This is a genomic window from Acinetobacter tibetensis (assembly GCF_023824315.1).
In the GTDB taxonomy this organism is placed as follows: domain Bacteria; phylum Pseudomonadota; class Gammaproteobacteria; order Pseudomonadales; family Moraxellaceae; genus Acinetobacter; species Acinetobacter tibetensis.
In genome coordinates, this window is sequence record NZ_CP098732.1 from 2,016,479 (window position 1) to 2,074,149 (window position 57,671).

A 57,671-nucleotide genomic window follows, 5' to 3' on the forward strand; every position below is an offset into this window, starting at 1 on the left:
TGATCAAAATAATAAACCAAGAGCCCCAAAACCGTATTGAGAATAAACATGGTCAAAAGAACAGCCAATGCACAGATACTGGCAGTCCACATCATATTTTTATTTTTGATCAAAAAGCCACCTATTTCTTTCAATGTAAAATTCCTTTATTACATTGTAATTCAGCCACATCATAAATGAAAAAGGCGGGAAATACCCACCTTTTTCACGCAAAACAATTGAAAATTATTGCTCGGTCACACCTGTTAAATCAACAGAAGCGGCATCAATATTGACATCGATATAGCCATCTTTAGTTTTTTTAGCCGTGTCGCTACGCTTCTGCTCCAACTCATCCAAGTAAGCAGCATCAATACCACCAGCCACATAAACACCATCAAATACAGAGCAATCGAAGTCTTGTAAATATGGAACTTTACTGGTGCGAACCGCAGCTTTTAAATCTTCCAAATCTTGGAAAATTAAACGATCTGCTTCAATAATTTCACGAATTTCTTCAACACTACGCTCTGATGCAATCAGCTCTTGTTTGGCCGGCATATCAATGCCGTACACGTTTGGATATTTCACCATTGGTGCCGCCGAAGCAAAAAATACTTTCTTTGCACCAGCATCACGCGCCATTTGAATGATTTCGTTACACGTTGTACCACGTACAATTGAATCATCCACCAACAATACGTTTTTATCTTTGAACTCAAGTTCTACAGGGTTCAATTTTTGACGTACTGATTTTTTACGTTGCTGCTGACCCGGCATAATGAAGGTACGACCGATATAACGGTTTTTCATAAAACCTTCACGGAATTTCACACCTAAAGTATTTGCCAATTCTAATGCCGAAGTACGTGACGTATCTGGAATTGGAATCACTACATCAATGTCGTGCTCCTCACCCCATTCGCTTAGAATCTTGTGTGCCAACTTCTCGCCCATTTTTAAGCGAGCTTTATACACCGAAATCCCATCAATGATTGCATCTGGACGTGCGAAATACACATATTCAAAAATACATGGACGGTACTGTGGATTTTCAGCGCATTGCTGCGTGAACATTTCACCATTCACATTAATAAAAATTGCTTCACCAGGTGCAATATCACGCTCAACTTTAAAGCCAAGTGCTGTAATTGCTACAGATTCAGAAGCAATAATATATTCATGTTCACCGGTCTCGGTTATACGTGAACCGTAAATCAATGGTCGAATACCATTCGGATCTCGGAAGCCAACCAAACCTTGACCTGTAATCATGGCAACTACACCATAAGCACCTTTACAACGCTCATGAACACGTGAAACTACATGAAAAATATCGTCTGGAGTTGGTACTAACTTGCTACGTTTTTGCAATTCATGCGCAAAAACGTTCAGTAAAACTTCCGAATCCGAATCGGTATTCATATGACGCAAATCTGTTTTAAACAAATCGTCATGAATTTCTTCGGCATTGGTTAAGTTACCATTGTGTGCCAAAGTAATACCATAAGGAGAGTTTACATAAAATGGTTGCGCTTCTGCACTGCTTGAAGAACCCGCAGTTGGATAACGCACATGACCGATACCATAATTTCCAAGCAAAGCACGCATATGACGAGTATGAAAAACATCTCGCACCATGCCATTGTCTTTACGAAGAAATAGGCGTCCTTCATGGCAAGTTACGATCCCAGCTGCATCTTGTCCACGATGTTGTAACATCGTTAATGCATCAAACAACATTTGGTTAACGGGTGATTTACCAGCTATACCAACAACTCCACACATAGCAACCTCGCAGACAAGCTAGGATTAATAAAAAGGATTATTCGTTGAATTGCCTGAACGCGAATGATCTTTTGGCGTTGATTCAGACAAGGAGTGAGAAGATTTCTGAGCATCTTCCGACTGAATATGTTCAAGCGCTTCGTGTGCTGCATCTTTAGATAACTGAGCAGCCCATGGCGCATAAGGCAATAAAGATTGAACCATTTTAGATTGCTTCCAATGATGAGAGCTTTCTACCCATGGACTTAAACCCTGCATTGTGATTAAAACCACCATCAGCCCTTTTAGTGTTCCAAATGCACCACCCGCAAGACGATTAAGCGGGCCCAACTTTAAGGTACTTAAAACACTATTCAACAATGCTGTTGCGAGCCAAGTCAGGACAACTATGACCAACACAATAAAGGCAAACGCTGCAATTTTTTGAACCACTGGATCTTGACTGAGAACACGCATTGAAGGAGCAATGATAGCGGCATATTTTGCACCGACAATCAGTGCAAAAATCCAACCCACCAAGTTCGCAAAGGCTTTAACAAATCCTTGTCGCAAACCGTTTAGCCCTCCAATGAGCAAAATGATCAGTATGAAGATATCAATGGTATTCATTTTGCCAGCATAGCATCAACACAATCTTTAACCAGTTTCGGTCCAGTATATATAAGGCCACTATACACTTGTACAAGTGTTGCGCCCGAATTTTGTTTAACGAGTGCTTGTTCGCCTGCCAAAATTCCACCCACACCAATCAATGGCACTTGACCATTTAGTGCCTGAGCAAATGCAGATAAACATGCCGTACTCTTTTCAAATACAGGCGCACCAGACAATCCGCCCGCCTCATCACCTTGCGGTAAGTTTTCCACACCTTCACGCGATAAGGTCGTATTCGTGACAATTAGCCCATCAATTTTATTGGTAATTAATTGTTGCGAAATAAAGCCAATATCCTCAGGTGTTAAATCAGGCGCAACTTTAAGCACCAAAGGCACATAATGTTGATGCTCATCAGCCAACTCAAGCTGACGCTTCTTTAATGTCGCCAATAACTCAGTCAGCGCATCACCACTTTGTAAACTACGTAGATTTTTAGTGTTTGGAGAAGAAATATTAACCGTAATATAAGAAGCGTAGTTATAAACTTTTTCTAAGCAAATGAGATAATCATCTACTGCATTTTCTACTGGTGTATCGGCATTTTTACCAATATTAATCCCTAAAACACCTTTAAATTTAGCCGCTTTAACGTTTTCAATTAATTTATCCACACCATCATTATTAAAACCCATACGGTTAATAATGGCTTGTGCTTGTGGCAAACGGAAAAGACGTGGCTGAGGATTACCAGCTTGCGGACGCGGTGTAATCGTTCCAATTTCAATAAAACCAAAGCCAAGAGCAGCTAAGGCATCAATATAGGCACCATTTTTATCTAAGCCAGCAGCTAAACCTACAGGGTTAGGAAATTCAATACCCATACAAGTCACAGGCTTTGCCGCAACATGTTGGCGGATCATCCCCATTGCATGGGCTGATTTCAGCAAGGATAATGTTAGCTCATGTGCACGCTCTGGTGCTAAAGAAAACAACAGAGGGCGGGCTAGAGAATACAACATATCTAGAAAAGTCTACTGCTTTTTAAGTCGGTATATTATAGGCGTAGCCCACCAAAAACGCCATGCTTGGCAACTGTTTATTTTGACCTATTATTGTAGTGTCGCTGTTAATTTAATCTGTCCAGCATTAGACTGAAGTTCCATTTTTTCAATGCTTAAGCCCATCTGGGCTAATTGAGTCAAAAAATTTGCCAGAATAGAATAATTTGCATGACTGACCACAACTTGAATTTGTTCACCCACCTGCTGTGAAGCAACACCCAATCCTTGTTGTTGTGCAGCACGCTGTACTTTTTCGGCTGCACTGAGTTGCACATCCCCTGCTGGCTTCATGGTGACCGCATTACTTTGCATCCACACCACTAAATCCTTCAACTCACTCACCCTTTGCTGTTGATGTTCAGCCGCTTTATGCATATACCATAAAGCGGAGCCTACCGCCGCAACCAATACAAAGACCACCGTAAAAATCACCATGATGCGTTCGCGAACAGACAAATGCTCCAAATACTGCGTGAATTGCTCAGTCCAACCATCTAGTGTATTTTGAAATTTTTCCATTGCTTTCATTATTGTATTTTCACCGAACCAATCACTCCCGAACCATTTGGCTGAATATTACCAAGTTCAACCTTAAAGCCTTGTTGATTCAATTGCTGCGTTAAGTTTTGTAAAACCGCCGATGAATTGGCTTTTAAATCTAAATTAAGAATTGAGGCATCATACGAGACACGATCAGCAATAATTTTATTCTGCATCAATACAGGACCAACTCGGCTCAACAATTGCAATCCTGCATTTTGCCCCATTTGATTCGTCCGCATCTGAAACTCAAATTGACTTTTCAAGGTCTGCTCGGTTACAGGATAGTTTTGCCCAAACCAATATTTAAATTGAGATACTGCTTGAAGTGCTGTTTCATCAGCCACCTTCTTATTTTTATACCAACGACTAGCATCATATCCAAACTGAACAATTAAAATAGTAAACAATACAGCAGCGCAAGCTTTCCAATAACCAGAGATTTTTGTTTCTGATTTTAGCTTAGGTAAAACATTAAAAGGATGTTGTTTCGGCTTGTTCAGTTCCGTAAAGTGATATTGAAATCCATGAATTTGATCTTGCGTTACGCGCGCCTGCAAGCTATTCAGTTGCCCTGCATTCAAATTAGAGACAGTATAATTTCGAGACACCTCTTGATAGTCTAAATAGAGTGGTAAATCATCAATAGAGCATCCCATCCACTCACTTTCTCGTACCAATAAACGCCCATGCAGGTCCAACACAACTGTTTCATCTGATTGTTGAGGTTGTGGCGCCGCATAAAAGTCAGGAAGAAGTGCAGTAATTTTTGTAGGCAGTAAAGAAAGCGAATGCTGCCATGTTTCTACCAAATGCTGAGAAACTCCCAACAAAGTGAGCTGATCTGGATTTTGAAAATGATGCAAGATTTTCATACTGTCGATAGGGAATACAATATATTCCTCTAACAGATATTTAATTCCCTCTTGCCCCAGTTGCTTATACTGTGCCTTATTCAACTGCTGTTGCAACATTTGCGCATGGCGGCTTGGAAAAAAAACAGTCGCTTCTTGAGCAGCAAAAGGCTGCAAGTCTTGAATCAACTGTTCCAAACTCAAAGCACTTTGCCAGAATTCCCCTTGCGACCACTGCCATGCCTCATTGGCTTCAGGCATCCATATATACAACATTTATTTTTATCTGCCGTTTCGAATAATTTAAGCTTGAGGAACAAAGCGCTTTTGAACTGTTGATAAACCTGCCGCAATTACACTTTGATCATAACAGCGTGCTTCTGCCAACGAAAAAGGATGAAAAGGCTCAGCCGTCAGCAATTCTTCTATATGTGCCACAACATTCATATGGCAAACCACCACAATTGACTCATACGGCAAATGCGACAACCACTCTACTGCCACACGTGCATCATCATCTGGTTTAATTGCATTACAAAGTAATACTGGCACACCTTTAAAATGGGTTTGAATATGCGCCAAAGTTTCTTGCGCTCTTAATAATGGACTCACAATAAAAATATCGGGTTGCACAACATCTTTTAAGTAATCTGCTGTTTCTTGTGCCTGTAGATGACCACGTGCAGTAAGTGGTCTTTTCATATCATTACCGTCAATTGCAGGTGATGCTTCACCATGACGAACCAATGTAAGTAACATAAAATTTCCTTATTATTTCAGGGCGCTCAGCAGCGTAATCAAATTAAAATTCAGCAGGCGCCCAATTTTCAAGTATAAACAAGATTTATGACAATTCTAATGCTTTCAATTCATCAAACTTCATGGTGAGGTAGTACGAACTCTACATCACTACGGTGACCGTTTTTCATTAATGAAACTGCAATAGATAAAGGCGGGGCACCTTCAAAAATAACATCATAAAGTGCACAAGTAATTGGCATATACACATCTAACTCTTGTGCCCGCGCACGAACTTGAACAACGGTATTGATCCCTTCTGCGGTTTGTCCTAATTCCTTGGTTGCTTGCTCCAAGCTTTTTCCTTTTCCTAAAGCATAACCAATCTGATAGTTACGACTGAGAGGACTATTACAAGTCGCGAACAAGTCACCAACACCCGACAATCCCAAGAAAGTTAATGGGTTCGCACCTAACTTTACTGCAAAACGGCTCATCTCTGCCAAAGCGCGAGTTAATAACATACTCTTGGTATTTTCACCTACATTATAGGCGGCTGCCATTCCCATCGCGACGGCGTAAATATTTTTCAGCGCACCACCCAGCTCGACACCATTTACATCATCACTAGCAAATACACGAAATAAAGCACTATGCAAAGCTTGCTGTATGGCATAACGCACTAATTCAGAATCACTTGCTATGACCGTACCCGCAGGCTGCCCCGCAACAATCTCTTTTGCCAAGTTAGGACCCGAAAGGACACCAAAAGGGATTTCTGGTAATTCTTGCTGAATAATATCGCTCATAAAGCAAAAGGTTTTTGCCTCAATCCCTTTAGTTAAAGACACCACAGCTTGCGAACTAATAAATGGGCGAATCTGCTTAAGTACATCGCGGAACGAATGACTTGGAATGGCCACCAAAATAATATCGCGATCACGTACTGCTTTTTCTAAATTCGAAACTGCAACCAAATTTTGCTCTAACTGAAAATCTGGTAAATAACGTTGATTCACGTGAGTACGGTTAATTTCTTCAGCAATCGTTTCATCACGAATCCAGATCATGGTATCGCAACCATTCCGAACGGCCGTATTGGCCATTGCTGTTCCAAAACTCCCCCCGCCCAATACCGTTACACGTAAAGCCGTTTTGCGATCAATAATTACAGGTTCAACCAAATCACTAAAGTTTAATTCAGACATTTATTTTTATATCCCAAAATGGATCTAACTTATTTATTCCAAGTACTTACATAGTCAGCAGTATTTATTTCAGCTCGAGCTGGAATTGCCTTAGCCGCTGTACCTACATAAATAATCCCTGAAATCAAATCATGCTCGGTTAAGCCCAAAGCCTGTTTTAATAATTTTGACTCAACCACAGCACCGCTTCGCCACATGGTCGAAAAACCTTGTGCTTGTAAAGACAATAATAAATTTTGAATTGCAGCACCAGTGCTTAAAGTCTGCTCAAAATCAGGAACTTTAATATGTGCTTGAAACTTAGTCAGTGCAAGAACCAACAATGGTGCACGAAATGGATGATTCTTAACTCGATCAAGTTGAACTTGGTCTTGCTCCCCCAAGCCTGCTAGTGCTTGAGACAACAATAAACCAAATGCCTCGCGTTGCTCAGGTTCTATCACCACAAATTTTGTCGGTTTTAGGCGATGGTGATCGGGCGCAGTTAATGCTGCCTGGAATGCCAATTCGAGCTGGGCTTTATTTGGAGCGGGTTCAACAAGATGTCCAATTGACTGACGTTGATGAATATTTTGATGAATAAGGTCAGCTGTTAAATCCGTCATTGATTTAAAGATCTATACATAAATACTTCAACAAGAGTATCACAATATTTTCATATTACTCTAGCCCACTAAATAAATTGTCTTTGCAAATCATGTTTCACACAGCAATAAAATAAAACTGCATTTTTAATACAGCACCTACAGCACAATCATGAAATTATGGTTTCGTATATTTCTTATGATGACTGGGGAAAACATGAATAAATTTTTAACCTTAGGTACTACAGCATTATTTACTATTTTACTAACGGCTTGTGCCTCGACACCCACATCCTCCACTGTAATTCAAAAAGAAAACAACCAATTTGAAGTTACAGGGCTAGGCAAAACCAACATCACCGCTAAAAATAATGCCATTGAAGCAGCAAACAAGACCTGTAAAAACTCAACACCCATCGTCGTCAGTGAAAAGACCGAATACAATGGCGCTTTAAAAGGCGTCGTTGATGATAAAACTGGGCAGATGATTCAATCAGCCGCCGATGTAATTGGCAGTATTGCAGGCACCAATACCAGCATTGCCAAAGATACAGACTATCAAACAGTCGTTACCTTTTATTGCAAAGCCAACTAGCACAACTAAGCCCAACATATTGCCTAGCAATAAAAAAGGGTTAGCTTCAATGCTAACCCTTTTCAGTTTTAAACCTATATTAACAATACCCTTCCAAACGGGTTAAAGGCAACTTCTGCCCAATTGCTTTTTCAATTTCAGGTAAATGAAATGCATCATCCTCAGAAAGGAAACTAATACTTACCCCACGCGTACCTGCACGACCTGTACGTCCAATACGATGTACATAATCATCCGACTGTTCTGGTAAAGTAAAATTAACCACGTGCGATACACCATCCACATGAATACCACGCCCTGCAACGTCCGTTGCAATCATAATATTATGCTGACCATTCTTAAACTGGTCTAACATTTTAAGGCGTTTATCTTGTGCAATTTCGCCCGACAACATCACCACTTTATAGCCATCACGCTTTAAGCTGTCATATAACTTACGAACTTGATCACGACGGTTGGCGAAAATCATGACTTTTTCAATCGGCTCGTCATGTAAAATATCTTGTAGCAATTTATATTTATCAGACTTCGCAACCATATACACACGTTGTTCTACATCTGAATTGGTTTTCTTTTCAGGTTCAATTTCTACTGTAACTGGCTCACACAACCATTGTTGTGCCAAGTTAAGGACATCGTAACTAAAAGTTGCGGAGAACATGAGAGTTTGGCGCTGCTCTTTACGCGGTGAGTAACGCACAATCCGTTTGACCGAAGGAATAAAGCCCATATCCAATAAACGGTCTGCTTCATCAATCACTAAAAATTCAATTTGATCTAACCAAACTTCTTTTTGCTCTACAAAATCAATCAATCGCCCTGGTGTGGCTACAATAATATCGACTGGTTTTTTATCGAGTTGTGCTTTTTGCTTATCAAAATCCACCCCGCCCAATAAAGTCACCAAGTGCAGGTCAGTAAACTTCGTTAAATGTTTCGCATCACTTTCAATTTGCAATGCCAATTCACGCGTGGGTGCCAAAATTAAAGCGCGTGGTTCACCACGAAAACGTTGTTCTTTAATCGGATTATTGAGTAAATCATTAATCACGCTAACCAAAAATGCAGCTGTTTTCCCCGTACCAGTTTGTGCACGACCAATCGCGTCATGCCCAGCCAAAGTAAATTTGAGCACCTTTTGCTGAATTGGCGTCATTTCCTTAAACCCTAAAGCGTCAATCGCTTGTTTAAGTTGCGGGTGTAAATTTAGGGTTTCAAAACCAGATGACATAAATACGTGCTCAAATTAATGAATATTGAAAAACAGAGTCATTATAAACAAAAAACGCCCCAATATACATTGAGGCGTTTCGAAGAATCTTTAGCGTATTAGTCTAAAGGTTGAACTTCTTCAGCTTGGAAGCCTTTTTGACCTTTTACAACGCTGAATTCAACACGTTGGCCGTCACGAAGTGAACGGTGGCCTTCGCCTTGAATAGCACGGAAGTGAACAAATACATCATCACCGCCATTGCGTTGAATAAAACCAAAACCTTTAGTGTCGTTGAACCATTTAACTACGCCTTGTTCACGAGCTGTCATAAGTTAATCCTCATTGTATTTAAAAGAAGGACCACCCGGTGTTGCAAACAGCAGAGCAAACAAGGTTTAAAAACATTTATTATTTCTAAGCTTGTAATCATTCTGTATAACTATTAACAAAATCCCGGTTACATCCATTTGTAGAGTATGGGTTTAAAACAATTTATAGTTGTGTTAAATCCTCAATACGGCATCGAGCTTAACATGGGTTTATGACAATTAATAGAATTTTTTTCACTTATTCCACATCAAATTTAGTATTTTTTTTTCGATACTTATTTATCGCCATTATAAACATAAATATAGTTTTACTGTGATTTAAGTTGGGGTTTGGCATTAAATTTGCTAATATTTGGCTGTGTATCCTGAAATTTCTCACTCCATATGTCGAATCAAAACGAATATGACCTCATTATTGATACAATGGGTAAGCCTTGCCCTATGCCATTACTTATGTTGAAGCGTTCTTTAAAAAATGCGCCGCATTGTCGGGTCTTACTTAAGTCTTCCGATCCACATAGCCAAATTGATGTAACAAGGTATTGCCAAATGCATCAAATGACTTGTGTAGTGCAAAAAATTTCAGAGCATGAATATCATTACTTAATTGAATCTTAATTATTTTCAATTAAACTACATGGTTTCAATTTGGCATAAAAAATTACATAACACTACCCAAATTTCCTTAATGTGTGAGCGTATTGGCATTAAGATGAAAGGTAGTGGAACATCAATGTCCAGTTTTATTAAGGAGTACCTATGAGTGACAGCAGCAATCAATTGATGCCCCTGTCATTATCTGCACCAGGTGTAAACCTTGGGGCATATATTAGTACTGTCAATCAGATTCCAATTTTAACAGCCGAACAAGAAAAAGAGTTAGCTGAGCGTTATTACTACGACCAAGACCTTGATGCTGCAAAAATGCTGGTGATGTCGCATTTACGCTTTGTGGTACATATTGCGCGTAGTTATGCAGGTTATGGATTACCTCAAGGCGATTTAATTCAAGAAGGCAACCTAGGCTTGATGAAAGCCGTAAAACGTTTTGACCCAAATATGGGCGTACGCTTGGTTTCATTTGCAGTACACTGGATTAAAGCCGAAATTCATGAATACGTTATTCGCAACTGGCGAATCGTAAAAATTGCAACAACCAAAGCACAACGTAAATTGTTCTTTAATTTACGTAGTCTGAAAAAATCAAGCAAAAAACTGACGCTTGAAGAAGCACAATCGATTGCCAATGACTTGAATGTAACTCCAGAGCAAGTCATTGAAATGGAAGGACGTTTAACCGCTTATGATGCTGCATTCGAAGCACAGGGTGATGATGATGACGAAGGCTCAACCCATGTCGCTCCTGCATTATATTTAGAAGATAATCGTTACGACCCTGCTCGCTTAGTTGAAAATGAAGACTATGAGGAACAAAGCACCTCTGCCTTACATGAAGCAATGGAGCAACTCGATGATCGCTCACGGAATATTTTACAACGTCGTTGGTTAGATGATGACAAATCTACCTTGCATGAGTTAGCTGCTGAATATAACGTCTCTGCCGAACGTATCCGTCAGTTAGAAAAAAATGCGATGGAAAAAATTAAAGTCGCAATGTCATCTAATTAAGTTTTTTGTTTTTTAAAGGCACAACTTCAAGTTGTGCCTTTTTTATATTAACGCTTTGAACAATGTCACATTTCGCTTTTTCACCTTAGGCAGAATATGCTAAGGTTATGCGCAAACTTGTTCTGGTCATCATGGCTTATGTGGATCGCAATCTCTGCACTTAATTTAGCAATTGCTGTCATGCTAGGCGCTTTTGGTGCACATGGTTTAAAAGCGCGTGCAACCGAAGTTCAACTGGCGTGGTGGCACACAGCAACAGATTATTTTTTCTATCATGCCTTGGGCTTATTGGCGCTCGCCATTTTGGCAAAAGTAGTTCCCCAACTGCCTATTAAAATGAGTTTTTCCCTTATTCAAATTGGAATTTTCTTCTTTTGTGGCTCATTGTACGTCATGGCTTTAGGTTTACCTCGCATCTTAGGTGCCATTACCCCTATTGGCGGTGCCCTCATGATGGCTGGATGGCTGGTTCTGGCTTGGAATGCTTACAAATACGCCAAATAAAGTCGCAGATTTTCAGGAATGAAACATGCAAATTTTTTTGAATGGTGAAGCAAAAGACACCACTTGTCGCAATCTTTTACAACTGGTTCAAGAATTAGAACTGGAAGGTAAACGCTTTGCGGTGGAACAAAATGAAATGATTATTTCTAAGTCCAAACTCGAACAAACCCCAATTTGTGATCAAGATCGCATTGAAATTATTCAGGCCGTTGGTGGCGGCTAATTCGGAGCTCCCATGGAAGATACCCCTCTTATTATTGGTTCAAGAACCTTTCACTCACGTTTGTTAGTGGGTACAGGTAAATATAAAGATTTGAATGAAACTGATTTAGCCATTCAAGCCAGTGGTGCTGAAATTGTCACAGTCGCAATTCGTCGTGTGAACATTGGGCAACACCCTGATCAACCTAATTTACTTTCTGTGATTCCACCAGAAAAATATACCATTTTACCGAACACAGCAGGTTGCTTTGATGCAAATAGTGCAGTGCGCACTTGTATGTTGGCGCGTGAACTGTTAGATGGTCACAATCTGGTAAAACTGGAAGTTTTAGGGGATGAAAAGACCCTGTATCCGAACATCACTGAAACCTTAAAAGCAGCGCGCACACTGATTGATGATGGTTTCGAGATTATGGTATACACCTCGGATGACCCCATTGTCGCGCAAGAATTAGAAAGCATGGGTTGCGTTGCAATTATGCCTTTAGGCAGTTTGATTGGCTCTGGTTTAGGCATTTTAAATCCGCATACCATTTCAATTATCAAAGAAAATGCCAAAGTTCCAGTGCTCGTTGATGCTGGTGTTGGTACAGCCAGCGATGCTGCCATTGCGATGGAATTAGGTTGCGACGGCGTACTGATGAATACCGCGATTGCTGCTGCTCAAAATCCAATTTTAATGGCATCTGCCATGAAAAAGGCGGTTGAAGCAGGTCGTGAAGCCTTCCTTGCAGGACGTATGCCACGTAAACGCATGGCAAATGCCAGCTCGCCTGAAACGGGTTATTTCTTTAAATAGTACTGAGCTTAAAATGGATTCTTCGGAATCCATTTTTTATACTGTCTATAATCTTCTTATAATAAAAGTTCAGAACATCATGCTAAAAAATATACTTACTCTTACCCTCGCAGTCTTAAGTTGCTCAGCATTCGCAGCTTCAGATACTGCTGCTTATTCAAAGTTTGTACCTCAAGGTTGGAAAATTCTAGAAACAGCCACAGGGGATTTAAACCGTGATGGTCAAGTAGATGCGGCTCTCATTATTCAACAGAATAATCCAAACAATATTAAAAACCATGAAGGTTTAGGCAGTGATCGCTTAAATCTGAATCCAAGAAAACTTTTGGTGCTATTTAAAACAGCTCAAGGTTATCAACTGATGACTGAAAATTACTCACTCCCAACGGAGAATGACGAAGAATCCCCTTGCCTTGCTGATCCCTTAGAAGATGGCGGAATGACGATTGCTAAAGGTCTGTTAAAAATTAGCTTACATTACTGGTTAAGCTGCGGTTCTTGGTATGTGACGAATAATAGCTATACCTTCCGTTATCAAAATAATAATTTCAATTTAATTGGTTTTGATAGTAATGATTTCCATCGTGCCTCAGGTGACATCACCGAAAAGAGCATTAATTTTTCTACTGGCAAAGTAAAAAGCACCACGGGTAAAAATGAGTTTGCTGAAACAGCACAACCAGTAAAGACCGAATGGAGCACGCTTAAAAATAAATATCAGATTCAATTACAAGATATAGATTTTAGTGAGTATGCTGAATATCAATAAAAAAATGCCTCTACACGAGGCATTTTTTTATTGCATGTTTGAAGTCAAATGTCCCCTATTAAGGGATTAAGCCTTCATCACGCATCGCCATTTGCACAGACTGGCGCTCGGCAACCTTATGACGTATACCAATAACATTTTTATAGGGCGTTAAATCATGCTCAATTGAATTTGACCAATTTGTCAGCACAAATAAATATGCATCTGCTGGACCAAAATTATCGTCCACCAAATAGTCATGATCAGATTCTGCAATGGCTGTATCAATATAGGTCAATAAGCGATCAATTTCTGCATAGGCCTTGGTTTTAGCTTCTTCCGATAAAGGGCCACCAAAAAATACAGCATAGGCATCATGTAACTCTGAGTTGAGGTAGCCCAACCATTCCAATACTTTTGCACGTCCTAAACCTGATGGCGGAATTAAATCCTGTTTAGGATCATGCTGAGCAAGGAAGGGTAAAATTGCCACATTTTCGGTCAGAATTAACCCAGGATTAATTTCTAAGGCAGGGACATAACCTTTAGGGTTAATTGCATAATAATCTTCACCTTTTTCTGTTTTATGGGTTTTTAGGTCTACGCGAACCAGATCAAAATCGACATTAATTTCATTTAGAATAATATGAGATGCCAGTGAACATGCACCTGGGGAATAATAAAGCTTCATATATGATCCTTGTTATCTAACTCTTTACTTCTTTTAAACTTGCTTTTGACAAACTTTCAAGCGATCAGACCTGTAAATTGCAAAAAACGTAACTGTTATATAAAACATATAAAAACAATTACTTTTGAATATTGTTCAATTTCTACAATTTTTCAAGTTAATCCTGTGTGATTTTTTATTGCTAGATGTTTTAACATACACATTCTTTAAATTTTATGAAATGTTGTAGTGATTAGCCTTAAAAGATCAGAATGGTTATCCAATATTCGTACAGATGTACTTGCTGGTATTGTCGTTGGTTTAGCTCTTATTCCTGAATCGATTGCATTCTCGGCAATCGCAGGTGTTGACCCACAAGTCGGTTTATATGCCTCATTCTGTATTGCAGTGAGTATTGCCTTTTTTGGTGGACGCCCTGCCATGATTTCTGCAGCAACGGGTGCAATGGCGTTGCTGATGATTACCTTGGTCAAAGATCATGGTCTTCAATACTTATTTGCGACCACCATTTTGACAGGTTGTATTCAGATTATTGCAGGCTATTTTAAAGTCGCAAAATTGATGCGATTTGTCTCTCAATCCGTGGTCTATGGCTTTGTTAATGCGCTCGCTATTTTAATTTTTGTGGCACAAATTCCTGAAATACAACGCATGGATTTTATAGGCTATAGCTTTGTAGCTTTAGGTTTAGCTATTGTTTATCTATTTCCATATATCCCCAAGATTGGCAAATTACTGCCTGCACCGTTAATCTGTATTATTTTACTGAGCTTAGTTGCTCTCGTTTTTGGCGCAGATATGCGAACAGTCAGTGATTTAGGTCAATTCCCTGATACGCTGCCTGTCTTTTTAATTCCAGACATTCCACTGAATCTTGAAACCTTAAAAATCATCTTTCCATACGCAATGACCTTGGCCACAGTTGGTTTACTTGAAACCATGATGACCACCACTATTGTAAATGAAGTGACAGGAACTGAAGGTGATCGTCATAAAGAATGCCGCGGACAAGGTTTTGCCAATATTATTAGTGGCTTTATGGGCGGTATGGCAGGTTGTGCCATGATTGGTCAATCCATCATCAATGTGAGTTCAGGCGCTCGTACACGACTTTCTACCTTGGTAGCTGGTGTATTCTTGCTCTGTCTGGTGGTGTTTTTAAAAGATTGGTTGGCTTATATTCCGATGGCTGCACTGGTTGCCATTATGATTATGGTGTCCTTTACCACCTTTAACTGGGACTCGGTCAAACAGTTTCGCAAGCATCCGAAACAAAGTAATATTGTCATGCTCAGTGTGGTTGTTATTGTTTTAGCGACGCACAATTTGGCTTTAGGTGTATTTATTGGCGTCTGCCTTTCTGCGCTCTTTCTTGTAAATAAATTGGAAAGTGAAGTGAAAGTCACATCTAAATTAATTAACGCTGAAACTTTGGAATATCAAGTTTCAGGACAAATTTTCTTTAGTAGTGCTGAAAAGTTTTATCAGTTTTTTGATGTCTCAACTTCTGCCAAACATGTGATTCTGGATCTGACCCATGCACATGTCTGGGATATTACTTCCGTCAATATGCTGAATACCATCGTGCAGAAGTTTCGAGATCAGGATATCGATATTGAAGTGGTCGGTTTAAATGAAGCCAGTAGTACCCTGATTGACCGCTATAATCCGCTTTGATGTTTCTACCTCACTAAAGAGCTGTTTATTCAGCTCTTTTTATTCGCCCTTCAAACCACCAACAGATTTCATTCAATGAATGAACTTTATAATTCGATAAAAGTCGAAAAAATATAGATTTGAAAAACTCAAAAACAATTTAATTGCCGAAATAACGGTAAATAATTTGACTTGCCAGTCTCAGGATTTAAAATACCGCTTTCGAATTTTTACATTTGCCAAAGTTATGTCAACCGATCTATTAGAACCGCAAGTCGTCGAGCTAGACAACTTGAATGAGCATCGTGAAATTGTGACTTTTATGCGTCGCTCTTCTCCGCTGAATACTTCTCAACGTACTGCGCTTGAACAATATGGTCACTTAATTTTGGAATATCCAGTCGGTGATTTACGTCAGCATTTTGAACACCCTGAACGTCCATTAACTGTTGAAATTGGTTTTGGTATGGGTCGTTCACTGGTGCTTATGGCGAAAGCTAATCCTGAACGTAACTTTGTCGGGATTGAAGTCCATGTTCCTGGTATTGCTCAATGTGTATATGAGGCTGGCATGGCAGGTTTAACCAACCTTCGTCTTTTAGATGCCGATGCAATTCAAGTACTACGTGAAATGCCAGACAACAGCATCAACGCTGTGCAACTTTATTTCCCAGACCCATGGCAGAAAAAACGTCACTTCAAACGTCGTTTCGTGTCACATGACCGTATGCCACTGGTTGAACAGAAGTTAGAAATGGGTGGAACATTCCACGCAGCGACAGACTGGGAACCATATGCAGAATGGATGCTTGATGTGCTCGATAACCGTCCAAATCTTGAGAATATGGCAGGTAAAGGCAACAGCTACCCGCGCCCAGACTGGCGTCCACAAACCAAGTTTGAACGTCGTGGACTGGAAGACGGTCATAAGATCAACGACTTCTTATTTAAGAAAATTAAATAAGTTTTGTATCTAAAAAAATAGGGCTAAATGCCCTATTTTTTATTCTGAATGATTAAAACACATGCCGAATTTCAACCGTCGGATCATATTCATCTAAGCGTTTTGCCAAAATATGTAAACGTCGTGTCGGCACTGCTGGAAACAAATGATGCTCCACATGATAAAACATGTTGTAGGTCACGACCCGCTTAAACTCATTACGTACTGTACGTGCCATATAAATATGATCTTCCGTATCATGATGCACCGTCCATACCGCAAAAAAAGCCGTCATGCATTGCCCAATCAACATTGCACTGACATGGTATTTTAAAACACTGATATCCAAGACGACAAAAACCAAAAACAGCACGATCACATTGGCAACAAGCTCAGCGGACATCCACTTTTTCTGCGTCTTACTTCCAACCTCAAATGCTTTTTTATGCAACATCCACGGAAAAATAGGGCCAAAAAGCAAAGCTTGCCACCACTTCATGGTTGCACTTTTTGCTTCAATATCCTCTTCTTGCATACAGTACTGATGGTGTCGAAGATGATTGATTTGCACCGCATGCATTGAGCCTAGCATGACAATACTTAAGATAAACATGACCCAATGTGTCGCGGGTCGGCTAATGCCTAAAGCAAAATGAAAGGCGTTATGCACTTGTCTAAGCCCTGTTAAGAAAAACATAAACGAGCAAAACAGTGCCAAAATATACCACTGAAAACCAGCGAAAATGAACGAGACCAGTAACCACGGTAAAGAAATGAGTAACTCACTGATGACATCAGTACGGCCTAACTGCACAAGATCTTTCCACTGCACCTGTTCTAATAATAAATGTGAACGCATACACCCTCTAGTTGTTTGTATTTATTTTCAGAAGCACTCTACCGAATCCTAATACATAAAAAAAGCCACTTTTTCAGTGGCTTTACTTGTTTTTATTACAGGTACATGAGTTATTCACCCTTCGATTAGCTGTGTCGCTGCATAATCTGCTGACTGATCAAGGTATAAACCTCCGCTAAATCAGGTCGTTTTAAATCTGCTAATATCGCTTGATGCATCTGTAAAATATTCACATCACCGCGTACCGCAGGGCCAGTTTGCATAGTTTTCGGATCATTCTTTGCGGCTTTAGCGGCGGTTTCCAAGATCAGCGGATACAGTAAACTAAAATCAACTTGCGTCTGATCGACAATTTGCTTGCTCATGTCGTAACAGTAATTGGCAAAATTACAGGCAAATACCGCAGCCAAATGCAAACTTAAACGTTGCTGTGAACTATAAGCATAGACACGCTGGCTCAACTGTTGAGCCAAATCCAATAACTGTTTTTGATGGTCTTTATTTGCAGCTTCAATAAATAATGGGGTTTGTTTCCAATCTACCTCTCGTTCTAAACTAAAGGTCTGTAAAGGATAAAATACTCCCGAACGTGGGTGCTGTTGCTGTAGAATTTGCAGATCAGTACTACCTGAAGTATGTACGATCAGAACCTCTGGCAACAATGGCGCAACTTCAGCGATGACAGCGGCAATAGATTGATCGCTGACAGCAAGAATCAGCAAATCAATTTCTGAGGATAAATCGGATACCGATGGACACGCTTTTGCTGCCACCTGCTCTGCCAAATGCTGTGACTTTTCCCAAGTTCGACTATATATTTGTACAATTTGATGGTGTTGCTGTAAAGCCGACGCCAAATGGTGGGCAACACGTCCAGCACCAATAAAACTAATTCGCATGTCTACGCTTACTCTCTATTTCTGCGCTAAGCATGCCAATAAAAAAAGGACGAATCAATTCGTCCTTTTTATTTCAAGCAACTTTCTAATTAATTAAAGACATTGTTCAAATAAACAATGCGCTCCGACGTTTTCTGATTAAAGCATTTGGTGTATTGCATGTCCTGATTTTGTGCTCTCATTTGCTCATCCCAATAATCATAATGCTGTTGGTAGGTTTCACGATCTTTTTCAGCAATATTATGAATGCTCGTTTGCGCAAGTACTTTACAGTCCACATCACGCTTTTCAAACCAGTCCGACTGGTCCTGTTGTAATTGCGCTTTTTGTTCACTACTAAAACGATCCCATGTTTGATTCAAACGTTCTACCACTTTCGCCTGATCAGCATTGAGCTCTTTCTGGCGGATATCCATCGACTTTTGCGCGAGTTCTTGTTGCGCTGCCTCTTCTTGAGCATTGGCTTCTTGACTATCCGCAATACCTTGATTTTCAGCTTCATAAGCGGCAAGTTGTACTGCTTTTTCTGTGATATAAACGAGTCCATCTAACACTTTATTTTCTTTTGGTAGCTGGAGTTGAATACCTTCTTTATCCGTTTTAATCAGTTGATAATTAAATGATCCTTTCAGTTGATCATTTTGCATCGTTAAAGCATATGCTTCACTTTCCAGTAAATCATTCAACGTACCATAGCGATCACACTCATCACAACTTTCTGCTTCATAACCATTTTGCGCACGCTGTTGTAAACCTTTCGGCATTTTCACGACCAGTTCACTGCGACATTCCAGTTGTTTGGCCGTCTCAGGTTGTTCGGTCACTGTCGTAATACTTTTGACTTCAAATTGAATATTCTGCGTGATGGTATCGGTCAGGTTTTTATCCGACTGATAGTAACTCGAGTTACGTAAGGCTTTATCTAACTTTTTCAAATAGTCTTGCTGTAAAGCAGTCTTAATCTCTTTTAACTTCGCCTCATTGCTACAGTCCCACTCATTGACTGCGGGTGCTGCTTGTTCTGCTTCAGCGCTGTCTTTCTTTCCTTTAAAGAAATCACAACCCGTTAAAAGCATGCTGCTACACAATGTTGCAAAAACCAAAGTATTGGCAAGTTTATTCATATAAAGCCCAATGTCTGTTTGTTATTTTTCGAGGCGTATTTAAGCAAATTTAGGCTAAAAAAACGAGTATTTAAACCATGAAAGATTTTACATCGTAAAAAAGGGACTATTCAGCCCCTTGTTTAGTTTTTACTGTGAGCATTCTTAGAAAGTCTTGTTCACACTCATTCCGACACTAAAATTACGCCCATCCGCAGGCTCAAAGAAGCGACCATTGCTGTCATTTACAATCACTGAGCCGACATAGTTTCGGTCGAATAGGTTATCGACTCGGGCATAAGTATTCACTTTCCAGTCCTGATTGACCCACAAATAGCCAACATTTGCAGCCACCACGGTATAACTTGGCGCAGTATCCGAATTGATATCATCGACATAAATCTTGTCCATATAACGTGCTTCCAAACCTGCCTGAAAGCCCTGCTCTGGTTGCCATGCCAAGCCTACAAAAGCTTGATTTTTGGCAATTCCGGGAATCTTATTTCCTTTATTAATGGCTTTCGCATACGGTTTTGTTGAATCATTTGGATTCGCTATTTCTGCTGTATTGCTATCAAATTCAGCATCGATATAACTCAAACTCGATTGAATATTGAGCGCCGCCCAAATCTTTTGTTGCCATGAAAGCTCTAAACCTTGTCGAGTAGTTTTGTCTGCATTTCGAAAAGTCGCTCGACCATCACGCGTTCCCGCCGTCACAATATCGTTTTCTGTATCTGTCTGGAAAACTGCAAAAGTAAACAATCCAAAAGGATTTTGTGACTTTAAGCCGAGCTCATAATTATCGCTACTTGCAGCTTTTAGCTCAAAGTTCATGCCTGATTTTAAGGGATCGGTGTTATAAGCCATTTCGGTAAAGGTTGGCGTTTCAAAGCCTTTACCATAACTGGTATAAGCATAAAGCTCAGGTAAAATTTCCCAGCCTAATGCCACAGAAGGCAATAATTTTTGATAATCCGTTGAACCACTGTCATCGCCATTGCCAGCGACGATGTAATGGTCATTCGACTCATAATGTACATTGCTATAGCGCAAACCTGCATCTAAATGCCACGTTGGCAAGAACTGCCATGAGGCTTGGATGTAAGGATCTAGATTCCATAAGGTATTATTTTCATCACGACGTAAATCACCTTTCACACCATAACGCCCTGTCGCATCAAAGTTTTCATACCCCTGACGATCTTCGCGCATCTGATCAAATGCCAAACCTGCAATAAATGTAGTATTCGGCAAGAGCTCTTTCCCTATCCAACGGAAGTCTGCACCATAATAATCTCGATCAAAATCGATCACTCCACCTGCATGACGAGGATTTTTTTGGGCACTACTCGGAATCGACTGATATTGCACGACCTGACGATTTCCCAAATAAACCATGCCATAGAGTTCATTCTGATCATTCAGTGGTTTGTTCCATGTCAACCCTGTTTGGGTTTGTTCAATTTCTTTACGTACATCGTAAATATTTTTAGCATCATTCACTTGCTTCGGATTGGCTTTCCACTGCTCACGATTCAGACCTTGTGGGTCGTCGGCATTTATATCAACACGGTTAATGAGCCAATTAATCTTACTGCCATCCTCCAAATTCCAAGTGAGCTTGGCATTATTCAACACTTTTCGCGCAGCACTATGATCACGGAAACCATCCGTATCAAAATAGGAAGAACTGATCACATAAGCGGGTTGGTTGGCTTGGTCTGAACCCCCTTGTAACTGAATATTGGCTTGTTGTTTATGGTGGCTGCCTGCATTTAACCCCACTTGAATCGAGTCTTTCCCTTGTCCTTCTTTGGTTTCGGTTAAGATGGTTCCACCTGATGAGTTTCCATAAAGTGAAGAAAAAGGACCTGTCAAAACTTCAATATTGTCCAAGCTGTCTAAATCAATATTAGAGCTTTGCCCCTGACCGTCGGGCATGGTTGCAGGAATACCATCGACATAGAGGCGTATGCCCCGCACACCAAAAGTAGAACGCGCACCAAAGCCACGCATGGAAATTTGCAAATCTTGCGCGTAATTTTCACGGTTATTGATTTGTAAACCCGCCACACCTTGCAATAGTTCAGACACATTCACATTCGTGTTGAGTTGAGACTCTGGAGCTTGCACTTTCTGTATCGAAGCGGGTACCTGTAACAATTCATTTTCAGTACGTACGGCTTGCACGCTAATAACTGGGAGTTGATATGCCGCTGTATCTTGAGCATACAGTGCCATCGATTTTAGAATCACTGTGGCTAATAAAGCATATTTAAAGGGAAGTGGATTGCAACTATATAATTTCACAAAACATCCTTTTCTTATCATCTTGGTAGGAGTGTAGAAAGTCCCTCTTTGCAGAAGGACTCTCCAAACAATAATACGTTTTAGTCTTCTAAACTATAAGCAATCACATAATCACCATGATCAGGCGACTGACGTGCACCGCCTGCAGAAATGACCACGTATTGCTTACCAGTTTTTGGTGAAATGTAGCTCATTGGCGTACCCTGACTCCCCACAGGTAAACGTGCTTTCCACAATTCTTCACCATTGGATGAATTGAAGGCACGTAAGTAGTAATCCTGTGTTGCTGCAAAGAACACTAAACCACCCTGTGTTGCCATTGGACCGCCAATGGTTGGCATACCAATCGGTGCTTTTAAGCCCATTTTGATACCCATTGGACCTGTATCTTCGACTGTACCCAAAGGAACCTGCCATGCAATTTGACGAGTTTTCATATCAATTGCAGTCATGGTCCCAAATGGTGGTTTTTGACAAGGAATGCTTAACGCTGACCAGAATCGGTTTTTGTTGACTTTGTATGGTGTGCCTTTCATTGGTACTGCACCCATACCTGTATTCACTTTCTCACCGCCATTGGCTTGAATCGCTAAGTCTTCAGGCGTTTGTTTAATCAACTGAATCCAAAGCCCTAAACGCATGTCGTTCACAAACATATATCGATGCGTTGGATCGAAAGCAATAGAACCCCAGTTCATGCCACCCAGTGAACCTGGGAAGCTCAATGAAACATCTGTCCCTGGAGCTGTAAATAGACCTTCATAACGCATTGATTTAAAATTAATACGACACATCAATTGATCAAATGGCGTAGCACCCCACATGTCTGATTCAGTCAGCGTTTGATTACCAATTTGTGGCATTTCAATGGAACGCGGTTGGGTCAAACTGTATTGTTCATTTGGAATATCTGCCGCTTTAACAGGCTGTTCAACGACTTTGGTCAATGGTTTACCTGTAACACGGTCAAGCACAAAGAACTGACCAGACTTGGTACCAATGACTACAGCAGGTTTAGTCGAACCATCTTTGAGTGGGAAATCCACCAAACTTGGTTGCATTGGTAAGTCAAAGTCCCATAAATCATTATGAACGGTTTGATAGACCCACTTTTCTTTACCTGTGGTCGCATCCAGTGCCAATACCGAAGTATTGTATTTATGATCCAATGGTTGGCGGTTTGCACCCCAAAGGTCAACTGATGAACTTCCCATTGGTAAGAACACTGTATTCATTTGAGGATCATAAGACATTGCCGCCCATGAGTTGGCTGAACTACGTTTATAAGTTTCACCCGGTTTTAACACATAGTTTGGATCTGGATTACGCGGATCGAACGCCCAACGTAGTTTACCTGTAATGACATCGTATGCACGAATTACACCACCCGGCATGTCTGCACCTACGTTATCGGCAATACGACTGCCAATGACAATCGATGTACCTGCAATGGTCGGTGCCGAAGTCACTTCAAAACGCGGTGCTTTGGTACCATCACCTAAGCCTTCAAGCAAATTCACAGTCCCATCAACACCAAAGTCTTTACAACGCTCACCTGTATCAGCATTGACTGCAATTAAACGACCATCAGGTGTGTTGGTATATACACGACGAGGGCAAGCCGTATTGGTTGCGACTGCGGTTACGGCTGTTGCACCTGCCAAGGTTGGCTGTACCAATGCTTGTGTCGAATCAAAATAAGCAACGCCACGGCAACGCTCCCAAGCATCGGCTTTAGAGTTGACTTCTGCTTTCCAAATTTGTTTACCTGTGTCCGCATCTAAAGCAATCATGTTGTTATGCGGGGTACATAAAAAGACTTTATTACCGACCTGTAATGGTGTCATTTGATCTTCTGCACCATTACCCGAACCTGTGGTCATATCGCCTGTTTGGAAGCGCCAAGCTTCTTTGAGTTTAGATACGTTATTTCGGTTAATTTGGTCGAGTGCAGCAAAACGGCTACCGCCTGCATCACTACCATAATGATCCCAATTGACTTGCTGTTTATTTGGTTCAACGGGCACAAGCGGTAATTCCTGACCCGATGCTTGAACGGTTGGGTGTGGAATAAACATACCGTACAAACCACCCAACATACCCAAAACAGTCAATCCCCCAACCACATAAGCTGGTGCTGACATTGCTGTTTGTTGCTGGTATTTACGAATGGATGGCAATGTGAATAACACAGCAGCAAATAAGCCTGCTGGGAACATTAAGCGTGAATGTAGTGGCCAGAATTCCAAGCCTGTATCAATCAATGCCCAAATGACAGTGCCTACAAAAACTAAACTGAATAATCCGACCCCAAGGGCTTTTTTTCGAAAAATGAAAATCGCTGAAACGATCGTCACTAAGCCTGCAATAAAGAAGTACCAAGAGCCACCTAAACTGATAAGCTTTCCGCCACCAATTAAATAAAATAGGCCTGTTAACAATAAGGCCAAGCCTAGGATAAAACACCATATTTTAAATATGGCTCCTGGCTTAGATTGAGCTTCAGACATACATCTTACTCCAAGTGCCGTGAGTTTAAATGACCACTCCCTCTCTCCTTTGAGTATCATTTATCATCACGAATAAATTCTTGTACTTTCGCATTTACAATGCGAAAGCCTTGACTAAAGTGTTTAAACTGGACAGCACTATTGACTATATTTTAACCAAATTTAAATCTAAGTGCTGTTAAAAATTGACTTTCATGGTTAAACCAGCCACCCACGCGTCTTCTACTTCTTTTACCCCTGTCGGTTGGTAGATGTATTGCACGTTGGGTCTGAGCATGACCGCTGGTGACCATTGGTAGGTGTAATTGAGTTCTACATTAAGTTCATCACGTTGAATCGGGACATAGTCTCTCGCAACCGCATCGTAACTGTAATAACCACGACCTTCATTGGTGGCGATTTGCTTGTCCGTTGCACGATCATTCACGACATAATTGGCTAAACCAAAACCGATGGAGTCATTCGGGCGACTGTCAAAAGGCCCTTTGTACCAAAGCGCGAGTTGTTGTGTACTTTCTACAAATGTTGTGGCCTTATCGTTCACTACACCATTAAAGCTAATGTATAAACCACGCTTCGGATCTGCCCCATGCTGTGTGAGTTGCTGTTGTGCATTCAACCAAAAACTGTATTTACCATCTTGCATTTCGCCACTACGAATATCTTTTGCTTCGGCGGTGGAATACAGTGCACCTACTTTATATTCCCCAGGCAAGCCATTAAACGCGGCTAACTTTGGTTTCCAAGCCAACTCTAAAGGAATGGTTGCACCCTCAACATTGTCCATATCGAGGTTAAAGCCATCACTGTCTGAGTCTGTTTTGACATTGTCTGGGTTGACTTCATAGACCCCAACACCAAGTGACCAGTCTGGTGCAAATTGGTATTTAAGATTGGTGCCCCATAAACTGACAGGCCAGTTGTACCAAATCGAACCGATGGATTTTCCAAGCTGTCCGCCACAAAGCAGCAAGTTCTGAAATTCACATTGTGAGCTGTTAAAATCATCCGACATACCCATACGTCCAATCTTGAATTGGACGCGGTTATCATCAAATCCTGTTTTGATCCAAGCCTGCGTTAAGCGCCAAATTTTGCCACGCCCGTAAATTTCTTGGCTGTTGCCCAAGGTACTGGCACGAGGGTCTTTAATGCGTTCAAGCGTTAAGGCGTTACCATCACGTTTGGTAATCATTAAGCCTGCGGTGGTATTTTCCCAACCTGCAATTTTGTTTAAATCGAAATTAGCGCCTAAGGTCAACTGTGCAGCATTTTCAAAACTATTGTCATCGTTATAACCACCAGCCAAATTAGTCGCTGCTTGGCTCATAATTGCAGCGGTAAATTTATAACCTTGATCTTCCAGTTGCTTCCGTTCACCGTTCCAATCACCCAATAACCATTGACGGTCTGCCGAATAAAATTCATTGGCTGAAGCCAATTGGCAAGTTAAAAGCACCAAAGATAATGTGCCTAGTTTTAATAGTTGTTGCATACCAAACATCCTTTTCTGTGAGGAAAGCTCAACTCAGGTAAGCTTTCCATGCGGTTTTTATTATTTAATACGAACGGCTGGACTCAGTTCAGAAGTTGCACCCAAGTGGTCTGTGACATTGGCAGTGACATTGGCCACACCACTTGCCACTTTCCACGTTGCTTGACCCTGACCTTGTGCATTGGTTGTTACAACTTGCATTCCTAAATACTGTTCAGCTTCTTGAGCATTCGCTTGGCGATTGGCAAAAAATTCAACGTGGTAGCGTTGATTTGGCTGTGCTTGAACTGTAGCAGTGACTTGACCTTTGCTATAGCTTAAACGTGGCGCTTGGATATTTTGGTTTGGCATGGCATTACAGCCTTGTTCATTCGGCTGTGTACAAGTTTTTTGAAGTTTTGCATCTTCAATCACCACACCGCCACCACGAGAACCGACAAAGCCAGCATGTTCAAGCGCAGGCACAGCAAAAACAATTGCGCCTAAACGTTGATTAGGCACACAAGAACCACCTGCTTCACAACGCTTAATATCTTTACCATTGTCCCAAATTAAGTTTTTGGTCAAGGTTGTACGGGCATTGGCATCTTTTTCTGAACGAATGGCGATGCCTAAACGGTTACCATGAACTTTATTACTGTCAAAAATGTTGCCATTACCCGTTAAGTTAAAACCAATTGAGTTGTTGGTCAGTTCGTTATAGGCAACATAGTTACGTTTGCCCCAGTTAATTTGCAAACCATCGGAGTAGTTTTCAAATTTGTTGCCGACCACGGCATTATCATTACCCCAAAGAATCTCGATGCCCTGAGATGGTTCTGGGTTGGCTTTGGTTGAAGTGAACAGATTATTGGCCACAAGGTTAAATGCCGCACCACGCGTCAGCTCTAAACCATCACCATTATCTACAAACACGTTGTTCAAAACTTTGTTGTTATTGGTGGTGGTTGAGGTCGGATTGCCCTTGCCATCATCACCTGTCAGCATCACGCCTGAACCACCGTAGTTATTACTAATACGGTTATGTTGAATCAGGTTATTGCTTGAACGGTTAATCAAAACACCAATACAGAAACGGTGAATATCCAGACCTTTTAAGGTCACACCGTTCACATCTTGTAGAACCAGACCGGGTAAAGTCATGGTACGAACATTGGTACCATACTGTTCAGGGTTAGCGCCTGGGCAAGCTTTCGCACCCTCACCTTTAATATAGTTTGAACCATCAATGGCAATAAACTCGCCTGTTTTGTCCCACTGTGTCCCAATAATTTTTACGGCAGATTTAATCGGTGGTAAAGCTTGATTCAGCTTAATGACATAAGGAGCTTTACCTACAGCTTGAATCTGAATTTCATTTTCTTGCGTCGCATTGGCATTCGATTGTTCAATTGCCCAACGCAATGAACCTTTTGCACTATCATCCTGATAGCGGTCAACTATATAAGTTTCTGCACTGGCCAAACCAGAAGCAGCCAAACTTAAAACCAGTGTAGTTAAACGTAAAGTTGATAATTTCATGTTCAAATCCTTTTATATCTTGAAGTCTTAAGGTGTAGGCTGCACAGTTTTAAGGAACTGCTTAAGTTGAGTCACATCAATTTGACCTGGTGCTGAAGCCTCACCAATCATGCCGAAACTGAGGCTCCCTCCCATGTTGGCAGTCGCTACACGTGAGATCGTGCCTAACTGTCCCATCGACATGGTAAGTAAGGGTTTTTGACTTTTTTGGCTTACAGTAAGGGTTGCATTCATCAGGGTAAAGACATCTTGTTTTGACTTTGGCATCACCGCAATTTTTAGAATGTCGGCACCCATCTGATCTTGTTTTAGCAGACGGTTTTCAATTTCTTGTTGTTCGGGGGTTTTGGCAAAATCATGATTTGACATGATCACCAACACGTTCTTTTCATGTGCCAATTTGGTTAATTTCGCCACACTGCCTGCATCACGGAACATTTCGATATCCAGCAATTGCATGAATGGCTTTTTCAAATATTCACGATAAATCTTTTCATAGTCTTGGTCAGACACCGTCATTTTTCCGCCTTCGTTATGGGTACGAATGGTGGCAATTAAGGGTTTATCTTTTAGAGTTTGATTTAATTGCTGACCCAGTGCGATGACTTTTTTTGTGTCCGCAGAAAATTCAAGTAAATCGATACGGAACTCAGCCAAATCTACATCTGGATTACTCGCAATTACTTTGGCTTGTGCAAGCGCTTGTTCAGCAGTTTTTGCAGTGATCGGTACAATAGTTTTGACAGGTAAATCACCAATATTGACGTTTTTGACCATATAGTGTTGTGCATTAGATTGAGCTGTTTCTGCTGCAAATGTCGCTGGCATTGCTGCGATAACTGCGCTGCTTAAGCAGAGTTGCATTGCTAATTTTTTGATGGTAATCATTACAGTTCCTTGTATTTTCAATACTATTGCCTGACTTCTGTCATCAATGGCAAATATACGTGGGATTCATGCAATGGGACATGCAATCACCACGTATAAACTTTTTTCTCTTTCATAAGCACAAGCTTTCTTGCGCTTATGAGCTTAGATATCTAGAAAGACTGTTTCGTCTTCGCCTTGTATACGAATGTCAAAGCGATACACCACTTCACCATCACGCTCTTCACGCTTGGCAATTAAAGTCTGACGACGTGGTGCCCATTCAATGCCTTTGAGCACAGGATCTTGTGCATTTGCTTCAGCTTCATCTTCAAAGTAAACACGCGTGTTTAAGCCAATGTTAATCCCGCGAGCAAAAATAATCAGTGCAATATGCGGTGCTTGAGTTGTTCCTTTACGACCCGGAACAGCACCCGGTTTAATGGTATTGAAACTCCAAAAACCAGTTTCAAAGTCTGCACCTGTACGCCCCCAACCAAAGAAATTAGGGTCAACTGCTTTGCCTTGAATATCAGCCGCACTTGGATACACACCGTTGGCATCCGCCTGCCAAATCTCGATTAAAACATCACGTAATGGTAAACCTAAGCCGTCAAACACCTGACCTTCTAAGCGAATACGTTCGCCTAAGGTTTTTTCTTGAACTAACTGATTGTTGAAGTTGTTTTCAAACACTTCGATGTTGGCTTGTTTTGGTAACAAACCAATGTGTACATATGGTCCACCTGTTTGAGATGGAGTTTCATGCAATTCTTGAAAGTTCCAATTGTTCATGTTGTTCTCCCTGAATTAAGTCAAATCATTTTCGAAATAAGTCGCACGACGACCACGTAAAGTGATGTCAAAGCGGTAACAACGGCTGTCTGCTTCAATAAAGTTGCTCTTGTCTTCTAAAGCAATCAATGCACGACGTTGTTGTTCCGAAGGAATGGTTTTAATAATTGGACACGAATCAATTAGCGTATCGCCTTCAAAGTAGAACTGCGAAATGAGACGTTGCGCCCAACCATCAGCAAGTAAAGAGAAATGGATATGCGCTGGACGCCATTCATTAATACGGTTACGCCAAGGGTACGGACCCGGTTTAATGGTACGGAATACAAAATAACCATTGGCATCGGTCATCATGCGACCACAACCACCAAAGTTCGGATCCATCGCACCAATAAACTGGTCATTTGGATGACGATAACGACCAGAAGCATTGGCTTGCCACACTTCGAGCAAGGCATTTTTGACTGGACGACCAAACTGATCACGGACATAACCATGTACAATAATGCGCTCACCAATCGGTAAACCTTCTTTGGCATAGTTCAAGATCAAATCGTTATCTTTAGGCCCAAACTGCTCCGCACTAAACTGCGGTGAAGTCACTTCAGTTAAAGTTTCTGCAATTGAGATCAATGCATTTTTTGGCGAGCGTAATACACTGGTTTTATAGCCGGGTGCATATGCTGGCGGATGATCATCGGTATTACGTTGTGCATAAGCACCTAAAATAAGTTGCGACATGTGACGTCCCTCTTAATCTTGTTCCATTACTCTTGATTGGTTTGTTCTTGGTTGAGATGCTGTTCGCTCAGCTTTTGCGGGGCAATGCCCAAATCTGCAAAAACCTCTTCTGCCATATGCATGGCTGCATTGGCTGCCGGTAGACCTGCATAGAGTGAGCAGTGCAGAATCAATTCTTTTAAGTCGTCCTTAGTCACACCATTGTTAAAACAAGCACGTAAATGCATACGCAATTCGTCTTCACGACCTAGAGACAATAAAATTGCAATCGTCACTAAACTGCGGGTATGGCGTGGCATGCCCGGTCTAGACCACACTTCACCCCACGCAAAACGGCTGATAAAATTTTGAAAATCTGCATTGAAATCATTTAAGTTCTCAATCGAACGATTCACATGCTTTTCACCTAGCACTTCAGTTCGGACTTTGATCCCTTGTTCATAGCGTTGTTCATCATTCATGGGAGAATCCTCAATTAAGTTGCGTCAGTATGTGCAACAAGTGATTTAACAAAAATTGCGACAGCCGCTGTCGTTGCAGGAATCATGAGCAAGCTCAAAATTGCAGTAAATGACCAGTCATTGCCCAGTAAAACTGCGCCGATCCATGCACCAAATACCGCACCGAAACGACCAATTCCAGACATCCACGCCACACCTGTTGCACGGCATTGGGTTGGATAAAAACGAGCGCTGAGTGCTGGCATTGCCGACTGCGCACCATTAATTGCAACACCTGCGCAAAGCACTAAAATGGCAAGTAAGGTTGGATTTGCTAAGCTCTGCCCTACGGCAAAAGCAAAAATTCCAGCGACAAAATAGAAGCCTGCAATAATGCGGTTCGGGTTGAAACGGTCCATTGCCCAGCCAATAAATAAAGCACTGAGGACACCGCCAAACTGGAATAAACCACCGATAAATGCAGCACGCTCCATCGTTGCGCCAGTTTCACGCATTAAGGTTGGTAACCAACTGGTGAGCAGATAAATCATCACCAAACCCATGAAATAGGTCAGCCACAATAAAGCTGTGCCTTTGACATATTTCTGAGAGAACAGCATGCCAAACACACCTTTCTTCTCTGCACCTTCGTTTTTTTCTTCAGGTACATGAAACTCAGTGACACCCTGTACTTTTTCAGGTGCAATACGCGTTAGAATGTTGCGAACTTTTTCGCTGTCACGACCTTTCACAATCAAGAAACGATAGGATTCTGGCAGGAAGAAAATCACCACGATCATCAAAATTAGTGGCGACCAACCGCCCAGTAAAAACAAGCTGTGCCAACCAAAAGTTGGGATCAACCAACTGCTGATAAAACCACCTGTCGCCATACCCAAGTTGTAACCACAGAACATGCAGGTCACGAGTAGCGAGCGAGAGCGCTGTGGGCAATATTCAGAAAATAGCGTGGTTGCATTCGGCATCGCCGCACCCAAACCAATACCCGTTAAAAAGCGCAGTATCACTAAAGTGTTTAAGTCAGTTGCATATGCCGATGCCAAAGTAAAGCCACCAAAAATCAGCATCGAAATACTTAAAACAATCTTGCGCCCAAAGCGGTCAGCGGTTGGACCAGACACCAACGCACCAATAATCATGCCGCCTAAAGCCGCACTCATGACTGGACCCAATTGCGAACGGTCTATCCCCCAGTCTTGTGCTAAAGCGGGAGCAATAAAACCCATTGCCGCAGTATCAATACCGTCAACAAAAACAATGAGAAAACATACAATTGCGATAAGCCACTGATATTTGCTAATCGGTGCATCATTAATCAGTGCTTGTGCGTCTATACTCGTTTTTTGAGTAGCGTATTCCTGAGACGCCATACCTGCCTCCTTGGGCTGAAAGTCCTTTTAAAAATCCTTAAACTATTGAATCGATCCAATAAACTGACTGAGGGTTTGATTAAACAACTCAGGCTGTTCGATATTGGAAAGATGTGATGCATCAATCACTGTGAGTTCACTCTTTTGAATCTGTTGTTGCATAAAGACACCATCTGCCACTGTCGTGACTGGGTCAAATGCGCCTGCAATCACTAAAGTTGGAATCTGAATCTGTTGAATTTGAGTAGATAAATCCGCTTGGGCAAGCGCTTGGCAAGATTCTGCATAGCCCAGTGCTGGCGTAGTCGCTAAAGACTGAATGGTACGCTGTGCCAAAGCATCATGTTGATAATCAAACTGTTCGCTGAACCAACGGGTATGCGTAGTTTTGACCAAATCTGCTAAGCCATTGACTGTCACAGCATCTGCACGGGCATTCCAACCTTCTTCAGTCCAAATTTTGACTGCTGAGTTCGCCACAGTTATGCTATGAAAACGATCCGCATGGTGAATACCGAGCCATAAAGCCGTCATGCCGCCCATCGAAATTCCACAGAAATGTGCTTTTTCAATGTTTAAACCATCAAGAATATCAATCACATCTTCTGCAAGATTTTGTACAGTGGTCTGCTCAATCACATCGCTTTGCCCATGACCACGTGTGTCATAAGTCACTACTTTGAACTGCTGTTCAAAAGCAGCAACTTGTGGCTGCCACATGCCTTTATCTGTACCCAACGAGTTTGAAAATACAATCACAGGCGCATTGTCTTGCCCACTGATTGCAACAGATAAAGTCTTGCCTTGACGATTGGTCATCGTGATATTCACTTTGCCTCTCCTTTTGCTTCTTGCAACACCGCATCAATCTGGTCTTGAATATTGCCAAGATAAGATTCGGGTTTAAAAATTTCTGAAATTTGAACTGCACTAAAATAGGCTTTGACTTGATCGAGTTCAGTCATGACCTCTTTTAAGTGAACACCTTTTTCAACGGCTGTTTTACATGCTGCTTCCACCACATGATGAGCCTGTAAGCGCCCTAGATGTGGCGCCAATGCCATCATCACCGCTTCTGCCATAATTAAGCCTTGCGTACATTCCAAATTGCGCTGCATGTTCTCTGCATTAACTTGCATCCCTTGTAACACCTCCAAAGTTCGCTCTAAAGCACCTGCACAGAGTTGGAAAATTTCAGGCAATGCTAGCCATTCCGCATGCCATCCTCCTAGACTGCGCTCATGTTCTTGCACCATGCTTTGATACAAACTCGACATCAACACAGGCACACGATTAGCGGCTGCCAAAACCGATGCCGCCGCGACAGGATTACGCTTATGTGGCATAGTGGATGAGCCACCACGCCCTTTCGCTGCCGGCTCAAACACTTCTGCAATTTCAGTTTGCATCATCAACGACCAGTCACGCGCCATTTTGCCCAGACTACCTGTCACTATCGCGAGAACACTCGCCACTTCGACAATACGGTCTCGCTCACCATGCCAAGTACAGCTTGGGACTGAAAGTTGTAACTGCGCTGCAAATGCTTGCACAACTGCTGTGCCTTGTGCTTGTAATGAAGCCAATGAACCGACTGCACCGCCTAATTGCGCAGTAAAAACACGTGCTTTCATGGCGTCAATACGGGCTAAATCACGACGAAAGGCCGAAGCCCAGCGTGCCAATTTATGCCCCAAAGTAATCGGTAAACCTTGCTGCAACCATGTGCGTCCAATCATGACTTGTGAGCGATACTGTTCTGCTTGAGCCAAAGCTGTGCGGTAACATTGGTGAATTAAAGCTTCAACATGCGTCATTGCAGCACGACATTGCAAAATACAGGCAGTGTCTAAAATGTCTTGACTGGTTGCGCCCCAATGCACATAACGTGCAGCATCTTCATCATTTTGTTTCACAATCGCAGTCAATTGCTTCACAAAAGGAATCGCAATATTGCCTGCCAAACCTGTTGCAACCGCTAAAGCATCAAAATCAAGCTGATCGAGTGCAGTTGATGCAATGTTTGAAATTGCTATTGCCGCAGATTCTGGAATAACACCGACCTGAGCCTGTGCTTTTGCCAAGGCAACTTCAGCCTCAATCATGTAAGACACCAAAGCACGATCACTGAAAATTTCAGTCACCTCGTTTTGGTAAAATAAGCTGGCATATAACTGGCTCATGATCGCTATCCTTAACTCTGCTTTAAACCCGCTGAATAATCATTGCAATGCCTTGACCAACCCCAATACACATCGAACACAAGGCATAGGTTCCACCCGTTTGTTCTAATTGGTTTAAAGCCGTGGTGACTAAACGTGCACCCGATGCACCGAGTGGATGACCAATCGCAATCGCCCCACCATTTGGATTCACTTGAGTCGTATCATCTGCCAGACCGAGGTCACGGGTAACCGCCAGTGCCTGTGCCGCAAACGCTTCATTCAGCTCAATCACATCCATCTGTTCAAGGCTAAGATTGGCTTGTTTAAGAAGCTTCTTAATCGCTGGCGCTGGGGCAAAGCCCATGATGCGCGGTTCAACCCCCACAGCCGTAGATGCAATAATCTTGGCACGGGGTTTGAGGTTGTACTGTTGAATCACCTGTTCTGACGCAATCAGTACAGCAGCCGCACCGTCATTGATGCCTGACGCGTTTCCCGCTGTGACGGTGCCTTCTGCTGTGACGACTGGCTTCAGTTTAGCCAAACCTTCTAATGTGGTCGATGCACGAGGATGTTCATCTGTGTCAACCACAATCGGATCACCCTTACGCTGCGCAATACTTACAGGGACGATCTCATGTGTAAAAAAGCCTTGAGCTTGCGCGGTTGCTGTGCGCTGTTGACTCGTCAAGGCAAACTGGTCTTGATCTGCACGATCAATATGAAATTGTTGTGCCACATTCTCTGCGGTCTGTGGCATGGTCTCTACACCATATATGGCTTTCAGCTTAGGATTGATAAAACGCCATCCCATGGTGGTGTCTTCAATCTTCTGGCTACGCCCATAAGCGGTTTCCGACTTGCCCATGACAAAAGGTGCACGAGACATGCTTTCCACACCCCCTGCAATGATCAGGTTTGCTTCACCCGCTTTAATCGCACGTGCTGCCATCGCAATCGCATCCAACGATGAACCACATAGACGGTTGATGGTGGTTGCTGGAACTTCAACCGGTAAGCCTGCAAGCAGTGCAGACATACGACCCACATTACGGTTGTCTTCACCGGCTTGGTTGGCGCAGCCGTAGATCACGTCATCAACTTGGGTCCAATCGACACTGGGATTACGTTGCATCAAGGCTTGAATCGGTACGGCACCCAAGTCATCGGCACGGACTGGAGCGAGTCCACCCGCATAACGGCCGAATGGGGTACGGATGGCATCGATGATATAAGCGTCTTTCATATCTATTCTTCTCTTAATCCTCCCCCTTGCGAAGCTATGCTTCTCATCCTTTAAAAAGGAGGGAGACTCACCGCACTTGTTGCTGGAAAAGTCTCCCTTTAGCAAAGGGGGATTTAGGGGATTCCAATCATTAATTCTGTTGTGTCGCATCCACCAACGGAGCACCCGTCATCGCCTGCAATTCTGCAAAGCTTAGACCGTCGACTTTCTCAATCACTTTTAAGCCTTCAGCAGTGACATCAATCACGCACAGGTCGGTATAGATACGGTCGACACATTTCAAACCTGTCGCGGGATAGCTCAATTCAGCCACGATCTTCGGTTCACCTTGTTTGGTCACATGGTCGGTGGTGATAAAGACCTTCTTAGCACCGACGGCTAAGTCCATTGCACCACCCACAGCCGGAATTGCATCGGGTGCGCCGGTATGCCAATTGGCCAAATCCCCATTGGCCGCGACTTGGAAGGCACCGAGAACCGCAATATCCAAATGCCCACCCCGCATCATGGCAAACGAGTCCCCATGATGGAAAAAGGCTCCGCCTTGTAACATGGTCACGTATTCTTTGCCTGCGTTGATCAGTTCAGGATCTTCCTCACCTGCGGCGGGCGGTGGACCAAAAGCCAATAAACCATTTTCAGAATGTAAGAACACGTCTTTGTCTGAAGGCAGGTAGCTGGCAATCTTGGTCGGTAAGCCAATACCGAGATTGACATAAGCGCCATCAGGAATATCTTGTGCCACACGTTCTGCAATTTGGTTACGGCTGAGTTTTTGATAGCTCATGATGTTCTCCCGATTACACAGCCACAGGTTCAGGTTGAACCTGTACCACATGTTGAACAAAAATACCTGCGGTGATGATGTGTTCAGGGTCTAATTCACCCAGTTCCACCACTTCAGACACTTGAGCAATGGTTACATTGGCTGCCATGGCCATGATTGGGCCGAAGTTACGTGCCGATTTGCGGTAGACCAGATTGCCCCAACGGTCGCCTTGCTGGGCTTTAATCAAAGCGAAGTCGGCTTTGATTGGATATTCCAGTACATAATCTTTACCGTCGATGTGACGGGTTTCTTTGCCTTCGGCCAATAAGGTGCCATAACCTGTTGGGGTGAAGACTGCGCCGAGTCCCATGCCCGCAGCTTGAATACGGCAGGCTAAATTGCCTTGAGGGACCAGTTCCAATTCGATTTTGCCTGCACGATAGAGTTCATCGAAGACCCAAGAGTCGGACTGACGCGGGAACGAACAAATGACTTTTTTCACGGCACCCGCTTTGAGTAATTTAGCCAGACCATAGTCACCATTACCAGCATTGTTGCTGACGATGGTGAGGTCTTTAATGCCGAGTTGAATTAAGCCATCGATCAGTTCAGCAGGTTGTCCTGCTGTACCAAAACCACCGATCATGATGGTTGAGCCGTCTTGTATCTGGGAGAGCGCTTCCATTAAGGTCGCTGCACTTTTATCTATCATTAGATAACTCCATTGTGCATCATGCAAAATTTGAAAAGGCACGGAAACCCAACTTATACTGGAGAGCAATTCAGCTAAAACAACATTCCCTAGTCTTTTAGTTCGATTTCCTTATCCGTTCATTTTTTATCATTTTTTAGCGCTGGACTAGATAGCTACAGGCGCTTTTGTTCGATGATCGAACATTTTTACTTATTATCGAACAAAACCTGATTTTTTCAGTCAGATTTCACGCTATAGTAAAAATATAAACACAATACATATCAGGAAAGTATCTAAATGAATGAGGAATTGCACAAAACTGAAAGATGGCTTGAAAATAAAGACAATAAAAAAATCATTCGACATGAAGATTTTGTGGCTGGCATCAGTAAAGGTATGGCAATTCTGGATTGTTTTGGCGCTGACCGTCATCGTTTAAATATTTCAATGGCTGCTGAACGGACTGGGATGACCCGCGCGGCAGCACGGCGCCACTTACTCACCCTTGAGTATTTGGGCTATTTAGAATCGGATGGTCATTATTTTTATTTAACCCCTAAAATTTTAAAATTCTCAGGTGCTTATCTCGGTGGTGCACAACTTCCTAAAATATCTCAACCGCTATTGAATCTACTGACCAACCAAACGTCTTTAATCTTTTCTGTGATGGTACTGGATGGATATGAAGCCATTACCATTGCACGTAGCGCTGCACATCAACAAACAGATCGTGTTAACCCCTATGGTTTACACTTAGGAAATCGTTTACCCGCACATGCAACATCCGCAGGGAAAATTTTATTGGCTCATCTGGAACCGAATGAGCAACATGAATGGCTTGAAAAATATCCACTACAACGTTTAACCAAATACACCCATACTGACAATGCAACATTTTTAAACTTGCTGCATGAAATCAAAGAACAAGACTGGTGCTATTCTTGTGAAGAACATGAGTTAGGTGTCCATGCGCTTGCCGTACCGATTTATCAACAAAGATCTAAAGTGATTGCCGCATTGAATATTGTGTCCCCGACTACCCGTACCACTAAGGAATACCTGATTCAGCATATTCTACCTTTGTTACAAGAAACGGCACGTGAGTTGCGCAATATTTTATAAAAAGCCTAGATAAATAATCCAAGTCTATAGGCTTATTGTGACGCTTTAATCGTAGAAAATTTGTTGAGTTATTTTATGACCTGCCAAAAAGAAAAACCGCTCAGTTATCGCGGTTTTTCTTTTTATTCACTTTACTCAAATGCCACCTTTTTATGCGTGAATCGACTATAGAAAAATACAAGCAACCCCAATAAATATAGGCAACCCGACAGCAATAATAATGATACACCTGCCGCATAAAGCAACCATGCTGCATAGATGACTGCGACTGCGGCAATCCAAATATGCTTACTACGTTTATGTTTCACAGATTCTTTTAAATAGAATGCAGAAACCAAAAAGTATGGCAGTAAAATCATTACTGATGAAATCAGCAATAATTGCGTATAGTTTTTATCAAAGAAACACACCGCAATCAAAGAAATTTGCACCACAATAGACGTCAGCCAAAGTGAGGCAATCGGCACACCATTCTGATTGATTTTTAAAAACAGAGAAGGAAAAGCTTTATTTTTTGCAGCTAAAAATGGAATTTCCGTTGCAAATAAAGTCCAACTTAAATAAGAAGAACTAACCGAAATAATCAAACCTAGCGTAATAATAATGGTACCAGGCAGCCCAATCAGTTGCTCCAATATGGTTGCCATAGAAGGGTTATGCATATTGGCAATTTCAGCTCGCCCTGTTACACCATAAGCCAGTACCGTCACCATGACATAGAAACTCAATGCCAGCAGCACACCCAAAACAGTTGCACGACCAATATCTTGTCTATTCTTGGCGCGGGACGATAAAACTACAGCGCCCTCAATACCCGTAAATACCCATAAGGTAATTAGCATGAGATTACGCACCTGTTCCCAAACAGGCAACTGTAAAGAAAAGTCGATAAAGTTGAGTTTGAATAAATCAAGCTGGAAGGCAACAAAGCCGCAGGCAATAAAAATCACCAAAGGGACAATCTTGGCAATCGTCGCAATAAGATTCACCAATGCTGCTTCTTTAATCCCCTGACTCACCAGCCAATGTACAATCCAGACAAAGATTGATGAACCAATCAATGCATACAGGGTATTGCCTTCACCAAAATACACATGCTCTGGACTATCAGTAAATAAACCCACACCAGAAAAGGCAATTACCACATATCCAACAATGCCTATGGTGGTACAAAGCCAATAGCCCCATGCAGAACAAAAGCCAATTAATTCACCAAAACCTTCTCGGGCATAATTATAAATACCACCATCCAAATCAGGTCTTTGCCGTGTTAAAAAAAGCAGTGCAAAGGCAAGAAATAGAATTCCTACGCCTGTTATAAGCCAAGCCATTAGCAAGGCTTGGCCATTTGCGACTGCAGCCATGTTTTGTGGCAAACTAAATACCCCTGAACCCACCATAGAACTAAACACTAAGGCGGTTAAGGAAAGTAAGCCAATTTTAGCTGTAGACATAAGAAAATCTTACTGTTTAAAAAATTGAGAAAGTTCTGCAATATGTTCAGGACCAATACCACAACAGCCCCCAATTAAGGTTGCTCCCGCAGCTTGCCACTGCTGTGCAAAGCTTAAATATAATTCAGGATTTAAATCTGCACGGATTTCATCTAAACCATCGTTAGCGGTAGCTTCACTTTTCTGTGGTGGAAATGCGTTGGCATAAGCCCCAATTTGTACTGTTTCGGGTAATAATTTTTTAATTTGGATAATGGCTTGCAATACCACTTCTGGTTGACAACAGTTAAACAATATTGCGTTGGCACCAAGGCGTTGTATCAACTCAGCCACTTGTTCAAGGCTTTCGCCAGAACGCAATAATGGTTGTTCTAACTGAATTTCATCTTGTAAGGTAAATGACACCCAAAAATCGCGACCATCTTTAGGCAATAATCCATGTACGGTTTCGACTTCTTTGAGGCAAGATTGTGTCTCTGCCAACCAAAAATCAACATGCGGTGACAAAGTTTCAATAATTGGCGTTGCAAGGGTTTTCGCTTCTGCTTCTTTAAATAAATCTGCACGGTAAGAACCAAATAACGGAGGCAAACAACCTGCAATGCGAACCTCTTTTCCACTCTCCTCAACCGCTTTTTTCGCTTGAGTTACAGCGACATTCACCAAGCTCGTTACTTCATTTTCAAAGCGTTGTTCGCCAATATGAAATGGAACCACTGCATAATTATTGGTGGTAATAACTTCGGCACCGGCCTGAATAAAGTCTAAATGTACCTGTTTCACAATGTCTGGTGCTTCTGTTAAAGCCAGCGCAGACCATTCAGGTTGTCTAAAAGGTGCGCCTCTACGCGCAAGTTCACGACCAAAACCGCCATCTAAGATTTTCATAAAGTTAAGTTATATTAAATAAAAAAGCTGATTATAGAGAAACTCTTAAAAGATTTAATGCTTGAATCCTCCAAACAATATCTTTATTTCAGCTAATCAAAATTCATTTTTCTAATAACTCATGTTGATATTATGCATATCATTTTAAAAAAGTTGATATTTATCACTTTTTGAGACGACAAATTAGTGTTCCTAATTTTTAAAGCCAACGATTGATATTTAACGTTTGGCATAAAATGCTAAACGCACAAATGTAAATCATCACACTTGTGCGTAGCTCATTATGATCGGAGCATAAAATATTATTTTATTTTTGCGCTTGCTGAGCTTTAAAACGTGATAATGCAGCGACTGCAATTGCAGAAAGAACAATTCCTGGAGCACTTGCCACCAAAATACCCGTTGTGCCTAAACCTAAGGCTAAAATTTTACCCGTTAGTAATGGGCCTGTCATTGCACCTAGGCGTCCTAAAGAGATTGCGCTGCCTACACCTGTGACCTTACCCGCTCCTGAGTAAAAAATTGGGGAAATACCATAGAGGATAGATTGACCGCCTGTAGAGAAAATCCCTCCAAGCACACCGGCAATAATTAATACCGTAATGACTTTACTGGTGAACAGTAAAAATATAGCGATAAATAAACCTGAATAGATAATCGCCGCCATCTGCCATAATTTTAGTCGATCCAACAAATAACCAAAGCAAAGCGTACCAATCACAGCACCTACCTGAAACACCAACATCACTAAAAAGGCTTGCTGCTTTTCTAAACCTTGTTCCATCAATAAATTGGGTAGCCAACTAATTAAAATATAGTTCACCATCAAGGTAAAAAAGAAACTTACCCAGAGTGGTAAAGTCTGTTTAAATTTTTGCTGCTGAAATAATACTTCAGTCATTGCAGGGACAGGTGCTAGGTCAGCATTTTCGACAAGCGCCGTTTGCTTCGGTTTATCTTTTAAAATAAATGCCATGAATGGAATAAGGACTAATGGGGTAATCCCACCAATCAAGAACAATGTCTGCCATGGAATATCTTTAAAATAAATCGCCAGTCCTGCAACAAAAATTGCGCCAACAGGCAAGCCACAATACATTAAACTGTTTAATTTACCGCGATTGGCTTCCGTTGCTTCATCACCCACCACTGAAATCATGGTCGGCATGGCAGCACCTAAACCAAGTCCCGTGAAAAAGCGAGCAAGATATAAAACTTCTATATTCGGTGCGATTGCTGTAATACTAAAAAATACCCCAAAGATCGCAATAGACAACATAAGGACTTTCTTTTGCCCTAAATAATCAGCAAAGCGTCCGCCAAAGAATGCGCCAAACAGCATGCCAAATACACCAAGGCTAAACACATAGCCCATTTGTACTTGATCTAAACCAAAGGTTGCTGCGATTCCTTTTGCTGCAATACCAGGGGCTTGTAGGTCAAAACCTTCAAAAAAAGCCACCCAAAAACACAAAAATACGATGAGGAATTTCTGCATTTTTCCCGTGTTTGTTTGAGCCATAATTGATCTCCATCAATAGTTTGCAAGTTGGCTAAAACTTGTAGGGCTATTTTGAAAGGTATCACTGGCTAGAAATAGCACGACAATGGTCGGGATTCATTCCCTCTAATTTTTAAATGATTCGTCTATTTAGAGCTAAACCCTTATAAAACGATAGCTAAAAGCTCTTATCAAATTATATAAACTATAAAATACAATATCTTATAAAAATGAAAGCTATTAACTATACAGTTATAGTTAATAGCAATCGTGGTGAAAATTTACTGTTATTTTTTCCAAAAAAACCATTTGTTACGTTTCGGACGCTTTTGCTCAACACGAACAAGTCCACTCAACGCTTCACTATTCATTTGCTCATACATTTTTAAATACTCAGGATTTAATTGCCCTGCGATGTATTCCGGATAATATGCTGTTGATGGTGTCCTTAATGACCGCTCATACCATTTTTCTGCAAGATCTAAATCTGAGTTAAAATAAAGTCCATTTTCATACATATACGCAATCTTGCATTCAGCATATTGGTCTTTCTGATCAGCCGCTTTCTGAATCCAATATGCCGCTTCTTCTAAATCTTTTTCGGTATAGAAACCATTTAAATACCAATAACCCACTTGATACTGTGAGGAAGCTTCACCTTTTTGAGCATTCAGTAGAAACAACTTGAAGAATAATTGCTTGGCTTCATCCATATGCAGAAAGGAATCAATCTTTCTAATCTGTTCAGAAATTTGCTCAATCGAATAATCACGCGCATTTTTGAGAACGTGTTGAGCCTGTTGCAGTGGACTATCTTCGGTAAAGGATGCAAGCAGTTGCATCGCTTCCACCTGCATTGCATCTATACCGTCAATGCGTGCATCTAGTACGACATTTAAATGTTTTCGAGCCAATTCGAAGTCTTGCTCAACACCTCGCCCTTCTAAATACATACGCCCCAAACTTAAATCTGCCGCTATCACTCGCCCAGCGACTTGTTGATACAGTCCAATTGCCATATCTAAATCAAGCGGTACACCTAAACCATGCTCATATTTATCTGCCAAATTATTGATTGCAACTAAATTACCTAAATCAGCGGATTTTTGATACCAATAGACACATTGCTCGTAATCCCGTTTTGTCCCAATTCCATCTTGATACATCCAAGCTAAATGATAGTAAGCATTGGCCAAAACACCTTTTTCAGTTTCAGGCGCTTGAGATGCAATTCGATGATACAGATAGAATGCCCGCCCCGGATGAATCACATGGTCGCTTACCACACCGTAATTCGGATAAACTGGATTGACCAAGAAACAGGTTAACCAGCCAAAACGATAATAGGCTGCCAGTCCCAATGTCGCTGTCCAACAACCCTGTTCAGATGATTGTTGCAAGAGCTGCAAACTTTTTTGTAAATCCTGTTCGGTACCCTGTGCTCGCGCATAACATCCTGCCAACTGATATAGCGCAATACTATCCATTTTGGACGCGGCTTCTCGATACCAGTTAAAGCTTCCTTCCAAACTTTTTTGTAAAATTCCACCAATAAACAATTGCTGCGCTAACTGACACATCGCAGGACTATATCCCGACTGCGCAGAATGACGTAGTAAATCAATATAGCGTTGAAAGTCACGTTGTTGATAAGCTTGATCTGCCAAATAATATTGATAAATACCCCGATATTGCTCGGCTTTATCTCTAATTAATTGAAGAATTAACGCTCCATGCCCTGTTTCATATTCAGCAAAATAATCAATACGTGCAACCAAGCCCAAACTTTTAGATACTTGCTGCAAAGGTAAAAACCATCGTGTAATGGTATAGAGCCCCGGAACGTCTCCCATTTTCATAATTTCACCAGATGACTCAGGTTCATCTGGTCGAACCAAAGCTCTCAGCATCTGCATAGGAGATTCAGCTTCTGGTGGCATTAAGTTCACTCCAACCAGCTCTCCATCATTGGTTTTAGCAACGTCCCAAACTTTCATAATGGCCTGATCAAATTGATAAAACTCACCACTTTGATTGAGCCAGATAACCACATCACCCTCGCGAATCTATTCTCCGCTTGTATATTGTAATGACATCTCTCTACCTTATTTTTTATTGTGTTTTATACCGCGCTGATTTTACCTAAAAAAAAGCCCGCATAAAGCGGGCTTTTTTAATAACTTTCAAAGATTAAGCAGATTTCTTGGTTTGTGCATTCTTACGAATCGTAATCATCACCAACTGTATTGCTGCTGGCGTTACACCCGGAATACGACCTGCTTGCGCCAAAGTATCTGGACGCACATCTTTCAATTTTAAAGTAATTTCACGAGATAAACCTGAAACCACATCATAATCAAAGTCGGCTGGAATTTTAGTTTCTTCCAAACGCTTCATTTGCGCGACATCTTCATGCTGACGGTTAATATAACCTGCATATTTCACTGCGATTTCAATTTGATCGCCTACTTGCGCAGACACTTCAGAACCTGTGAGTTCTGCAATTTGAGCAAATGAAATATTCGGACGTTTTAACAAATCAATCGCAGAACACTCTTTCGATAAATCCGCACCTGTCATTTCAACAAACTTTTTACCCATCGGGTTATTTGGTGCAGCCCAAAGGTGTTGTAAACGGCCAGTTTCTTGTTCAACAGCTTCCATTTTTTCACAGTAAGCTGCCCAACGAACGTCATCCACCAAGCCCATTTCACGACCCACTGGAGTTAAGCGCTGATCCGCATTATCTTCACGCAACATCAAGCGATATTCCGCACGCGAAGTAAACATACGGTACGGTTCTTTCGTACCCAATGTAATCAAGTCATCGACCAACACGCCCATATACGCTTCATCACGTTTTGGCGTCCATTGTTCCTGATCCCAAGCACGACGCGCAGCGTTCAGACCTGCCAACAAACCTTGTGCACCCGCTTCTTCATAACCTGTCGTACCATTAATCTGACCTGCAAAATACAGGTTATTAATCGCTTTGGTTTCTAAAGTAAATTTCAATGCTTGTGGATTGAAGTAATCGTACTCAATGGCATAGCCCGGACGCAAAATATGCGCATTTTCCATACCACGAATCGAACGTACCAATTCAAACTGCACATCAAATGGAAGTGACGTTGAAATACCATTTGGATAAAGTTCATGTGTATCCAAGCCTTCAGGCTCTAAGAACACTTGGTGTGAGTCTTTATCCGCAAAACGGTGAATTTTGTCTTCAATTGATGGGCAGTAACGTGGACCTACACCTTCAATTACACCTGTGTACATTGGTGAACGGTCTAAACCACCACGGATAATGTCGTGGGTTTTTTCATTGGTATGGGTAATGTAGCAGTTGACTTGTTCTGGGTGCATAGATGCATCACCCATAAATGACATCACTGGAGACGGGAAATCACCAGGTTGAGGAGTCATCACAGAAAAATCAACTGAACGTGCATCAATACGTGGCGGTGTACCCGTTTTTAAACGGCCTACCGGCAGATTTAACTCACGTAAACGATGTGCAAGCGAAATTGAAGGTGGATCACCTGCGCGACCACCACTTGATTTTTCAAGCCCAACGTGGATTACACCACCTAAGAAAGTCCCTGCTGTAAGTACGACTGTTTTCGCATCAAAGCGAATACCCATTTGGGTCACAACGCCTTTTACAGTATCACCTTCAACAATCAGATCATCTGCTGCTTGTTGAAAAATATCCAAATTGGCTTGGTTTTCCAAAGTGTCACGAATCGCAGCTTTATAACGTACACGGTCAGCCTGCGCACGTGTTGCACGTACCGCTGCACCTTTACGTGAATTCAGAATACGGAACTGAATACCACCTTTGTCTGCAGCCAGTGCCATCGCACCGCCCAAAGCATCAATTTCACGGACTAAGTGCGATTTACCAATGCCACCAATGGCTGGGTTACAGCTCATCTGCCCTAAAGTCTCAATGTTATGAGTCAGGAGTAAAGTCTGTCGACCCATACGCGCCGCAGCAAGCGCTGCTTCCGTACCTGCGTGACCGCCACCGATAACAATGACATCGTAAACTTTAGGATAATGCATAGTGGTATAGAGAGAAATAAAAAGAATGACAGAGTATTATATCAAATTTTGCTGAATAAGTTGACCAAACAACTCAATTTTATTTTTAAAAAATTTCCTATTGAATGTTGCATATCGCTACACAAATACCATTGATCAGCCTAATAATTAAGCAATTTATCACAATTTTTCAGCATTATTTACCTGATCTACACTGTTTTATTTTGGCTATTTTTTATTCTATTAAGGAGTAACCTTAAAAATATAGGAACAAGGTACGCATCATGAATAAAAATATTCTACTCTCTGCTGTGCTCTGCGGTTTATGTCTTACTCCATTTGCGACTCAGGCAAATGATAAAGTTGAAACCACGTACAACGCGCAAAAATATATGCAGGTCTGCAAAGGAAAAACTCAAGGCGCTCCTGTCAGTTTTGCTTACCGCGGCATTATTTGGAATGGGACCTGCGAACCACAATTCTTTAGTAGCAATAAAGCAGTGAAGGGAAATGAATCCGAATTAATGACAGCATGCCAAACCGATATGGCAGCCAAATCTGTCATGATCAATGGGATGGAAGTGAAAGGAAAATGTGCTTTAGGTTTCACTGCACCTTATCCTAAGTAAATAGTAAGTAATTTACAGACAGTTATCCTCCACAAAGTGGTTGAAGTATTTCATCTTCGACCACTTTTGTTATGGCGTGAATATCCTCCTCCCCCCTCAGTTTCGGTTCAATAAAATACAAAAACTCATAATGAGAACCCAAGGGTCACTTTTACAGCCAATTTGATAATAAAATGCACTTGTCATTTTTTAAAACTGACAAATTCCATCTAAAACAACACCCTACAAATAATGCTTCAACAAATAAAATACGTCACAATTAAAACTAAAATAAATACATAAAAAACATTAAGTTAAATTAAAAAATACTCTATAAAATCAACGCTTATCTTTTAAAAACCGCGACAAGCGTCACACTCATTATTTTACTTATAAAGTGTATATACCATGCTTAAACCAACAGCTTTGTGCATAAAATGTCATTTGCAACTTTTATAAATACATTATGATCAAAATGATTGTGTATCGCTTAGGCAAAAGACCCCACACAAAAATAACCACAATCTCAATCAAAAACTCAGGATCGAGTTTCACTGATTTTAAAATTAAATTGATTCAACAATAGGAATAAAAATGGATTCAGGATTGATTACCGTTATTCTACCTCTCGCTTTAGCAATCATTATGATGGGCTTAGGTCTTGAGCTCACCCCTAAAGATTTTGCACGCGTTACCAAACAACCCAAAGCCGTGATGATTGCCTTATTTACACAACTAGTCCTTCTTGTGGGTATTGCATTTTTACTGTGTAAACTTTTTGCACTTCCACCGCTTCTGGCGGTTGGTGTCATGCTTCTTGCAGCTTCACCAGGTGGCACAACTGCCAATTTATATAGTTATCTCTTTAAAGGCGATGTCGCGTTAAATATTACCCTTACGGCAATTAACTCTGTGCTCGCAGCAGTAACCCTACCATTGATTGTCAACTTCTCGATTCATCATTTTATTAATGATGGTCAACAAATCAATTTGCAGCTTGGGAAAATTATTCAGGTCTTTAGTATCATCATTGTGCCTGTTTGTATTGGTATGACAATTCGTCACTTTGCACCAAATTTCACACAGAAAATGCACCGACCTGTTCGCATTTTCTCGGTTGTATTTTTAATTTTAATTATTGCTGCTGCATTTATTAAAGAAAGAAATAACATTGCGCAATATTTCACGCAGGTTGGTGGCGTTACCATTCTATTCTGTATGATTAGCTTAACACTTGGCTATGTATTACCACGACTCATTTCAGTCAACAGCGCGCAAGCACGTGCTTGTGCTTTCGAAATTGGAATACACAACGGAACACTTGCCGTCACAATCGCCCTGACTGTGATTGGAAATACTACTGTAGCGATGCCTGCTGCAGTTTATTCTTTATTTATGTACTTCATCGCTGCTGGTTTTGGCATGTTGTTGAATAAATTAGAAGGAACGCCAAAATCTGTTCAGGATGACAACCCAATTAACCTAAAATCTTAAAATAAAAAAAGGATGCTTCGGCATCCTTTTTTACAGTTATATGAAAGTGTAGCTGTAAGTGCTGCTCTCAGTTACAATGTGCGTTTTAGAAAAGCAAAGTTTGGGTTATTCCGTGAAGTGGTTACAAATTCATATTACTGTTGATCAAGCACAAGTCGATTTTACAGAAACATTATTAAGTTCTTTGGGCGCAGTGAGCGTGACTTTGGACGATGCTGAAAATCAAGACTTACTTGAGCCACTTCCAGGTGAAACACCACTTTGGAATAAAGTCATTGTGACGGGTATTTATGCACAAGAAGATAATGAAGAAATTGATGTTGCTGCATTAGAAACCTTCATTCGCGCGCAAATGCCAGACGCACCTTTGCGTAGTGAATACTTAGAAGATCAAGTCTGGGAAAGATCTTGGATGGACTATTACGAACCCATTCAAATCAGTGAAAAATTCTGGATTGTGCCTGAATGGTTAGAGCCACCAGAAGCGGATGCGGTCAACATTAAACTGGACCCAGGTTTAGCTTTTGGTACAGGCAATCACGCAAGTACTTTCTTATGCTTACAATGGCTTGGTAAAACTGACCTTAAAGATAAAATCGTGATCGACTACGGATGTGGTTCGGGCATTCTTGGTGTTGCAGCCTTACTTTTAGGTGCGAAAAAAGTCTACGCTACAGATATTGACCCACAAGCGATATTAGCAACTCAACAAAACGCTGATTTAAATGGTGTTCTTGAGCAACTGTTTGTAGGCTTGCCAGATGAGTTTAATGAAACTTTTGGCAGTCAAAAAGCCGATGTATTGGTTGCAAATATTCTAGCTGGCCCATTGATGGCTCTTGCACCTGAGTTTGCAACTTTAACAAAATATGAGGCAGAGTTCGCACTTGCAGGTGTAATTGAAGAGCAAGTTGCTGATGTTTCTAGCATTTACTCAGAATTTTTTGATATATTAGAAGTTGAAACGCGTGAAGAAAACTGGTGCCGTATTTCAGGCAAACGCCACAAAGCCTAACTATCTAATTTAAAAACTATGAGTGAAAAACAAACCAGCTGTCCTGAGTGTCTAACAATTTATCGAGTCTCTGTGGCTCAACTGACTGTTGCTCAGGGCATGGTTTGTTGCCCAAAGTGTTCAACTACGTTTAATGCTTTAACACATTTAATCAATCAGTCCTTTGGTCAGCTTGCGACTTATCCAGCTTCGGATGATCATTTTGACTCATCTAATCAAGATACTGACTTTCGCCATCAAATGTCTAATATTGCTTTTGAACATTCTTTGTCGAATCGTCAACAATTACTTGAAATTTTTGATCGAAAAATTGAACACTCCAATATTGACTTAAAAACGTATTTAAACAATCTCAATTATTTTAGTACCGATCCAATCGGAAACTTCCCTGCGCTTAACCTTGCAGAAAAAGATGTAGAGCACAAACCACGTAGCCCTATCTATTATATAATGTGGGGTATCGTTAATATTGCTTTAATTCTATTATTATTGTTCCAGTTCTTTTGGTTTAATCCTCAATACTTAAGAAGTAGCCCTAAATTAGCCGCGAGCTTTAACCAAGTTTGCGCTTTGTTCAAATGTGAAATACAACAAGAGAACTATACTCTTATTAGTGCCACCAAAGTAAAAGCCAAGCGTGTTGCAAAAAACAAAACACTATTTACAGGTGAATTAATCAATTATTACGATAAGAGTATTCCTTTACCTATTCTTAAAGTTATTTTACGTGAACAAGGAGTAGAAACAGGTAGCTTCACACTGCAACCCAAAGAATATTTAGCAGACAACTTGGTTGGTATTGAGCGTATCCCTCAAAAAAGACCATTTAAAATCCATTTTGAGCTTCCAGTCGATCGAAAAAGCTTTGATGACTATAGTTTAGAAATCATTGGACCTTAAAAAATGAAAAAACTACAAAAAAAGTAAAAAAAAAGTAAAAAAAATGCAGTTTTCTTGCTCACTTTTTCTAAGACAATGGTATCATACGCGCCACGAAAGCTTTGTGCTGCAAACTCCTCGCTAATTTTCACAACAACTACTAGTTTTGCCAATGCGCTTTATTCCAGATAATGCGTAGGGTATCTATTTTTTGTTTTGATTTGATCAGTAACAAATATTAAATTATTGTTACGTATGTTTTTTGATCAATGTAGCTGGATTGTGGCAAGCTAAATGTACGAGTTTTAGAACTCCTCGTTTTAGGATCTAAAACGGAGTTCATTTATTTTTTATAGACAACATTAATATATCGCTTTACCCAAGTGGTATCTGATTTTTCGGATTAATTCGCATGAATAGCAAATCTCCTATTTTTACTGCACAATCTGATGTTGCTCTACGTATTCACGTAGATCGCGCAGTTCGCCATTACTTTGCTCAATTGCAAGGCGAGCAACCTTCTCAGGTCTATGACATGGTGCTAGCAGAAATGGAGAAACCTCTTTTATCTGTAGTTCTTGAGTATACGCGTGGTAATCAAACACGTGCTGCCGAGATTCTTGGACTGAACCGTGGCACTTTACGTAAAAAGTTGAAAGCTCACGGTTTAATGAGTGAATAAATGATAAAATGCTTGCGGCTTCCGCGGGCATTTTTTTTACCTGCTATTTTTAGCTTTTTGTTTTAATCCTTGATAACTGTGACGAAGATCATGACCATTAAACGCGCATTAATCTCTGTTTCCGATAAAACTGGTATTGTTGAGTTCGCTCAAAACCTTTCTGCTCTAGGGGTAGAAATTTTATCAACTGGCGGTACATATAAGTTGCTTAAAGACAACAACATCGCAGTTGTAGAAGTTTCAGAGCACACAGGTTTCCCAGAAATGATGGATGGTCGTGTAAAAACTTTACACCCAAAAATTCATGGCGGTATTTTAGCTCGTCGTGGTTTAGACGAAGCAGTAATGGCTGAACACAACATCGATGCAATTGACTTGGTGGTTGTAAACCTTTATCCATTCGCTGCAACAGTCGCTAAACCAAACTGTTCACTTGCAGATGCGATTGAAAATATCGACATCGGTGGCCCAACAATGGTTCGTGCTGCTGCGAAAAACCATGCCTCTGTAGGTATTGTGGTTAATGCTACAGACTATGACACTGTTGTTGCTGAGCTTAAAGCAAATGGCGCTTTGTCTTATGAAACTCGTTTTGACTTAGCCGTTAAAGCATTTGAACATACAGCACAATATGACGGCATGATTGCTTCTTATCTAGGCGCTCGCGTTGGTAAAGAAGAAGGTCAAGCAGACAAGTTTGCACGTACTTTCAATACACAATTAAATAAAGTTCAAGACTTGCGTTATGGTGAAAACCCACACCAGTCAGCAGCATTCTATGTAGAAAGCACAGCAACTGAAGCCTCTGTTTCAACTGCGAAACAGCTTCAAGGTAAAGAGCTTTCTTACAACAATATTGCAGATACAGATGCCGCACTTGAATGTGTGAAATCATTTGCAAAACCAGCTTGCGTCATCGTTAAACATGCGAACCCTTGTGGTGTTGCTGTGTCTTTAGATGGTATTCAAGCAGCATATGACTTGGCTTATGCAACAGACCCTGAATCAGCGTTCGGTGGCATCATTGCATTCAACCGTGAATTAGACGTTGCAACAGCACAAGCGATTGTTGACCGTCAATTCGTGGAAGTGATCATTGCGCCAAGCATCGCTGAAGGCGTACTTGAAGTAACAGGCGCGAAAAAGAATGTTCGTGTTCTCGTTTGCGGTGAATTACCAGCAATTGACGAACGTGCTCCACAGTTGGACTACAAACGTGTAAACGGCGGTTTATTGGTTCAAGAGCAAGACTTAGGCATGATCACTAAAGATGACCTTAAAGTCGTAACTAAGCGTGCCCCTACTGAACAAGAAATTGACGACCTAATTTTTGCATGGAAAGTTGCAAAATATGTGAAGTCGAATGCGATTGTTTATGCGAAAAATCGCCAAACAATTGGTGTGGGCGCAGGTCAAATGAGCCGCGTGAACTCAGCACGTATTGCAGCAATTAAAGCTGAACATGCTGGCTTAGTGGTTGAAGGTGCTGTAATGGCGTCTGATGCATTCTTCCCATTCCGTGATGGTATTGATAATGCAGCGAAAGCAGGCATTAAATGTATTATTCAACCGGGCGGTTCTATGCGTGATGAAGAAACGATTGCTGCTGCTGATGAAGCGGGTATTGCCATGGTCTTCACAGGTATGCGTCATTTCCGTCATTAATTTACAATAATTCATATTCAAAAATCCCCCTAAATCCCCCTTTAAAAAGGGGGACTTGTCATGAATTAAAGGGCTCTTTAAATTCGTGATGCCCCTCCCTTTTCAAAGGGAGGCTGGGAGGGATTAAAAAAAGGATAGTAAGATGAACATTTTAGTTTTGGGTAGTGGCGGTCGTGAACATGCTTTGTCATGGAAAATCGCTCAAGATGAAAAAGTAGCTAAGGTATTTGTTGCGCCTGGTAATGCAGGAACTGCAACTGAAGATAAATGTGAAAACGTTGCATTAGACATTCAAAATAATCCTGCAATTATTGAATTTGCTCAAAATAATGCAGTTGATTTAATTGTGGTCGGTCCAGAAGCTCCACTTGTAAATGGTGTAGTTGATGCATGTCGTGAAGCAGGTCTTAAAATTTGGGGACCAACTCAATTTGCTGCACAGCTAGAAGGCTCAAAAGCTTTCGCGAAACACTTTTTAAAACGTCATAATATTCCAACTGCGTTTTATGATGTATTCACAGAAGTCGATGCTGCCAAAGCTTATGTAACAGAACATGGTGCTCCTATCGTCATTAAAGCCGATGGTCTTGCTGCGGGTAAAGGCGTAATTGTTGCAATGACCAACGATGAAGCTTTTGCAGCGATTGATGACATGTTAGCTGGAAACAAATTTGGTGATGCTGGTTCTCGTGTTGTTGTTGAACAATTCCTTGCAGGTGAAGAAGCCTCTTTCATTTGTATGATTGATGGTGACAACATCCTTCCTATGGCAACTTCTCAAGATCATAAGCGCATCTTTGAAGGTGACCAAGGTCCAAACACGGGTGGTATGGGTGCATACTCTCCTGCCCCAGTGGTTACTCCTGAAGTCTTTGATCGCGTCATGGCTGAAATTATGCGTCCAACTGTGGAAGGCATGAAAAAAGATGGTCATGTTTACACTGGCTTCTTATATGCAGGCCTTATGATTGATGGGCAAGGTCAACCACGTGTAATCGAATTTAACTGCCGTTTTGGTGACCCTGAAACACAACCGATTATGATGCGTTTAAAATCTTCACTGGTCGATTTGGTTGAAGCTGGTATTGCAGGCAATCTCCCAGCAGAAGCGGAATGGGATGAACGCAAATCAATTGGTATTGTACTTGCAGCAGAAGGTTACCCAGAAACCGTTCGTAAAGGTGACGTGATTTCTGGTCTTGGTCAATCGCCAGAAAACACTAAAATCTTCCATGCAGGCACAGCAATGAGCGCTGACGGTCACATCTTGACTGCGGGTGGTCGTGTTTTATGTGTCACAGCGCTTGGTGATACCGTACTTGAAGCGCAAGTCAATGCTTTAGAAGTTTGTGGTCAAGTGACATTTACGGGTATGCAATATCGTACAGATATTGGTTATCGTGCTATTGCACGTGAAAATGCATAACTCGCATTTATACAGTAGTAGAAAAACCCGCTAATTTTGCGGGTTTTTTTAATTTTATCATTACCTAGAAAGACTGTAACTGAAGCAAAAACATCATTCTTCATGCTTCATTTAGCATTTTCAGCTCTTTTTTAACACCTAGCTCAGAGGATCGTGATATTGATTACGAACTTGAAACTTCAATTTCAAGCTCCCGTGGTGACATTCCAAACCATTTTTTACAAACGCGACTTAAATATCACTTTAGATTTCTTACATCAAGCAATTCATGACTTTAGCTGAACGCCACGACTTAAACTTTAGTCTTATATATAAGAAACTAGGTTACCCAGACTCATCACAAATATTCCAAGCAGTCATTTAAATTTATAAAAAAACTCAATAATTTCATATTATTAAAACAATTAAACACATTCAATTTTCATTAATTATTCATTTTTCGTATGTCTATTGGATAAAATCTTATAAAGCATAATATTTCAGCACAATTAATAAATCCAACAGATTAATTTAAAACAATATATTGTTTTTATTATTATTTTATCTAAAACCCACATTTTCTTTTGCGACTAAACAGATAAACATTGCATTCTTATTCACTATATCGAATATAGTTTTATTGTTATCATAGCGTAACTTTTTAAGACTTCAAAAGCTGTTTCGACAGTAATACGATGTGATTTCAATATCATAACGTGAAAATTTTGAATTTCTTAATACGAAATTATTTTGGTCTTGTTGGGATGAAGCGAACTTTTAGCTCGGTATATAGCTAGAAAATCGCAAAGTACCGAATTTTTATCAGACAACTTCATTCATCGTGAGCATCGGATATTTATTTAGCATGTCTTTATAATGTGAAACGATGAAATGATGTCTGTACTAGGAAATATTCATGAAAAAGCTATTTAGCGTTTTATTGAGTGCATCTGTGTTAACACTCAGTGCCTGCAGCAAACAGGAAGCTCCTGCTACTGAAACCAAAACTGATGCGGCAACAACTACAGAACAAACCGTAGTCATGGCTTCAACTGGCTCTGACGCTGATATCTGGCGTTTTATTGCAACCCTTCCTGAAACGAAACAAGCAGGCATTAAGCTTGAAGTGAAAAACTTTACTGACTACGTGGCAATGAACACTGCTGTAGCCAATAAAGAAATCGACATTAACGCATTCCAATCTTACGCTTACCTTGTTGCCTTCAATGCCAACAATAAAGATAAAATTGCGCCAGTTTCTACGACTTACCTTGAGCCTATGGGTATTTATTCAAGCAAAGTGAAAAAGCTTGATGAATTCCAGACTGGTGCAACCATTGCCATTCCTAATGATGGTGCTAACGAATCACGCGCATTGTTATTGCTTCAATCTGCTGGCTTAGTAAAATTAAAAGCTGGTTTTGATGATGTAAAAGGTACACCTGCTGACATCGTTGAAAACAACAAGAAAATCGTCATCAAACCAATTCAAATGGCTACTGCTGTTCGTGTTAAAGACGAAGTAGATGCAATTGTATTGGGCAACACCTTGGCTATGGAAGGTGGTTTAAATGTATTGAAAGATGCTATTTACTATGAGCCAGTTGATCAAACCACGAAGATGAATGTCAACATTTTAGCGGTTGCAGAATCACGTAAAGATGACCCTGTATTGAAAAAAGTGGGTGAGCTTTACCACACCAAAGCTGTAGAACAATATGTTCAAGAACACTTTGGCGGTACTAAAATTGATGTAAACAAACCTGTTAGCTATCTTACCGAAAGCAAATAGTAATATAATGCTGCAAACAAAACAGGCAAAGTGACTTTGCCTGTTTTTTCATTTTGTACAGTTTTTGACGCTATGATTGAATTTAAAGACATTTCAAAACACTACGAGCTCAAAGGTCAAACCATACGTGCTCTGGATAACATTAACCTGACTATTCCAGATGGCAGTATTTTTGGCATTATTGGCTATAGTGGTGCAGGTAAAAGTACCTTAATCCGTCTGATTAATTTGCTTGAACGTCCTACGCAAGGTCAGGTCATTATTCGTGACACCGACTTTACAGCCTTGGATGCACGTTCATTACGTCAAGAACGTGCAAATATCGGTATGATTTTTCAGCACTTCAATTTACTGCAAACCAAAACGGTGGCAGCCAATATTGAAATGCCATTGAAGCTTTTAGGCTTTTCCAAAGCGGAAAGAGAAAAACGCCTGAATGAACTACTCGAATTTATCGATCTGAAGCATAAAAAAGATGCTTATCCCGATGAACTTTCTGGTGGTCAAAAGCAACGTGTTGGTATTGCACGTGCGTTGGCGAATCATCCAAAAATCTTACTTTGCGATGAAGCAACTTCAGCACTTGATCCTCAAACCACAAAATCAGTTTTAGCATTGTTAAAAAAGATTAATCAGGAACAAGGCATTACCATTGTGATGGTGACGCATGAAATGGACGTGATTGAATCAGTTTGTGACTATGTGGCAGTGATGGAACAAGGCAAAGTGATTGAAACAGGGCCTACCCTTGAAATTTTCAGTCAGCCGCAACATCCAACGACCAAGAACTTCATTCAAACTGTGTTACAGCAGCAATTGCCGATCAATATTCTTAATAATTTAGAGAATCAAAATCAGCACAGTATTTATAGCTTGCAATTCTTAGGCACTTCCGCTCAAGAAACTGTGGTTCAAGCTGCAATTAAACAATTTGATATTAGTTTGAATATCTTATTTGCCAACATGACCGAAATTAATGGTTCGGTAATTGGGCAGATGTTTATTCAGTTATTGGGCGATCCAGACATCATTCAAGAGACAATTGCATTCTTTGAGCAACATGGTGTGAAAGTTGAACAATCTGGAGTCTGCGAATGAGAGATTTAATCGTACAATGGCTGACAGACCTTACGGCACCATTTTGGCATAGTTCACTCAGTATTGACCAATTTGTCACGGCTATGCAGGAAACGTTTCACATGGTGTTTTTTGCTATGCTGTTTGGTTCAATTTGGGGTTTTATTCAAGCCATTGCCTTATTAGTGACGCGTCCAAATGGTATTTTACCAAATCGTGTGGTTTATCATGTATTAAACCCGATTGTGAATGCCTTACGTTCATTACCATTTATTATTTTACTCATTGCAGTCATTCCACTGACTAAAGTACTTGTGGGGACTTCTATTGGTACGTGGGCAGCCATTGTTCCACTCACCATTTATGTAGGGCCTTATATTGGTCGTCTGATTGAAACTTCACTCCTAGAAGTCAATGAAGGGATTATTGAATCCGCTCAAGCAATGGGTGCGAGTCCTTGGCAAATCATTTTCAAATTTATTGTACCTGAAGCGCGCAGTTCGCTTATTTTGAACTTAACGACTGCCACCATTAGCCTGATTGGTGCCACTGCGATGGCGGGTGCTGTAGGTGCTGGTGGTATTGGTGACCTTGCTATTTCTTATGGTTACCAACGTTTTGACACCAGTGTGGTCATCCTCACAGTAATTGTTCTACTGATTTTAGTACAGTTAGTACAAAGCTTTGGTGACTGGTTGTCTCGTTTAAGATAAAACAGATCTTTTAAAGCTCCCTAAGTGGGAGCTTTTTTCGAATCCGAAATTTATATAATCAGCATAACAACAAACAAAGCCCAACTTAATCATGAAAATAAAGACGATATTAATGAGCCTTTGTGTGCTTTCGACAGCCAGCTATGCAAATACTATTTCTTATAATTATGTCACTAGTGTCAAAGTCAATCAGATTGAACTGAATGCTGCGGTATCAGCAGATCAAGTCAACAAATTGATCAAAACTGGGAAGACTAAAACCCATAAAGTCTATTCAGAATGTACTGGGAACTATGAATACAGTTTAAATCCCTCACCCAATAAAACACTAAAATTTGAAATCTTCACTGAAGATAATCCCAAAATCAAAGATGAACAATTTTATCAAAATAAATCCAGTTTCAAACAATTAGGGCAAACCCAAGGTCGTATCTGAATGACTTGGAACAATACCAAAGACATGTCTGAAAATATTTTTGTACAAAACATCCATATCTCACCGCAATATTCATTACAGCAATTTAAACAAGATTTTAAACACAGTGCTCGCAGCATCAATCCGTCAGGAGAAGCACAAGTCCTGATATTAGAAAACAATCAAGTCAAAGCGTATTTGAATCATCCTCAAGAGTTCAGTCCACCCTACACAGCTTATCTCAACTTTCAGTTTAAGAACGGAAAACTAGCGCAATTCGCCATTCAGTAAGCGCTTGGTTGTTAAGTCTATCCACCCATTTCTTAAATCTGCCTATGAAATGGATTCTAAATTTTGGATGCGACAAAATAAAACAAGCCTGCAAAGGCTTTCAAGCTACTAAATCTTAACCAATTCATTTCAAT

The 57,671-nt window shown here is 41.0% G+C and carries 56 protein-coding genes (1 of these 56 cut by a window edge); 22 read left to right on the plus strand and 34 right to left on the minus strand.

Going from position 1 to position 57,671, the window contains the following annotated elements; all coding sequences use genetic code 11:
* The 9 genes from M5E07_RS09955 to M5E07_RS09995 form a co-directional block, all read right to left on the minus strand.
* Positions 1 to 95, minus strand: partial view of a M48 family metallopeptidase gene (locus tag M5E07_RS09955; RefSeq protein ID WP_434087811.1) — the start only. The gene continues 1,756 nt to the left of window position 1, outside the view; 95 of the gene's 1,851 nt are visible here — the first part of the coding sequence; its start codon is at positions 93 to 95; its stop codon lies beyond the left edge, outside the window.
* A gap of 130 nt (positions 96 to 225) precedes the next feature.
* Entirely contained in the window at positions 226 to 1,767 is a 1,542-nt protein-coding gene (purF, locus tag M5E07_RS09960) for an amidophosphoribosyltransferase (RefSeq protein ID WP_116758912.1), read from the minus strand.
* Positions 1,768 to 1,791: 24 nt separating this feature from the next.
* A complete protein-coding gene (locus M5E07_RS09965; protein ID WP_252218905.1) occupies positions 1,792 to 2,376 on the minus strand; it encodes a CvpA family protein in 585 nt (194 codons plus the stop codon).
* Positions 2,373 to 3,383, minus strand: coding sequence for a quinone-dependent dihydroorotate dehydrogenase (locus M5E07_RS09970; RefSeq protein WP_116758910.1), 1,011 nt, complete (start codon positions 3,381 to 3,383; stop codon positions 2,373 to 2,375). Before M5E07_RS09970 ends, M5E07_RS09965 begins: the two co-directional genes overlap by 4 nt.
* 90 nt (positions 3,384 to 3,473) lie before the next feature.
* Complete coding sequence (locus M5E07_RS09975; protein WP_116758909.1) at positions 3,474 to 3,953, minus strand: type II secretion system protein M; 480 nt, start codon at positions 3,951 to 3,953, stop codon at positions 3,474 to 3,476.
* Positions 3,953 to 5,095 (minus strand): type II secretion system protein GspL, encoded by a 1,143-nt coding sequence (gspL, locus tag M5E07_RS09980; protein WP_252218907.1) that lies wholly within the window; start codon positions 5,093 to 5,095, stop codon positions 3,953 to 3,955. The genes M5E07_RS09975 and gspL overlap by 1 nt, the downstream gene beginning before the upstream one ends.
* Positions 5,096 to 5,122: 27 nt before the next feature.
* Complete coding sequence (locus M5E07_RS09985; protein ID WP_116758907.1) at positions 5,123 to 5,578, minus strand: SixA phosphatase family protein; 456 nt, start codon at positions 5,576 to 5,578, stop codon at positions 5,123 to 5,125.
* Between the two features lie 113 nt (positions 5,579 to 5,691).
* Positions 5,692 to 6,765 carry an NAD(P)H-dependent glycerol-3-phosphate dehydrogenase gene (locus M5E07_RS09990; RefSeq protein WP_116758906.1) on the minus strand — a complete coding sequence of 358 codons (1,074 nt, stop codon included), beginning with the start codon at positions 6,763 to 6,765 and terminating at the stop codon, positions 5,692 to 5,694.
* Positions 6,766 to 6,794: 29 nt separating this feature from the next.
* Positions 6,795 to 7,370 (minus strand): nitroreductase family protein, encoded by a 576-nt coding sequence (locus M5E07_RS09995; RefSeq protein ID WP_252218909.1) that lies wholly within the window; start codon positions 7,368 to 7,370, stop codon positions 6,795 to 6,797.
* 196 nt (positions 7,371 to 7,566) lie between these two features.
* Between M5E07_RS09995 and M5E07_RS10000 the strand changes: the two genes are divergently transcribed.
* Positions 7,567 to 7,944, plus strand: a complete 378-nt coding sequence (locus M5E07_RS10000; RefSeq protein ID WP_252218911.1) for a hypothetical protein — start codon at positions 7,567 to 7,569, stop codon at positions 7,942 to 7,944.
* Positions 7,945 to 8,023: 79 nt separating this feature from the next.
* On the opposite strand, the gene rhlB is transcribed toward M5E07_RS10000, so the two are convergent.
* Together rhlB and M5E07_RS10010 are read right to left on the minus strand one after the other, a co-directional pair.
* The gene (rhlB, locus tag M5E07_RS10005) at positions 8,024 to 9,175 is read right to left on the minus strand and encodes an ATP-dependent RNA helicase RhlB (RefSeq protein ID WP_116758903.1); all 1,152 of its coding nucleotides are present in this window, start codon (positions 9,173 to 9,175) and stop codon (positions 8,024 to 8,026) included.
* A 98-nt stretch (positions 9,176 to 9,273) separates the two neighbouring features.
* Complete coding sequence (locus M5E07_RS10010; protein WP_005177104.1) at positions 9,274 to 9,486, minus strand: cold-shock protein; 213 nt, start codon at positions 9,484 to 9,486, stop codon at positions 9,274 to 9,276.
* Between the two features lie 384 nt (positions 9,487 to 9,870).
* Here M5E07_RS10010 and M5E07_RS10015 point away from each other — a divergent pair, with 384 nt between their 5' ends.
* From M5E07_RS10015 to M5E07_RS10040, 6 genes are all read left to right on the plus strand, one after another.
* On the plus strand, positions 9,871 to 10,104 hold the full coding sequence (locus M5E07_RS10015; RefSeq protein WP_116758902.1) for a sulfurtransferase TusA family protein: 234 nt from the start codon (positions 9,871 to 9,873) through the stop codon (positions 10,102 to 10,104).
* 141 nt (positions 10,105 to 10,245) lie between these two features.
* Positions 10,246 to 11,115 carry an RNA polymerase sigma factor RpoH gene (rpoH, locus tag M5E07_RS10020; protein ID WP_116758901.1) on the plus strand — a complete coding sequence of 290 codons (870 nt, stop codon included), beginning with the start codon at positions 10,246 to 10,248 and terminating at the stop codon, positions 11,113 to 11,115.
* Between the two features lie 138 nt (positions 11,116 to 11,253).
* Complete coding sequence (locus M5E07_RS10025) at positions 11,254 to 11,619, plus strand: DUF423 domain-containing protein (RefSeq protein WP_252218913.1); 366 nt, start codon at positions 11,254 to 11,256, stop codon at positions 11,617 to 11,619.
* A 25-nt stretch (positions 11,620 to 11,644) separates the two neighbouring features.
* Positions 11,645 to 11,842, plus strand: coding sequence for a sulfur carrier protein ThiS (thiS, locus tag M5E07_RS10030; protein WP_116758899.1), 198 nt, complete (start codon positions 11,645 to 11,647; stop codon positions 11,840 to 11,842).
* 12 nt (positions 11,843 to 11,854) lie between these two features.
* A complete protein-coding gene (locus tag M5E07_RS10035) occupies positions 11,855 to 12,640 on the plus strand; it encodes a thiazole synthase (protein ID WP_116758898.1) in 786 nt (261 codons plus the stop codon).
* Positions 12,641 to 12,719: 79 nt separating this feature from the next.
* Positions 12,720 to 13,409 carry a hypothetical protein gene (locus M5E07_RS10040; protein WP_252218915.1) on the plus strand — a complete coding sequence of 230 codons (690 nt, stop codon included), beginning with the start codon at positions 12,720 to 12,722 and terminating at the stop codon, positions 13,407 to 13,409.
* Between the two features lie 58 nt (positions 13,410 to 13,467).
* Here M5E07_RS10040 and M5E07_RS10045 read toward each other — a convergent pair whose 3' ends face one another.
* The gene (locus M5E07_RS10045; RefSeq protein WP_116758896.1) at positions 13,468 to 14,079 is read right to left on the minus strand and encodes a glutathione S-transferase N-terminal domain-containing protein; all 612 of its coding nucleotides are present in this window, start codon (positions 14,077 to 14,079) and stop codon (positions 13,468 to 13,470) included.
* Positions 14,080 to 14,307: 228 nt separating this feature from the next.
* Between M5E07_RS10045 and M5E07_RS10050 the strand changes: the two genes are divergently transcribed.
* Positions 14,308 to 15,756 carry a SulP family inorganic anion transporter gene (locus tag M5E07_RS10050; protein WP_252218917.1) on the plus strand — a complete coding sequence of 483 codons (1,449 nt, stop codon included), beginning with the start codon at positions 14,308 to 14,310 and terminating at the stop codon, positions 15,754 to 15,756.
* Positions 15,757 to 15,982: 226 nt separating this feature from the next.
* Positions 15,983 to 16,699: a tRNA (guanosine(46)-N7)-methyltransferase TrmB gene (gene trmB / locus M5E07_RS10055; RefSeq protein WP_252218919.1), complete on the plus strand. Its 717-nt coding sequence runs from the start codon at positions 15,983 to 15,985 to the stop codon at positions 16,697 to 16,699.
* Between the two features lie 52 nt (positions 16,700 to 16,751).
* Here trmB and M5E07_RS10060 read toward each other — a convergent pair whose 3' ends face one another.
* The 17 genes from M5E07_RS10060 to M5E07_RS10140 form a co-directional block, all read right to left on the minus strand.
* Positions 16,752 to 17,537 (minus strand): fatty acid desaturase, encoded by a 786-nt coding sequence (locus M5E07_RS10060; RefSeq protein WP_252218921.1) that lies wholly within the window; start codon positions 17,535 to 17,537, stop codon positions 16,752 to 16,754.
* A 125-nt stretch (positions 17,538 to 17,662) separates the two neighbouring features.
* Positions 17,663 to 18,436, minus strand: a complete 774-nt coding sequence (locus M5E07_RS10065) for a Rossmann-like and DUF2520 domain-containing protein (protein ID WP_252218923.1) — start codon at positions 18,434 to 18,436, stop codon at positions 17,663 to 17,665.
* A gap of 89 nt (positions 18,437 to 18,525) precedes the next feature.
* On the minus strand, positions 18,526 to 19,560 hold the full coding sequence (locus tag M5E07_RS10070) for a DUF1311 domain-containing protein (RefSeq protein WP_252218926.1): 1,035 nt from the start codon (positions 19,558 to 19,560) through the stop codon (positions 18,526 to 18,528).
* 144 nt (positions 19,561 to 19,704) lie between these two features.
* Positions 19,705 to 21,783 (minus strand): TonB-dependent receptor, encoded by a 2,079-nt coding sequence (locus tag M5E07_RS10075; RefSeq protein WP_252223781.1) that lies wholly within the window; start codon positions 21,781 to 21,783, stop codon positions 19,705 to 19,707.
* 149 nt (positions 21,784 to 21,932) lie between these two features.
* Positions 21,933 to 24,362, minus strand: a complete 2,430-nt coding sequence (locus M5E07_RS10080; protein ID WP_252218928.1) for a glucose/quinate/shikimate family membrane-bound PQQ-dependent dehydrogenase — start codon at positions 24,360 to 24,362, stop codon at positions 21,933 to 21,935.
* Between the two features lie 178 nt (positions 24,363 to 24,540).
* Positions 24,541 to 25,857 (minus strand): carbohydrate porin, encoded by a 1,317-nt coding sequence (locus tag M5E07_RS10085; RefSeq protein WP_252218930.1) that lies wholly within the window; start codon positions 25,855 to 25,857, stop codon positions 24,541 to 24,543.
* Between the two features lie 60 nt (positions 25,858 to 25,917).
* A complete protein-coding gene (locus tag M5E07_RS10090) occupies positions 25,918 to 27,378 on the minus strand; it encodes a right-handed parallel beta-helix repeat-containing protein (protein ID WP_252218932.1) in 1,461 nt (486 codons plus the stop codon).
* Between the two features lie 27 nt (positions 27,379 to 27,405).
* Positions 27,406 to 28,266 (minus strand): type I 3-dehydroquinate dehydratase, encoded by an 861-nt coding sequence (aroD, locus tag M5E07_RS10095; protein WP_252218935.1) that lies wholly within the window; start codon positions 28,264 to 28,266, stop codon positions 27,406 to 27,408.
* 144 nt (positions 28,267 to 28,410) lie between these two features.
* Positions 28,411 to 29,040 (minus strand): protocatechuate 3,4-dioxygenase subunit alpha, encoded by a 630-nt coding sequence (pcaG, locus tag M5E07_RS10100; RefSeq protein ID WP_252218938.1) that lies wholly within the window; start codon positions 29,038 to 29,040, stop codon positions 28,411 to 28,413.
* 15 nt (positions 29,041 to 29,055) lie between these two features.
* Entirely contained in the window at positions 29,056 to 29,781 is a 726-nt protein-coding gene (gene pcaH, locus M5E07_RS10105) for a protocatechuate 3,4-dioxygenase subunit beta (protein ID WP_252218941.1), read from the minus strand.
* 26 nt (positions 29,782 to 29,807) lie between these two features.
* Positions 29,808 to 30,242 (minus strand): 4-carboxymuconolactone decarboxylase, encoded by a 435-nt coding sequence (gene pcaC, locus M5E07_RS10110; RefSeq protein WP_252218944.1) that lies wholly within the window; start codon positions 30,240 to 30,242, stop codon positions 29,808 to 29,810.
* Positions 30,243 to 30,256: 14 nt separating this feature from the next.
* Positions 30,257 to 31,612 (minus strand): 4-hydroxybenzoate transporter PcaK, encoded by a 1,356-nt coding sequence (pcaK, locus tag M5E07_RS10115; protein ID WP_252218947.1) that lies wholly within the window; start codon positions 31,610 to 31,612, stop codon positions 30,257 to 30,259.
* A gap of 42 nt (positions 31,613 to 31,654) precedes the next feature.
* Positions 31,655 to 32,431, minus strand: a complete 777-nt coding sequence (gene pcaD / locus M5E07_RS10120) for a 3-oxoadipate enol-lactonase (RefSeq protein ID WP_252223783.1) — start codon at positions 32,429 to 32,431, stop codon at positions 31,655 to 31,657.
* An 8-nt stretch (positions 32,432 to 32,439) separates the two neighbouring features.
* Complete coding sequence (gene pcaB, locus M5E07_RS10125; protein ID WP_252218950.1) at positions 32,440 to 33,795, minus strand: 3-carboxy-cis,cis-muconate cycloisomerase; 1,356 nt, start codon at positions 33,793 to 33,795, stop codon at positions 32,440 to 32,442.
* A 22-nt stretch (positions 33,796 to 33,817) separates the two neighbouring features.
* Positions 33,818 to 35,023, minus strand: a complete 1,206-nt coding sequence (gene pcaF, locus M5E07_RS10130) for a 3-oxoadipyl-CoA thiolase (protein ID WP_252218953.1) — start codon at positions 35,021 to 35,023, stop codon at positions 33,818 to 33,820.
* A 130-nt stretch (positions 35,024 to 35,153) separates the two neighbouring features.
* Entirely contained in the window at positions 35,154 to 35,810 is a 657-nt protein-coding gene (locus tag M5E07_RS10135; protein ID WP_252218956.1) for a 3-oxoacid CoA-transferase subunit B, read from the minus strand.
* Between the two features lie 13 nt (positions 35,811 to 35,823).
* Positions 35,824 to 36,504: a 3-oxoacid CoA-transferase subunit A gene (locus M5E07_RS10140; protein ID WP_252218958.1), complete on the minus strand. Its 681-nt coding sequence runs from the start codon at positions 36,502 to 36,504 to the stop codon at positions 35,824 to 35,826.
* Between the two features lie 291 nt (positions 36,505 to 36,795).
* Between M5E07_RS10140 and pcaU the strand changes: the two genes are divergently transcribed.
* Positions 36,796 to 37,608: an IclR family transcriptional regulator PcaU gene (gene pcaU, locus M5E07_RS10145; RefSeq protein WP_252223785.1), complete on the plus strand. Its 813-nt coding sequence runs from the start codon at positions 36,796 to 36,798 to the stop codon at positions 37,606 to 37,608.
* 131 nt (positions 37,609 to 37,739) lie between these two features.
* Here pcaU and M5E07_RS10150 read toward each other — a convergent pair whose 3' ends face one another.
* The 5 genes from M5E07_RS10150 to mnmG form a co-directional block, all read right to left on the minus strand.
* On the minus strand, positions 37,740 to 39,062 hold the full coding sequence (locus M5E07_RS10150) for a basic amino acid/polyamine antiporter (protein WP_116758875.1): 1,323 nt from the start codon (positions 39,060 to 39,062) through the stop codon (positions 37,740 to 37,742).
* A gap of 9 nt (positions 39,063 to 39,071) precedes the next feature.
* Entirely contained in the window at positions 39,072 to 39,950 is an 879-nt protein-coding gene (locus M5E07_RS10155; protein WP_116758874.1) for a homocysteine S-methyltransferase family protein, read from the minus strand.
* Between the two features lie 307 nt (positions 39,951 to 40,257).
* Complete coding sequence (gene mhpT, locus M5E07_RS10160; protein WP_116758873.1) at positions 40,258 to 41,472, minus strand: 3-(3-hydroxy-phenyl)propionate transporter MhpT; 1,215 nt, start codon at positions 41,470 to 41,472, stop codon at positions 40,258 to 40,260.
* A 266-nt stretch (positions 41,473 to 41,738) separates the two neighbouring features.
* Complete coding sequence (locus M5E07_RS10165; protein ID WP_252218961.1) at positions 41,739 to 43,502, minus strand: tetratricopeptide repeat protein; 1,764 nt, start codon at positions 43,500 to 43,502, stop codon at positions 41,739 to 41,741.
* Positions 43,503 to 43,641: 139 nt separating this feature from the next.
* Positions 43,642 to 45,522: a tRNA uridine-5-carboxymethylaminomethyl(34) synthesis enzyme MnmG gene (mnmG, locus tag M5E07_RS10170; protein ID WP_252218964.1), complete on the minus strand. Its 1,881-nt coding sequence runs from the start codon at positions 45,520 to 45,522 to the stop codon at positions 43,642 to 43,644.
* 263 nt (positions 45,523 to 45,785) lie between these two features.
* Here mnmG and M5E07_RS10175 point away from each other — a divergent pair, with 263 nt between their 5' ends.
* The 12 genes from M5E07_RS10175 (at position 45,786) to M5E07_RS10230 (ending at position 57,537) form a co-directional block, all read left to right on the plus strand.
* Positions 45,786 to 46,130, plus strand: a complete 345-nt coding sequence (locus tag M5E07_RS10175) for a hypothetical protein (RefSeq protein ID WP_252218967.1) — start codon at positions 45,786 to 45,788, stop codon at positions 46,128 to 46,130.
* A 573-nt stretch (positions 46,131 to 46,703) separates the two neighbouring features.
* On the plus strand, positions 46,704 to 47,603 hold the full coding sequence (locus M5E07_RS10180; protein WP_252218970.1) for a bile acid:sodium symporter family protein: 900 nt from the start codon (positions 46,704 to 46,706) through the stop codon (positions 47,601 to 47,603).
* A 112-nt stretch (positions 47,604 to 47,715) separates the two neighbouring features.
* Positions 47,716 to 48,618 (plus strand): 50S ribosomal protein L11 methyltransferase, encoded by a 903-nt coding sequence (gene prmA / locus M5E07_RS10185; RefSeq protein ID WP_252218972.1) that lies wholly within the window; start codon positions 47,716 to 47,718, stop codon positions 48,616 to 48,618.
* A gap of 18 nt (positions 48,619 to 48,636) precedes the next feature.
* Positions 48,637 to 49,518 (plus strand): MJ0042-type zinc finger domain-containing protein, encoded by an 882-nt coding sequence (locus M5E07_RS10190; RefSeq protein WP_252218974.1) that lies wholly within the window; start codon positions 48,637 to 48,639, stop codon positions 49,516 to 49,518.
* Between the two features lie 391 nt (positions 49,519 to 49,909).
* Complete coding sequence (gene fis / locus M5E07_RS10195) at positions 49,910 to 50,179, plus strand: DNA-binding transcriptional regulator Fis (protein WP_001086304.1); 270 nt, start codon at positions 49,910 to 49,912, stop codon at positions 50,177 to 50,179.
* 90 nt (positions 50,180 to 50,269) lie between these two features.
* Positions 50,270 to 51,844, plus strand: coding sequence for a bifunctional phosphoribosylaminoimidazolecarboxamide formyltransferase/IMP cyclohydrolase (purH, locus tag M5E07_RS10200; protein WP_116758867.1), 1,575 nt, complete (start codon positions 50,270 to 50,272; stop codon positions 51,842 to 51,844).
* 142 nt (positions 51,845 to 51,986) lie between these two features.
* Entirely contained in the window at positions 51,987 to 53,270 is a 1,284-nt protein-coding gene (purD, locus tag M5E07_RS10205; protein WP_252218976.1) for a phosphoribosylamine--glycine ligase, read from the plus strand.
* Positions 53,271 to 54,165: 895 nt separating this feature from the next.
* On the plus strand, positions 54,166 to 55,041 hold the full coding sequence (locus M5E07_RS10210) for a MetQ/NlpA family ABC transporter substrate-binding protein (protein ID WP_252218978.1): 876 nt from the start codon (positions 54,166 to 54,168) through the stop codon (positions 55,039 to 55,041).
* Positions 55,042 to 55,113: 72 nt separating this feature from the next.
* On the plus strand, positions 55,114 to 56,139 hold the full coding sequence (locus M5E07_RS10215; protein WP_116758864.1) for a methionine ABC transporter ATP-binding protein: 1,026 nt from the start codon (positions 55,114 to 55,116) through the stop codon (positions 56,137 to 56,139).
* Positions 56,136 to 56,831: a methionine ABC transporter permease gene (locus M5E07_RS10220; RefSeq protein ID WP_116758863.1), complete on the plus strand. Its 696-nt coding sequence runs from the start codon at positions 56,136 to 56,138 to the stop codon at positions 56,829 to 56,831. Before M5E07_RS10215 ends, M5E07_RS10220 begins: the two co-directional genes overlap by 4 nt.
* Positions 56,832 to 56,955: 124 nt before the next feature.
* Entirely contained in the window at positions 56,956 to 57,267 is a 312-nt protein-coding gene (locus M5E07_RS10225; RefSeq protein ID WP_252218980.1) for a hypothetical protein, read from the plus strand.
* On the plus strand, positions 57,268 to 57,537 hold the full coding sequence (locus tag M5E07_RS10230; protein ID WP_252218982.1) for a hypothetical protein: 270 nt from the start codon (positions 57,268 to 57,270) through the stop codon (positions 57,535 to 57,537).
* Positions 57,538 to 57,671: the final 134 nt, after the last annotated feature.

What these genes read in the sequence shown, in the direction of transcription:
- M5E07_RS10190 (WP_252218974.1), top strand. Translation starts at nt 48,637, where the DNA reads ATGAGTGAAAAACAAACCAGCTGTCCTGAGTGTCTAACAATTTATCGA.
- M5E07_RS09970 (WP_116758910.1), bottom strand. Translation starts at nt 3,383, where the DNA reads ATGTTGTATTCTCTAGCCCGCCCTCTGTTGTTTTCTTTAGCACCAGAG.
- M5E07_RS10035 (WP_116758898.1), top strand. Translation starts at nt 11,855, where the DNA reads ATGGAAGATACCCCTCTTATTATTGGTTCAAGAACCTTTCACTCACGT.
- M5E07_RS09995 (WP_252218909.1), bottom strand. Translation starts at nt 7,370, where the DNA reads ATGACGGATTTAACAGCTGACCTTATTCATCAAAATATTCATCAACGT.
- rpoH (WP_116758901.1), top strand. Translation starts at nt 10,246, where the DNA reads ATGAGTGACAGCAGCAATCAATTGATGCCCCTGTCATTATCTGCACCA.
- pcaB (WP_252218950.1), bottom strand. Translation starts at nt 33,795, where the DNA reads ATGAGCCAGTTATATGCCAGCTTATTTTACCAAAACGAGGTGACTGAA.
- M5E07_RS10060 (WP_252218921.1), bottom strand. Translation starts at nt 17,537, where the DNA reads ATGCGTTCACATTTATTATTAGAACAGGTGCAGTGGAAAGATCTTGTG.
- fis (WP_001086304.1), top strand. Translation starts at nt 49,910, where the DNA reads ATGAATAGCAAATCTCCTATTTTTACTGCACAATCTGATGTTGCTCTA.
- M5E07_RS10065 (WP_252218923.1), bottom strand. Translation starts at nt 18,436, where the DNA reads ATGCGAATTAGTTTTATTGGTGCTGGACGTGTTGCCCACCATTTGGCG.
- mnmG (WP_252218964.1), bottom strand. Translation starts at nt 45,522, where the DNA reads ATGCATTATCCTAAAGTTTACGATGTCATTGTTATCGGTGGCGGTCAC.
- pcaD (WP_252223783.1), bottom strand. Translation starts at nt 32,431, where the DNA reads ATGACCAATCGTCAAGGCAAGACTTTATCTGTTGCAATCAGTGGGCAA.
- purD (WP_252218976.1), top strand. Translation starts at nt 51,987, where the DNA reads ATGAACATTTTAGTTTTGGGTAGTGGCGGTCGTGAACATGCTTTGTCA.
- M5E07_RS10230 (WP_252218982.1), top strand. Translation starts at nt 57,268, where the DNA reads ATGACTTGGAACAATACCAAAGACATGTCTGAAAATATTTTTGTACAA.
- M5E07_RS10000 (WP_252218911.1), top strand. Translation starts at nt 7,567, where the DNA reads ATGAATAAATTTTTAACCTTAGGTACTACAGCATTATTTACTATTTTA.
- purF (WP_116758912.1), bottom strand. Translation starts at nt 1,767, where the DNA reads ATGTGTGGAGTTGTTGGTATAGCTGGTAAATCACCCGTTAACCAAATG.
- M5E07_RS10075 (WP_252223781.1), bottom strand. Translation starts at nt 21,783, where the DNA reads ATGGCACTGTATGCTCAAGATACAGCGGCATATCAACTCCCAGTTATT.
- M5E07_RS10155 (WP_116758874.1), bottom strand. Translation starts at nt 39,950, where the DNA reads ATGAAAATCTTAGATGGCGGTTTTGGTCGTGAACTTGCGCGTAGAGGC.
- M5E07_RS10025 (WP_252218913.1), top strand. Translation starts at nt 11,254, where the DNA reads ATGTGGATCGCAATCTCTGCACTTAATTTAGCAATTGCTGTCATGCTA.
- rhlB (WP_116758903.1), bottom strand. Translation starts at nt 9,175, where the DNA reads ATGTCATCTGGTTTTGAAACCCTAAATTTACACCCGCAACTTAAACAA.
- M5E07_RS10015 (WP_116758902.1), top strand. Translation starts at nt 9,871, where the DNA reads ATGTCGAATCAAAACGAATATGACCTCATTATTGATACAATGGGTAAG.
- M5E07_RS10215 (WP_116758864.1), top strand. Translation starts at nt 55,114, where the DNA reads ATGATTGAATTTAAAGACATTTCAAAACACTACGAGCTCAAAGGTCAA.
- M5E07_RS10140 (WP_252218958.1), bottom strand. Translation starts at nt 36,504, where the DNA reads ATGATAGATAAAAGTGCAGCGACCTTAATGGAAGCGCTCTCCCAGATA.
- M5E07_RS10085 (WP_252218930.1), bottom strand. Translation starts at nt 25,857, where the DNA reads ATGCAACAACTATTAAAACTAGGCACATTATCTTTGGTGCTTTTAACT.
- pcaK (WP_252218947.1), bottom strand. Translation starts at nt 31,612, where the DNA reads ATGGCGTCTCAGGAATACGCTACTCAAAAAACGAGTATAGACGCACAA.
- M5E07_RS09985 (WP_116758907.1), bottom strand. Translation starts at nt 5,578, where the DNA reads ATGTTACTTACATTGGTTCGTCATGGTGAAGCATCACCTGCAATTGAC.
- M5E07_RS10220 (WP_116758863.1), top strand. Translation starts at nt 56,136, where the DNA reads ATGAGAGATTTAATCGTACAATGGCTGACAGACCTTACGGCACCATTT.
- M5E07_RS10150 (WP_116758875.1), bottom strand. Translation starts at nt 39,062, where the DNA reads ATGTCTACAGCTAAAATTGGCTTACTTTCCTTAACCGCCTTAGTGTTT.
- M5E07_RS10135 (WP_252218956.1), bottom strand. Translation starts at nt 35,810, where the DNA reads ATGAGCTATCAAAAACTCAGCCGTAACCAAATTGCAGAACGTGTGGCA.
- M5E07_RS10080 (WP_252218928.1), bottom strand. Translation starts at nt 24,362, where the DNA reads ATGTCTGAAGCTCAATCTAAGCCAGGAGCCATATTTAAAATATGGTGT.
- M5E07_RS09975 (WP_116758909.1), bottom strand. Translation starts at nt 3,953, where the DNA reads ATGAAAGCAATGGAAAAATTTCAAAATACACTAGATGGTTGGACTGAG.
- M5E07_RS10210 (WP_252218978.1), top strand. Translation starts at nt 54,166, where the DNA reads ATGAAAAAGCTATTTAGCGTTTTATTGAGTGCATCTGTGTTAACACTC.
- purH (WP_116758867.1), top strand. Translation starts at nt 50,270, where the DNA reads ATGACCATTAAACGCGCATTAATCTCTGTTTCCGATAAAACTGGTATT.
- M5E07_RS09990 (WP_116758906.1), bottom strand. Translation starts at nt 6,765, where the DNA reads ATGTCTGAATTAAACTTTAGTGATTTGGTTGAACCTGTAATTATTGAT.
- aroD (WP_252218935.1), bottom strand. Translation starts at nt 28,266, where the DNA reads ATGATTACCATCAAAAAATTAGCAATGCAACTCTGCTTAAGCAGCGCA.
- thiS (WP_116758899.1), top strand. Translation starts at nt 11,645, where the DNA reads ATGCAAATTTTTTTGAATGGTGAAGCAAAAGACACCACTTGTCGCAAT.
- M5E07_RS09965 (WP_252218905.1), bottom strand. Translation starts at nt 2,376, where the DNA reads ATGAATACCATTGATATCTTCATACTGATCATTTTGCTCATTGGAGGG.
- pcaF (WP_252218953.1), bottom strand. Translation starts at nt 35,023, where the DNA reads ATGAAAGACGCTTATATCATCGATGCCATCCGTACCCCATTCGGCCGT.
- trmB (WP_252218919.1), top strand. Translation starts at nt 15,983, where the DNA reads ATGTCAACCGATCTATTAGAACCGCAAGTCGTCGAGCTAGACAACTTG.
- M5E07_RS10070 (WP_252218926.1), bottom strand. Translation starts at nt 19,560, where the DNA reads ATGAATAAACTTGCCAATACTTTGGTTTTTGCAACATTGTGTAGCAGC.
- pcaC (WP_252218944.1), bottom strand. Translation starts at nt 30,242, where the DNA reads ATGAATGATGAACAACGCTATGAACAAGGGATCAAAGTCCGAACTGAA.
- M5E07_RS10045 (WP_116758896.1), bottom strand. Translation starts at nt 14,079, where the DNA reads ATGAAGCTTTATTATTCCCCAGGTGCATGTTCACTGGCATCTCATATT.
- pcaG (WP_252218938.1), bottom strand. Translation starts at nt 29,040, where the DNA reads ATGAACAATTGGAACTTTCAAGAATTGCATGAAACTCCATCTCAAACA.
- M5E07_RS10090 (WP_252218932.1), bottom strand. Translation starts at nt 27,378, where the DNA reads ATGAAATTATCAACTTTACGTTTAACTACACTGGTTTTAAGTTTGGCT.
- pcaH (WP_252218941.1), bottom strand. Translation starts at nt 29,781, where the DNA reads ATGTCGCAACTTATTTTAGGTGCTTATGCACAACGTAATACCGATGAT.
- M5E07_RS10180 (WP_252218970.1), top strand. Translation starts at nt 46,704, where the DNA reads ATGGATTCAGGATTGATTACCGTTATTCTACCTCTCGCTTTAGCAATC.
- mhpT (WP_116758873.1), bottom strand. Translation starts at nt 41,472, where the DNA reads ATGGCTCAAACAAACACGGGAAAAATGCAGAAATTCCTCATCGTATTT.
- M5E07_RS10010 (WP_005177104.1), bottom strand. Translation starts at nt 9,486, where the DNA reads ATGACAGCTCGTGAACAAGGCGTAGTTAAATGGTTCAACGACACTAAA.
- M5E07_RS10175 (WP_252218967.1), top strand. Translation starts at nt 45,786, where the DNA reads ATGAATAAAAATATTCTACTCTCTGCTGTGCTCTGCGGTTTATGTCTT.
- gspL (WP_252218907.1), bottom strand. Translation starts at nt 5,095, where the DNA reads ATGTTGTATATATGGATGCCTGAAGCCAATGAGGCATGGCAGTGGTCG.
- M5E07_RS10040 (WP_252218915.1), top strand. Translation starts at nt 12,720, where the DNA reads ATGCTAAAAAATATACTTACTCTTACCCTCGCAGTCTTAAGTTGCTCA.